Here is a 57,671-nt window from a genome sequence, read left to right as displayed (position 1 = left end):
AACTTGGTAACACTTCCTAGTTTTGCCGAAGCACTTCCTATGAGTTGGCTGGAAGCTATGGCTATGGAAAAAGCCATGATTACATCGAACATTGGTTGGTCGAACGAAATCATGATAGATGGGAAGACCGGCTTTACAGTAAACCCTAAAAATCATTTATTATACGCTGAAAAGATGAAGCAATTGTTAGAGGATAATGTGCAGGCAAACACTTATGGAAGAAATGCAAGAACATTAGTTAAAGAAAAGTTTGAATCTGGTATTTTAGCAAAAAATAATATTGAATTATATATAAAACTTACCAATTTCCACAAATGATATTAAAACCATATACAACTCCAGATGGAATTGAGCTTCTCTATAAAGGAGAACCTAATTTCAATATATTAAATGATTTAGCCAATGGTATGGGAGATATGTGGCATAGTTCTTTTGAGCAAGGATTTAAAAATGCTTTTCCTGATATTTTGTATCAAACAGCTGTTTTTTTTTGGTATGGTCATGATTTCAACAATTTAGGTAGTTGTGTAAGCTGGCGATTAAACCCGAATAGTTTTGTTATTAGAAAATCTGTTTGGGAGTCTTTAGATGGCTTTGATAATGATTATGATAATACATATATGGCTGCACTGGATTTTGCATACAATGCTTTGCGAAATAACGGAGCGATACCACTTTATGTGAATGGGTTGTTCTTGAATGATAATAAAGAACCCATAGTTATCACTGCTATTGATAGATATCTGTTTTACCGAAAGAATTTCAAAAAAAATCAAGCCAAATACATGTTGTGGCGTAAAGGTTTTTGGAAATATAAAGAACTAAAGACCTTTAATTCTGTCTTTAAGCATTATAAAAAAAGAGAAAATAAGCGTTTGATTCCTCCAAGAGATTTAAATGCTATTGAAGGTAATCCCACGGTTAGTTATATAATACCTACAATGTTGCGTCAAGATTATACATTGAGGTTACTTGAAGATCTCAGGAAACAATCGTATCCTGTGAGTCAGGTAATTGTAGTTGATGCAACACCTGTAGACAAGCGAGATGAATCTTTATATAAGGGTGGGGAATACCCGTTTGAAGTTATTTTTAAGTGGCAAACCACAAAAGGAAGTTGTAGAGCTCGAAATGAAGCCATTAATCTATGTAACGGCGATTATATTGTTTTTGGAGATGATGATATTAGAATTCCATCTAATTTTATTGAAAACCATATTAGACTACTTCAAACATATGGTGCAGGTGCTTGTAATGGGCTTGATATTGAAGCCGATCATGAAAACCAAACTTTAGAAGATTTAAGTGTTAAATTGAAGACGATGGATGCCGTCCGGTGGAAGGTAGGTGTGAGTCAATCTTTTTCAAATGCCAATTCCTGTGTAAAAAGGGAGTACATTGAGGTACTAAAAGGGAACGATGTAAATTATGATGGAGGTTATGGGGAAGACAGTGACTTTGGTATATCACTCTCAAAGATTGGGGTGGTAGTATTACATAATCCGTTTTCAGCAAATTTACATTTAAAGCCACCACAAGGAGGGTACCGATTTTGGGGAACTCAAGCCAAAATTATTGGGAAGAAACGAAAGGTACAACCCTGGGAATTAGATGTTCCTGTCAAAACCATAACACCAAGACCCAGTCCAACTATTATGTATCAATTGTATAAGCAGTTTTCGGAAGCACAACGGAAGGAATATAGGTATAAATATTTTATTCGGTATTTGTTTAAAGGACCAAAGATGTATTTCCCTTTAAGGTTAATAAAGTTACCTTATCGCATTTTACAATATAAAAAATCTGTTTTTTATGCTAAAAATTTAATGAAGCTGGGTGTGAGAACTGAATAAATCATGAAATTTAATTCTATTAAAAAGAGAACTCATTTTTTAGATAAAGTATGGGTTGTTAAAAAAGTTTAAGTATGCTTTTTAATTCTATTGCTTTTTTGTTATTTCTTCCAACAACCTTTATGCTTTATTGGTTTTTGGTTAAAGGAAGCTTAAAAGCACAGAATGTACTATTATTATGTGCCAGTTATTTTTTCTATGGATGGTGGGATTATCGTTTTTTAGCACTCATAGCATTAAGTACTATTTTAGATTACTTTATAGGTTTAGCTATAAGAAAGACAGAAATAAAAAGTAGAAGAAAGCAGTTGTTAATACTAAGCATAGTATTTAATATTGGAATATTAGGCTTTTTTAAATATTATAATTTCTTTATTGATAGTTGGGTTCAAGCATGGTCTCTTATAGGTGTAACTATGCAGAATTCGTCGATTCAGATTATTCTTCCAGTAGGAATATCTTTTTATACTTTTCAAACACTCAGCTATACAATAGACATCTATAGAAACAAATTAAAACCTACAAAAAACTTCATAAATTTTGCGACGTTTGTAGCCTTTTTTCCGCAATTGGTTGCTGGGCCAATAGAAAGAGCAACCAATTTGCTACCACAATTTTTTAAAAAAAGAGTTTTTAGTTTTGAAGGAGCCCAATCGGGAATACATTTAATTATTTGGGGCTTATTTAAAAAGATTGTTATAGCAGATAATTGTGCCATTTATGTGAATGCAATTTTTGAGAATTATGAAACATTAAACTCCTTAACACTTATTATGGGAGCTGTATATTTTGCTTTTCAAATTTATGGTGATTTTTCAGGATATAGCGATATTGCTATTGGTACGGCAAGACTTTTTGGTTTTGAATTAATGAAAAACTTCAATTATCCTTATTTTTCAAGAGATGTTGCTGAGTTTTGGAGAAGATGGCATGTTTCTTTATCGACATGGTTTAGAGATTATATTTACATTCCTATAGGTGGGTCACAAGTGAATAAACAAAAGCAAACTAGGAATGTTTTTATCATATTTTTAATAAGTGGATTTTGGCATGGCGCGAATTGGACATTTATTGTTTGGGGAGCTTTACATGCCGCTTTTTTTTATACCATTGCTATTAGTGAATAGGCATAGAAATAATATTAACCAGGCTTCAGAAGGTAGAATGTTTCCTATATTTAAAGAGTGGATTCAGATATCAACTACTTTTATTTTAGTCACGTTGGCATGGGTTTTTTTTAGAGCAGATGATTTATATACGGCGTTAAGTTACCTTAAAAGATTATTTATCAATTTACAATTCAAAATCCAATATTTAAGTTTAGAAGGCTATAGTATTGAGATACTATTACTCATAAGCGTTTTTGTTTTGTTAGAATGGTCTAACAGATGTTTTGAGCATCCTTTTTCGGGTAGGTTTAAATGGTATAAAATTTCATTTATTGTATTCATGATTTTAACTTTAGGTGTATATTCGGATCATCAAGAGTTTATTTATTTTCAATTTTAAATGAAGCAATTTTATATTTACATACTTAAAATTATAATTATTACCGTCTTGATAATGTATATATGTGATGCCCTTTATTCATATACTTTTCGAAACAATGTGCCAAAAAATAAAATTCACAAGATACTTCAGTTAAAAAAGGAGCATTATGATATTGCTTTTTTAGGGTCTTCCAGAACAGAAAATCATATTGATTGTGAACTGGTGGAAAAATTAACAGGTAAATCATGTATTAACTTAGGTATATCTGGAGGTACTATTGGAGATATGCAAATTCTATTAGCTTTGGCAGAGTCTAAAGAGATTTCCATAGATACTATTGTTATACAAATTGACTACAATTTTAATAAAAAAGGACTTTCTCAAAACTTTAAGGCCAATTTGGTGCCTTTCCTCGATCACCCTTTAGTTAAAAACGAATTGAAGAAAGATGGAGATAATTTTTACTATACTTATGTGCCTTTTTATCGTTATATGAAATATGATAAAGTGGTTGGGTTTAGGCAGTTTTTTACCTCACTTATTAACAAAAAACCTAAAAAAGAAATTGACTTAGGGTTTAAACCCAAAAGAGGGAAAGGTTTAGAAATTTCAGGAAATTTACCAACACATTTTAATGACACAAATCAAGAACTTGAAGCAATAAATGATATAACAGAAAGAACAGGGGCAAAACTTATATATTTCACAGCTCCGTTTTGTAAATATGCCAAAAACAGAGATAAGTTAAAAACTTTAAAATTATCAATACCCTCTATATTAGATTATGTTAGTATTTTTGATGATCAAGAGGAGTTTTTTTTAATTGTGGACATTTAAATATTGATGGAGCAAAAGCATTTACAAAAAAAATAATTGAAGATATATACCCAGCTAAAAATGGAGAATGATTATATAAACAGCAAGGTTTAAAACAAAATTGATAGAAAGAACATATTCATTCAAGGGTTAAAACAAAGAGAAGTGTACTCGTTAGTATTTTATTAGGTAATACTAGTAGTTGGTGTTACAGGCTTAATACTATTTATTAACTTTCTTTACTATGTAGTTTTGTGAATTTTAATATAGATTTTTATAATTGCACAAAACATGATGATTAATACTTTTTAAAAATAATTCATGAAATTTTCATTGATTATATGTACATATATGAGGGAAGAGTCTTTACATAAGCTTCTACTTTCAGTAAACAAACAAAATTTGTATCCTAATGAGATTTTGGTTATTGACGGTTCCACTAATGATAACACAAAAAACTTAGTGGCAGCTACATTACTCAAAAACTTAAAATACTTTAAGGTAGAGGAAAAAGATAGAGGCTTAACTAAGCAAAGAAATTTTGGGATAAATTTAGTAGCTGAGAATTCTGAAGTTGTTTGTTTTTTAGATGATGATACGGAATTAGAAGTAGACTATTTCAAACAAGTGATAGAAACCTTTATTAAAGATGATAAAGTTATTGGTGTTGGTGGAGTTTCTGTTAATGAAAATAGATGGTTTAAACCCAAAAAGATTAGCAAGTTAAATAAGAAAAAATTCTATATAATCGACGGTTTTGCAGTTAAAGAAGGTTTAAGAAATGTTGTGAGAAACTATTTAGGGTTGAATTCGCGGTTATTACCTGGAGTCATGCCGGAATTCTCAAATGGAAGGACTAATGGTTATCCATTGAATAATAAAATATATAAAGTAGATTTATTGATAGGAATGTCTTTTAGTTTTAGAAAGACATTATTTAACAAGATTAAGTTTTCGACTTATTTTGAAGGCTATGGTTTATATGAGGATGCCGATTTTAGCCTGAGAGCTTTAAATTATGGAAAAAATGTTATTAATACATCAGCAAAAATAAATCATTACCATGATGCTTCTGGAAGGCCTAATAAATATAAATATGGTAAAATGGTTATAAGAAATGGATGGTATGTTTGGCGTGTAAAATATCCTAAGCCCAAGTTAAAAGCAAGAATAAAGTGGAATGCTATAGCCTTTTTGTTAACACTTATTAGGTTTGCCAATATTATAAATACAAATAAAAAAAGAGAAGCTTTTACAGAAGGTTTAGGTCGTGTAGTAGGTTGGTTTTCATTGTTTTTTAATAGGCCTAAAGTTCAATCATGAGGTTTTTGATCATTTCGCATACATTACATAGAAGATTAGGGAAATCGCTTTATGCATATGCACCTTATGTTCGTGAGATGAATTTATGGTTAAAACATGTAGACAAGGTTGAAGTAGTAGCTCCAGAGGCTAAAGATTCATTTATCAATTTAGAAATACCATATGATCGTGAAGATATAATTTTTAATAAAGTTCCGTCAATAGCTTTTACTTCAATTAGGAGTAGTTTGAATTCAATGATTAAAATCCCTTTAATTTTTATTGTAATATTAAAAGCATGTAACAGGGCCGATCATATACATTTACGCTGCCCTGGGAGTATTGGTTTGATAGGTTGTTTAATTCAAATCTTTTTCCCGAGGAAAACTAAAACAGTCAAATATGCAGGGAATTGGGATCCTAATAGTAGGCAGCCTTTTAGTTATCGTATTCAGAAATCCATTTTAAGGAGTACATTATTAAGTAGAAATATTAAGGTTTTGGTATATGGTTACTGGGAAAAACAGTCTAAAAACATTAAATCATTTTTCACCGCCACTTTTAAGGATAAAGATAAGCTTGAGGCTAAAGAAAGAGACTATAATACTAAACTTCAGTTCCTTTTTGTTGGTAGTTTAGTAGAAGGTAAAAATCCTTTTTTAGCAATTGAGATCATTGAAGCTTTAAGAGATTCAGGATTTGAGGTACAACTAAAATTATTTGGAAGAGGTGTATTAATGAATAAACTTAATGATTATGTTAAGGAAAATAATTTAGAAACAATTGTTCAAATTGAAGGTAGTCAAAAGTTAGAAGTAATTCAAGAAACCCTTAGAACGGCACATTTTTTAATATTACCTTCTAAATCTGAAGGCTGGCCTAAGGTTATAGCCGAAGCTATGTTTTTTGGCGTCATTCCTATTGCTACAAAAATATCTTGTATTCCATATATGTTAGATTTTGGGAAAAGAGGTTTGTTAATAGGTTCTGAAGTTAAATCAGCTACTAAAGCCATTAAAGAGGATTTACAAGATAGGGATAAACTAAGAAGAATGTCATTAGCAGCTTGCAAATGGTCACAAAAATATACGTTAGAGGCGTTTGAAACAGAAATTATTAAATTACTCAAATAGTATGCGGGTACTTCAATTAATAGATTCTTTACAAATTGGTGGTGCTGAGAGAACAGCAGTTAACTATGCCAACTACTTAGTTAATGACATTGAAGCTTCGTTTATTTGTGCTTCAAGAAAAGAGGGGCCTTTAAAACAAGAAATAAAGCCTGGCATAGGTTATTTATTCTTAAATAGAAAAAAGGTTTTGGACTTTAAAGCTGTGAACAAATTGCATAGCTTTATAAAAAAGAATCAAATCGATATAGTTCATGCTCATTCGACATCTTATTTTTTTGCTTCTCTTTTAAAATTAAGAAATAGAAACGTATCGATAATTTGGCATGATCATAATGGAAATAGAATTCTTGTTAGTAAATCTAAAAACCGAGTTTTAATATATTGTTCTTATTTTTTTTCAAAAATAATAACAGTTAATAATGATCTCAAAAATTGGGCTGAAATAAATACACATTGTAAAAAAGTATATTATTTATCTAACTTTTCGGTTTTAAAAAAGGAAGAAAAACAAGTAACACATTTAAAAGGGGAAGCTGGAAAACGATTAATTTGTGTCGCTAACCTTAGACACCCGAAAAATCATATATTTTTGTTTCAAGTGTTTAAAGAGGTAAGTAAATTGATTGATGGATGGAGTTTACATTTGGTCGGAAAAGATTTTGATGATGCCTATTCCAATGAATTAAAAGGTTACATTAGGGAACACAATTTGAATAATATCTTTTTCTATGGGCAAATTAAAGATATCCATTATGTTTTAAACCAGAGTGATATAGGGGTGTTGACGTCATCCTCAGAAGGTTTTCCTTTAACTCTATTGGAGTATGGATTGGCGAAATTACCTGTTATAGCGACAAATGTGGGGTATTGTAATCATGCAATAAGGAATGAAAATGAAGGGACTTTAGTTGAAGTTGATATTAAGGAATTTTCAAAAGCCTTGTTAAATTATATTAACAATTACGATTTAAGAAAAAGTCATGGGAGTATGTTGTATAGAAATATAGCAACAAATTATAATGTAGAAAAGAATATAAAGGCTTTGATTTCAATTTATGAAGAATAATATTTTTAATAATTATATTAATCTTGTTTTATTGCATATTGGTATTGGCTTTGGCATTTTTGTCTTTAAGCCATTATCTAGCCTCTATTTTCTAGCTGTTGTTGGTATTTCATTATTTAAAATTTCACAGGCTTCACATGCTAAAAGGCATATATATATATTGATTGCTTGTGCTTATGTTGTGGGGTCCGAAGTTTTTTTAAGAATGACAGGCGGCAACTTTTTTTATGAATCATCAAAGTATTTAATTATACTATTTATTGTAATAGGCTTGGCTTTGGGAGATGGTATAGGAAAAAGATCTTATAAATATATTATTTACTTATTAATACTGGTTCCGGGAATTATTGTTGGAATTTTTACACTAGATTACGATACCAATGTACGTACGGCCATAGCATTTAATTTAAGCGGCCCGATATGTTTAGGGGTAACTTCACTTTATTGTTATAATAGAAGAATACATATAAAAGACCTTCAAAATATATTACTGGGTGCGTTACTTCCTTTAATGTCTATTACTGTATACTTATTTTTTTACAGCCCTAGTATCAAAGATATTCTTTCTGGAACTCAATCTAATTTTGAGGCTTCCGGAGGTTTTGGCCCAAATCAAGTGTCTACAGTTTTAGGTTTAGGTGTTTTTCTTTTAACCGGTAGATTGTTTTTTCAATCAAAATCTATGTTTTTGAAGGTCGTAAACATTTCTATTTTAACATTAATGGCGTATCGGGCTATCATAACTTTTAGCCGAGGAGGAGTGTTTGTTGCAATCATTATTATTTTAATGTTTGTTTTAACTTTCTATATTAAGGCCAATAATAAACTTAGATTTAGAGTACTTTTTTCTTTATTTATTTTTGGAATAGGTATGTTGTTAACTTGGTCCATTAGTTCTTTGAATACTGAAGGTTTAATTGATAAACGTTATAGTAATCAAGATGCATTAGGAAGAGAGAAGCAAGATGTTACAACAGGGCGAACAAATCTTTTTGCCAACGAGCTTAACGAGTTTTTTGAAAACCCTTTTTTAGGAGTGGGTGTTGGAAAACTCAAAGAATTGAGATTTCAAAAAGAAGGGGTAAAAGCGGCATCACACAATGAAATGAGTCGAATTGTTGGAGAACATGGTATATTTGGTATTATTGCTTTTTCAATATTATTGTTAAGTCCATTGTTTTTTAGAGTCCAGAATCGGAATAATATTTATTTCTATTCATTTTATTTGTTTTGGTTTTTAACAATAAACCATTCATCCATGCGTATTGCAGCCCCGGCATTTATTTATGGATTATGTTTATTAAATATACATTATGACAAACCTCCTTTACATAGGAAACAAATTATCAAACAAGGGGAAAAATAAAACCTCAATTGAAACTCTAGGTGCGTTATTAGAGGCTGAAGGATTTTCTGTTAAAACGTCTTCAAGTAAAACAAATAAATTACTTAGGATGTTTGATATGATGTATAGTGTTATTAAATATAGAAATCAGATAGACTTTGTCCTAATTGATACCTATAGCACATTTAATTTTTATTACGCACTGGTTGTGAGTCAATTGTGTCGATTTTTTAAATTAAAATACATCCCTATTTTACGTGGAGGGAATTTACCGGAGCGTTTAAAGTATTCGCCTAGATTATCGAAAGCAATATTTAATTATGCCTATAAAAATATAGCACCATCGAAATATATACAATCCAATTTTGAGGATTTAGAATATAGTAATATTATTTGTATTCCAAATTCAATAGAACTTAACAAATATATATATCAAGAAAGGTCTTTAGATAAAGTAAAGTTGCTATGGGTGCGTTCATTTTCAAAAATATATAACCCTCTATTAGCAATCAAGCTTTTAAAAGGCTTAAAAGATATTAATATAGATGCAGAGCTTTGTATGATTGGTCCCGATAGTGATGGAAGTATGCAAGAAGCGATAGAATATGCAAAAGAATTAAAAGTTGAAGTAACTTTTACAGGGAAATTATCAAAACAAGAATGGATAGAACTATCTAAAGATTATAACATTTTTATTAATACCACTAATTTTGATAATATGCCGGTTAGTGTTATTGAAGCGATGGCATTGGGATTACCGGTTATCTCTACTAATGTAGGAGGTATGCCTTTTTTAATAAAGGATGGACAAACAGGTATTTTAGTAGAACCAAATTCAGTAAAAGCATTTATTGAAGCGATTAATGGAGTGTTAAATTTGCCAAAAGAATCAAAAGTAATGACTTTAAATGCCAGAAAAGAGATAGAGCAATTAGATTGGAGTATTGTTAAGAACCAATGGCATGAAGTCCTAAAATAATTTTAGTTTTATTGTTAAAATACTTACTTATCTTTATGCCCCCTCAATTTAGTTTCTAAGATGGCTAATTATAGCATACATTTTAATATATCTGAGCGTAAAATTCTATTACGTATTTTCGATATTATGTCAATATTACTAGTTCTGTATTTTGTTAGTCATACATTTGATTTTGATTATTTTATCGTAACAAAAGAAAATTGGACATGGGTTTTTATACTTATTTTATATGTTTCGGTATTTGGAACCATTTTTGAGCTTTATGATTTGCAAAAGTCCAGCAAAATTGAAAAGATTTTTGCAAGTATAGTTTTTACGGTTTCAATGACTGTTCTATTTTACTTTTTAACACCGTTTTTTACGCCCATATTACCAAATAACCGCTTACAAATATTATACTTTTATTTTGCAATATTTATTGCCTTATTCTTATGGAGGTATGCCTATATAGCCTTTATTGTTTCACCTAGATTTTATAAAAAAGTATTAATTATTGGTGAAACTTCAAATATTGAAACTATAATCGAAGCTTTTAACAATTCAGACCCGAACTACAAAATAATAGGTTTTGTTAATTGTGAACTGAACAGCCTTGAATCTGTCAAATTTAATGCTATTACTGAGTATAAGCCGGACCAAATACGTCAAGTAATTAAAGATAAAAATATATCAGAAATTGTTATAGCAAGTTATAATTCAGAATCTATTACTTCAGAAATTTATTATTCACTTATTTCTCTTTTAGAGGAAGGTTTTTCTATAAAAGAATATACACAGGTATATGAAGAGATGGCACAACGTATACCAGTACAATTTGTAGGTAAAGATTTTTATAAGTATTTCCCATTTAGCAGAAGTAATCAAAATAAATTATACTCATTTTTTCATCGGTTTTTTGATATTATTATTTCCTTAGCTGGTACTATTATAGGGGTATTATTTTTTCCACTTATTTTATTGGGAAATGTCGTAGCTAATCGAGGACCTCTTTTTTATTCTCAAGATAGAATAGGAAAAAACGGAAAAGTATTTAAGATTTTGAAGTATAGGACCATGGTTAAAAATGCTGAAAATGCAGGAGCCGTTTGGGCTAAAAAGGGAGATGCCCGAGTTACTCCTTTTGGTAGATTTTTAAGACATTCTAGATTAGACGAAATGCCTCAGTTTATTAATGTATTAAAGGGAGAAATGAGTTTGATTGGTCCTAGACCAGAGCGTCCATATTTTGTTAAAGAATTATCGCAAATGTTACCTTTTTATGAGACGCGCCATATTGTTAAGCCAGGACTTACAGGTTGGGCGCAGGTTAAAACCAGATATGGATCTTCGGTTGATGACAGTTTACTAAAGCTACAATACGATTTATACTATATTAAGCATAAAAGTTTCTTTTTAGATATAAATATTTTGGTTAAAACCATAAGTACTATGATTTTCTTTAGAGGGCAGTAGTTTAGTTTGCAATATTCAGTGATCGGTAATCAGTTTGCTGTTATGGTATTCAGTTTTTAAATTATCTTATGATAGCAGTTTAGTTTCTCTAGATAGAATTAGTTGCTATTGTAGTAAGAAATTAAATATAAATATCTAATAAATAAGGCCAATAATAGGGGGATTAATCCAATAGCAAATACTTGAATACCAATAATCCAATGTAATGTTAATAGGCATAATAGGATTATTAAAAACTTCAAATATTTAATAAACCAAGTACTTATTTTTTTCTTAAATAATTGTCGAATAATAAAAACATTAAGAACACAAGCCCATAGCAAGTTGTAATTTTGATGCGTTCCTTTATGATCGGTTGCAAACCAGAGAAGTAATAGCAAGACTCCAATAATTCCTGTGATGCTAAAGAGGGCAGTGTCTAGCCAGACACTCTGTTTCTTTTTTTTGAAATCTTGATAGGTTATAAAAAGGATTAAACTTCCTATAATGCTTAAAATGAAAAGAGGACTTGTAAAAAAGGTATTTGGTTTTGGGGTTTCTCTTTTAGAATATAAAATGCGACTTTCTTTAACTAAAGGCGTGTCATTGTTGTTTATTGATGCATTTTCGAAAAACTTGAATATATTTTCTGGTAAAAACATATGTTCTTCTGCAGTTGCTTTTTTGTCTATAACTGATCCAAGGGCTATATCTATACCTAAACTCCCCCAAGAGTTTCTATTGAGATTATTTTGAATTAAAGTCCTGAAAGTAGTTTCTTTATAATCGCTTGGTGTATTGAAAACAATGGAATTGTTTAAACTAATATTAACAACATCTTTAATTTTTGTAGCGCAATTGTCAAAAAAGAAATCGTATAAATACCTTCTGTTTTCTGGTTTAATATTGTTTAGTAAATAATCGAACAGTATTTGTTTTTCTTTTTCAGATAAGTTTAAAACTTGTTCTTTAATAGTTCTATTTTGAGCTATATAGTTTCCGTAAAAGTCTGTGTAACGATCAACCCCTATGAGGTAGTTTAATTTTCCTTGTGCAAATTTTAAGTAAAAATAAGAAGCACCAAAGTCGTATTCACCATAGCCAAATACAACATCAAGTCCTTGAGAGGGATCTTTTACTCTAAAAGCACTATGGCCAAAAGAGTCATTTAAAGAAGTTCCGGAGCCAATAGTTAAAGTACTAATTTCTGCTTCGGCAGATAATATCTTTTTCTGAGCAGTACTAATTTTAATAAATAAAAAAAGAAATAAAAAGAATAGTGTTTTTTGCATCCAAATAAATATTATCTAAAGATACTAAAATCCAGTTTTAATGAAAATACATTTGAATATAAAGCAACACTTTGGTCTCCAATATCGGTGAAAGCATAATCTATTTGAACACCGTTATATTTAAAACCAACACCAAAGCTAGGCTGAAAGCTTAATTGTTCTGTATTATCGAATTGTTTCTCATTTTGAAAATTCCCCATACCGGCACGTAAATATACCATATCTATGTAGCCAAACTCGAAACCTAAAGCGGGATTTATACTAGCAAACGACGATGAAATAATATCGTTATTTTCTTCAAAACGAACATTTAAATTCACTGCTGTAAGCAATGTATAATCATAGTTGAAATCTACTAGTTTAGAGATGCCAATTTGTAATTTTGGAATGGTAATCTCGGTAGTTTCTGGTAATTCTTGATTTTGACCAGCTACTGCATTTTGAATTTTAGCAAACTCATCTTCATCTATGGCCCATGCATTAAATGTTGTAGTAATATCGCGGGCCATAACACCAAATTTCCAATTGTTATTACTTTCAAACTGTACACCTAAATCTAAGCCAAAACCCCATGAAGAGGCAAAGTCTCCGATAACGCGTCGTATTACTTTGGCATTTATACCATAATTTAGTCCTTGTACAGGAAGCTGTCTTGCATACGAGAAAGTTAACCCATAATCTGCCGTAGAAAATAAACTAATTCTATCATAATTTATATTTCCTTGCTCATCAATAAGCTGAGTCGTATTTAAAATATCATCAACAGCAAAACGAATTAATGATATGCCAATAACACTTTGCTGATCCAAAGGCTTTGCAAAAGCGACATAATCGTAATTGGCAATATTTGCAAAGTAGCTGGAGTGCATTAAGGCTAATTGGTTATCTTCAATTTTAAGTAATCCGGCAGGGTTCCAATAACCAGAATTAACGTCTGCTGTATGAGATGTTACAGCGTTACTCATACCTAAAGCAGCAGCATCCACCCCAATATTCATAAACTCGTTAGAATATTTCCTAACAGTTTGACTAAATATTGATACAGATATTGTACAAAACAATACGGTGATATATGGTTTCAATCGCAATTTTTTTACAAAGATGCACATAATACCGAATTTAATCATAAAATATAAGATTAAACTAACCTGTTTTTCATTTTATTTATTCCTCACGATTCTATTAACTAATACGATATGAGTTAACTATAGGTGTGTAAAGTGAAAAACAAGGGCGTTTCTTATATGCCGTTTTATGATTAAAATAGAGCAAAATACATAACCTATAAACTTAAAATTATAACAGATATTGTTTAATACTTGCTTTACACAATATTTGTTTGTTATTTTTACCAAAACAACTTTAATTGTTATAATAATTATATCAATTAATATTTAACAATTACACTTGCTTGTTTATAGGTAAGTATGGTAATTAATAGCAACAAAAACTATATATGAAACAACATATTCCTAACGCACTAACACTTTTAAATTTATTATGTGGGAGTGTTGCTGTTATTCTTGTGGTTGATAATGATTTTATTACCGCTTCTTTGTTTGTTTTTTTAGGTATATTTTTTGACTTTTTTGATGGTTTTGCAGCCAGAAAGCTAAAGGTTCAAAGTGAGTTAGGTTTACAGCTAGACTCACTTGCAGATATGATAACCAGTGGGTTAGTACCAGGGATTATTATGTTTAAGTTATTATCGTTAACAGTACACACTTCAGATAAGGTAAATAATGAATGGGTTTCGAATACTAATTGGTTGGACTTTAACTTACCAATACTTCCACTTTTAGGGTTATTTATAACATTAGCTTCAGCGTATCGTTTAGCTAATTTTAATTTAGATACTGAACAACAAAGTTATTTTAAAGGCTTGCCAACTCCAGCAAATACCTTGTTAATAATGTCATTACCATTAATAATAGAATTTCAGAATAATGATTTTATTAATGCTATTATTCTAAATAAATGGTTTTTAATTGGATTGACTCTTTTAAGTTGCTATATATTAAATGCCAATATTAAACTATTTGCTTTAAAGTTTGAAAATTGGAGCTTTAAAGCAAATGCTACACGCTATATTTTTATAATGCTTTGTGTCGTATTATTAATTGTATTACAGTTTGCTGCAATACCTGTTATTATTTTGCTTTATATAATCATGTCGATTTTAGACAATTTAACATCCAAATAATTAAGAATGGCATCAGGTTTTTTTGCACTATTAGACGATATAGCAGTTTTAATGGACGACGTTGTAGCAATGAGTAAGATTACAACAAAAAAGACAGCAGGTATTTTAGGTGACGATTTAGCGGTAAATGCCGAAAAAGCTACGGGATTTGTTTCTTCTAGGGAATTACCAGTTTTGTGGGCCATTACTAAAGGCTCTGCGCTTAATAAATTAATTATTTTACCAATAGCTTTTTTACTAAGTGCTTTTGCTCCGTGGGCTGTTACTTTATCATTAGTATTGGGAGGTGTTTATTTGGCTTTTGAAGGAGCAGAAAAAATATATGAATTTTTCGTTCCTCATAAAGACACTAAAGAAACTATTGATAATTCAAACATTTCAAAGGAAGACCAATTAACTCTTGAAAAAAAGAAAATAAAATCAGCTATTTTTACCGATTTTATTCTATCTGTTGAAATAGTAATTATTGCTTTAGGAACTGTTTTAGAAAAACCGCTTTTGTTTCAGATATTGGTTGTAACAATTGTAGCTTTAATAGCCACTATAGGTGTTTATGGGATAGTCGCTCTTATAGTTAGAATGGATGATTTAGGATACAAACTTGTTAGTTTTAGCAGCAAAGAAAAGAGTATTTCAAAGTTTATTGGAAACTTTTTAATTAGAGCACTTCCTGTTGTTATTAAAAGTCTGTCTGTAATTGGTACTATTGCTCTAATTTTGGTAGCAGGGGGTATATTTGTTCATAATATTGAATTTTTTCATCACTTTTTGGATGTCTTGCCTTCTTTTATAAAAGATTTTATAGTTGGCTTGTTAGTTGGGTTTGCGGCTCTTTTAATAGTTAAGCTATTTAAGACTGTTAAAAAGAAATTGTTGAAAGCGTAGAAACATGAAGTAGACGAAGAAAGCAGAGGTGATTAATTCTTTTCTTCTGAATCTTTATTTTTAGGATTACGTTTAGCTTTTTTTAAGCTTTCATTTAGCATCCATTCAATTTGGCCATTAGTGCTGCGGAATTCATCCGCAGCCCATTTTTCAATAGCTTTTAGCATGTCTTCATTAATTCGCAACGCGAAAGCTTTCTTTTTTGCCATTTTATTTTTTACGTAAATATTTTGCTATAATGTTATCTACATCAAATCTCTTTTGAGTGCCTATTAATATTTTTTTGCGGTTGTTAAGAGTTACTAGAATACCCATATTCTCTTTCATATTTATATTTATAGCCATTCTATTCTTTTTTTTCCAAAGTAGAAGTCCGCCTTTTAGAACCCAACCACCATATTCAGATAAAGCATCATATTTCTTTGTTTCTGCTAGTTTTATATTTTTCCAAAGTATGGTTTTCATTTTAAAATGAAAAGGAAAAAATTGATAATGTATACCTGTTTTATCAATTCTAGTTTTTAATTTAAAAATAAATATCAATCCTACCGATATTAAAATCAAGCTAATAATACTAATGAATTCGAGTAAACCCATATTGTTCTCTTGTAAAAAAAACTTGGTAATTAATAATAAAGAGAACATAGTAAAGATGCATAGTAATATGATTAACCGCGTATGTGTAAACCGCTGTTCTTCTTTAAAAATCCTCATTTTATTGATTTAAAGTGCCAGTATTTAAAACAGGAGAAGCATCTTTATCACCACAAAGGATAACCAATAAGTTACTGACCATAGCCGCTTTTCGTTCTTCGTCTAAATCAACGATATCTTTTTTTCCTAATTCTTCAAGAGCCATTTCTACCATACTTACTGCACCTTCTACGATTTTATGTCTTGCGGCAACTATGGCTGTTGCTTGTTGACGTTTTAACATCGCATTTGCAATTTCTTGAGCATAAGCTAAATAACCTATTCTGGCTTCCAGTACTTCAATGCCTGCAATAGATAGGCGCTCGTCAATTTCTTTTTCTAAAGCTTCGCTAACTTCATTAACGCTAGAGCGTAGAGTAATATCTTCTGTATGCCCTTCATCTGCAAAATTATCATAAGGATATATACTTGCTAATTTTCTAACAGCTGCGTCTGTTTGCACTCGTACAAAATTTTCATAATTATCAACATCAAAAGCTGCTTTATAAGTGTCAAGAACTCGCCAAACGAGTATTGTACTAATCATAATTGGATTACCGAGTTTATCATTTACTTTTAACCGTTCGCTATCAAAATTACGAGCGCGTAGCGAAATCTTCTTTTTAGTATAAAATGGAATTATCCAATAGAAACCATTCTTGTTAATTGTCCCTACGTATTTTCCAAATAGCAGTAATATTCTAGAGTTATTTGGCTGAACCATAATGAAACCTTTAAAAATGAAAATAGAAATAGTAAAAGGTATTATAAAGAATAAACTTCCAGTTAAAATTATTATTGTAATGCTTACAAAAAGCGTAATAAAGAAAATAAATAGCATTGAATAGCCATCTGTGGGGGTGATTATTTTTTCTGATTTCATAAGTTTGTGTTTAATTTAAAATGATATTATTTTGATATCATAAAGATATAATAAATTTTGAAATAACCAAGCATAAATAAATTATTCATAGGCAGTTTGTTCTTGTCATTCTTGGGGGGAGAGAAGAGGAATGAAAGAAAATTTTGAAACTGATTAAAAAACAGAGGAGTTGACTTAGTTTAAGGGTTCATTATATAAATGAATTGAAAAAAACGAAAAAGTAAGTCTGTAGAACTAAAAAGTATATTCCTGCTTAAGTTTATCTTGATCGGATACGAAAGATAGGAATGGCAAATAGAGAAAGTGAAAAATAATTAGATGGTACTTAGTATCTAATCCCGAATTTTCTTTTTACGAAGTTCGAAGTTTTGACCTAAATATACTTTACGAACCATTTCATCGTTTGCTAACTCTTCAGGTTTTCCTGCTTTAAGAATACTACCTTCAAACATTAAATAGGTTCTATCTGTAATAGCAAGTGTTTCTTGTACGTTGTGGTCGGTAATTAAAATACCAATATTTTTTTTGGTAAGTTGTGCAACAATACGTTGTATATCTTCAACAGCTACAGGGTCTACACCTGCAAATGGTTCATCTAATAAAATAAAACTAGGATCGGTTGCTAGAGCACGGGCAATTTCTGTACGTCGACGTTCTCCTCCCGATAATAAATCACCACGGCTTTTACGAATATGTCCTAAACCAAATTCCTCAATAAGAGACTCCATTTTATGGTTTTGTTCCTTCTTGCTAAGTTTGGTGAGTTGTAAGACACTTAAAATATTATCTTCTATACTTAATTTTCTAAAAACAGAAGCTTCTTGTGCTAAATAACCAATACCATTTTGTGCGCGTTTGTACATAGGGTATTTAGTAATTTCGGTATTATCTAAAAAGATATGACCGCCATTGGGTTTTATTAAGCCAACAATCATGTAAAAAGATGTCGTTTTTCCAGCACCATTAGGTCCCAAAAGACCAACAATTTCTCCTTGATTTACTTCAAGAGAAACATCTTTAACCACTTTTCGCCCACTGTAGGACTTCATTAAATTTTCAGCTTTTAAAATCATAACTGCAATAACGTAAATTTTATTTATTTATTGGCTTCTAATGCATCCCAAAATTCGTAAGCGCGACGTAAATGAGGAATAACAATGGTTCCGCCAACCAAAGTTGCAATACTTAAAGCTTCTACAACTTCTTCTTTTTTTAGACCAATTTTGTAACTGGTTTCCATGTGATATTTTATACAATCGTCGCAACGTAAAACAGTAGAGGCTACTAAGCCTAAAAGTTCTTTAGTTTTAATATCTAAAGCGCCTTCTGCATAAGCATTAGTATCCAAGTTAAAGATGCGCTTAATTACTTTATTATTATCTGCTAAAATTTTATCGTTCATTTTAGAACGATATGCATTAAACTCGTTAACAATATCAGACATGTTGTTTTTCTTTTCTTTTTTGATTTCTAATAACAATTTTAGAAATATAAATACTCACTTGGTATAAAATTATAATCGGAATGGCCACAATGACTTGGCTTGCAATATCTGGTGGTGTAATAATAGCAGATAAAATTAATACAATTACTAAGGCATATTTCCTGTATTTTTTCAATATTTCGGGAGTTACCAATCCTATTTTAGTTAAAAAGTAGATAATAATAGGTAGCTCAAAAATAAGTCCGGAAGCTAATGCAGAAGAACGCACCAAAGCGATATAAGAACTAATATCTATTTGGTTGTCTACTATCTCTGAAATACTATAATTTGCTAAAAAATTAAGTGATAATGGCGTTACAATGTAATAACCAAATAATACACCAATAAAGAATAGGAGTGATGAAATGATGATGAAACCGCGGGAGTGCTTACGTTCATTACTGTGTAAACCAGGACTAATAAACTTCCATAATTGATAAATAACATAAGGAAAGGAAATGACAAACCCTGCTAAAATGGCTGTCCAAATATCTGCTGAAAATTGCCCAGCCATAGTACGGTTTTGTATTATCATAGGCATTTCTTCAGCACAAAAAGTGGTATTAATACCTATGAAATTTGCTGCATTGCAAAGAAAATCATAGGTTGGGAAATTCATTTTAGTAGGCGCAAAAATGATAACATCAAAAATAAATCTACTAAAAATAAAAGCAAAAGTTGCTACGATTATAACAGCTAAACAAATTCTAATTAAATGCCACCGTAAGTCTTCCAGATGATCTAAAAAAGACATCTCATTTATATCCTTTTTTGCCATTATATTATACCTTCTTTAATTAAATCATGTAAATGTACCACACCGGCATATTTTCCGTTTTCTTCAACTAATAATTGAGAAATACCATTAGTTTCCATAATATCTAAGGCATCAACTGCCATAGCTTCTGCATTAATACGTTTTGGGTTTGCACTCATAATATCATGAGCAGTTAATGAAGAAAAATCATCTACTTTACTTAGCATTCTACGTAGATCACCATCAGTTATAATACCTATAATTTTATCGTTTTCTACAACAGCAGTTACACCTAACATTTTTTCAGTAATTTCTATTATAATATCTTTTATGTTAGTCGTTGGAGTTACTTTAGGTTTTTCGTTTACCGATGAAATATCCTGAACACGTAAATACAATTTTTTCCCTAAGGCGCCTCCAGGATGGTATTTAGCAAAATCGTTGCTAGTAAAGCCACGTAATTCTAATAAGCAAATCGCTAATGCATCACCAATAACTAATTGGGCTGTAGTACTTGTAGTGGGGGCTAAATTATTTGGGCAAACTTCTTTTTCAACAAATGCATTTAAAACATAATCAACTTGTTGTCCTAAAAAAGAATCTTTATTTCCAGTAATAGCAATCATTTTATTATTGGCACTTTTTATTAGTGGTATTAAAACTTTAATTTCTGGTGTATTACCACTTTTAGAAATACAAATAACAATATCGTCCTTTAAAATAAGTCCTAGGTCACCATGAATAGCATCTGCAGCATGCATAAAAACAGATGGTGTTCCGGTAGAATTTAATGTAGCTACAATTTTATTAGCAATAATGGCACTTTTACCAATTCCTGTAATAATAACACGACCTTTGGAGTTGTAAATAAGTTGTACAGCATCTGCGAAATCGTCTGTTATTAAGTTAGAAAGATTAGAAATAGCTTCACTTTCTGTATTAATAGTTAATTTTGCAGTTTGTATAATAGAATTTTTACTATTCAAAATTTATATCTTTTTAGTTGATGATTTTAAAGATTTTATTATCTTTAATGGTAGTCAAATTAAATTTTGTTGTAATTTGGATTTTCGTTACAAAACTAACGAAAAAAAATATGAGGGGGTCTCTAAATACACTAATAAATTAAACGGTAAAGTTTTAATATTTTTGGTGTGATAATAAGTAAATAAATTTTTATTAATTCATGTTAATAGCAAAAAGTGACTTGCATTCTGCTCTTAAGAAAAATTTTGGGTTTAATCAATTCAAGGGCTTGCAAGAAGATGTTGTAGAAAGTATCTTATCAGGAAATCATACATTTGTAATTATGCCAACAGGTGGCGGTAAATCTCTCTGTTATCAATTACCGGCGTTAATGCAAGAAGGAACCGCTATTGTGGTATCACCATTAATAGCTTTAATGAAAAATCAGGTAGATGCCATTCGAGGCATTTCTAATGAAGAAGGTATTGCTCACGTATTAAATTCATCATTAAATAAAACAGAAGTAAAGCGTGTTAAAGAAGATATTGTAAATGGTATCACTAAATTACTTTATGTTGCGCCAGAGTCTTTAACAAAAGAAGAAAATGTTGAGTTTTTACGTTCTGTAAATATATCTTTTATGGCCATAGATGAGGCGCACTGTATTAGTGAATGGGGCCATGATTTTAGACCAGAATACAGAAATTTGCGCCAAATAATTAGTAGAATAGGCGATAATATTCCTATTATTGGTTTAACAGCCACAGCCACTCCAAAAGTTCAGGAAGATATTATAAAGAATTTGGGGATTAATAATGCAAAAACCTTTAAAGCTTCTTTTAATAGACCTAATCTATATTATGAGGTTAGACCAAAAACAAAAAACGTAGATGTCGATATTATTCGATTCATAAAACAAAATGAAGGCAAGTCAGGTATTGTTTATTGTTTAAGTAGAAAGCGGGTAGAAGAACTAGCACAGGTATTACAGGTAAATGGTGTTAAAGCTGTTCCGTATCATGCAGGATTAGATGCAAAATCAAGATCGAGCTATCAAGATAAGTTCTTAATGGAAGATGTAGATGTGGTAGTAGCTACTATTGCTTTTGGTATGGGAATAGATAAACCAGATGTGCGTTTTGTAATACATCATGATATTCCTAAAAGTATAGAAAGTTATTATCAGGAAACCGGTAGAGCAGGGCGTGATGGTGGAGAAGGCCATTGTTTGGCATATTATGCTTATAAAGACATTGAAAAATTAGAAAAATTCATGTCTGGTAAGCCAGTTGCAGAGCAAGAAATAGGTCAAGCATTATTACAAGAAGTCATTGCATTTGCAGAAACATCTATTTCCAGAAGAAAATTTATTTTACATTATTTTGGTGAAGAGTTTGATAATGAAACGGGAGAAGGTGGTGATATGGATGACAATGTTAGACATCCAAAAAACAAGCATGAAGCTAAGGAAGAGGTTGTCGTATTATTAGAAACTATAGAGAAAACAAACGAAAAATATAAGTCTAAAGATTTGGTAAATGTTATTATTGGAAAAGAGAATGCTTTAATTAATTCTCATAAAACCAATGAGCAACCGTTTTTTGGAAAAGGTAAGGATAAAGACAACAAATACTGGATGGCGTTATTAAGACAAGTATTAGTTGCAGGTTTCCTTAGAAAAGATATTGAAACCTATGGTGTTATTAAGCTAAGCGAGAGTGGTAAATCTTTTATAAAAAATCCGGTGTCGTTTATGATGACCGAAGACCATATCTATGAAGGAGAGCAAGAAGATGGTTCCATCATTACAGCGGCAAAAGGAGGAGGAGCAGTAGCAGATGACGTGTTAATGGGAATGCTTAAAGACTTGCGTAAAAAGAATGCAAAAAAGTTAGGCGTACCACCGTTTGTTATTTTTCAAGATCCTTCACTTGAAGATATGGCTTTAAAATACCCGATTAATTTAACAGAATTATCAAATGTTCATGGTGTTGGAGAAGGTAAAGCCAAAAAATATGGTAAAGATTTTGTAGAATTAATTTCTAATTATGTTGAAGAAAATGATATTGTACGTCCAGACGATTTGGTTGTAAAGTCAACAGGAACTAATTCAGCTAATAAACTGTACATTATTCAAAATATAGATAGAAAACTACCTTTAGATGATATTGCATCATCAAAAGGGATGTCTATGCAAGATTTTATTAAAGAAATGGAAGTCATTGTTTATTCCGGTACTAAATTGAATATTAGTTATTGGATAGATGATATTCTGGATGAAGATCAGCAAGAGGAGATTCATGATTATTTTATGGAATCAGAGTCAGATAAAATTGATGATGCCATTGAAGAGTTTGATGGTGATTACGATGATGAAGAACTACGCCTATACCGTATTAAATTTATAAGCGAAGTGGCGAATTAGGTTTTAGTATTCAGTGTCCAGTAAGCAGTATTCAGTTACAGTTTACTTCATATAATGTTTTAGGTATTAGTGCGAATTAGTGAAATTCGTGTCAGAAAGAATAAAATGTTTGGGTTTTAATATCCATAGAACCTATCTCTGTGAGTCTCATTGAAACTTTGCAAATCTCTGTATAACAAAACTTCAAAAAATCAAAATTCTTAATTCTTAATTCGTAAAACCTAGTTATCTTTGCTTTCCCGATAATTATAGGGACTTAAAAATTAAAAAAATGCAAGACGGTTTATACGCAAAATTTAATACAACAAAAGGGGAGATTCTTGTTGTTTTAGAATATCAAAAAACACCAGGAACGGTAGGTAACTTTGTAGCTTTAGCAGAGGGAAATCTTGAAAACAAAGTTAAACCACAAGGGACACCTTATTATGATGGTTTAAAATTTCATAGAGTTATTCCAGATTTTATGATTCAGGGAGGCTGTCCACAAGGTTCAGGTTCTGGTAATCCAGGATACCAATTTGATGATGAATTTCACCCAGATTTAAAACATGATGCTCCTGGAATATTATCTATGGCGAATGCCGGGCCGGGAACCAACGGAAGTCAGTTTTTTATCACTCATATAGAAACACCTTGGTTAGATAACAATCATACAGTTTTTGGTAAAGTAACTAAAGGGCAAGATGTTGTTGATGCTATAGCACAAGGAGACGCTATTGACAGTTTAGAAATTATTCGTGTAGGGAGTGATGCTTTAGCTTACAATGCTGTTGAATCTTTCAGAACTTTTGAAGGTTCCAGAGAAAAAAGATTAGCAGAAGCGAAACAAGCAGCTGAAGCAGAATTAGAAAAAATAGCAGCAGGGTTTAGTAAAACAGAAAGTGGTTTACGTTACCAAATAATTCAAGATGGGAATGGCGTAAATGCTGAGGTAGGTAAAACAGTATCGGTTCACTACAAAGGACAATTAGCAGACGGAACTGTTTTCGATTCGTCATACAAGCGTAACGAACCAATCGATTTTCCGTTGGGTGTTGGACAAGTTATACCTGGTTGGGATGAAGGCGTTGGTTTATTAAAAGTAGGAGACAAAGCACGTTTTGTAATACCAAGTCATTTAGGATATGGAAGTAGAGGAGCTGGAGGCGTTATTCCACCAGATGCTACTTTAATTTTTGACGTTGAGTTGATGGATGTGAAATAATTTACATATACACATATAAACTTTTAAAGGCACCTAATTGTAGGTGTTTTTTTATACAAGAAATTGTCTTTAATACCCATAATTATTGATTTCATCTTACAAAGCGCTTATTTGTTTGGTTTATCGATTATTTTCATTTTTAAGTTTTTATAAAGATACTTTTGTGCCATGGTTAGTGTAAAAGATACAAATTTATATACAGAGGTTATCAAAGAATTTAATTATACTTTTGGTAATATATTTGTATTTCAAGGATACATAATTTCTGAAATTAATGAAGGTATTGTTCTTAATTGGGAAGATCATGCTAAATTTTTTGTTAAGGATGTAACAGATTTTTTAGGGACTAATGGAGAAGATCTTATTCTTATTTCTAATAGAATTAATTCCTATTCAATCATAGCATCAGATTGGTTGAAATTTTTTGAGAACAATTATGATTTAAAAGGATATCTTATTGTTTTAGGCCAAAAAACAGCGAAGTTGGGAGTTATGGTTGAAAATTTATTTTTTAATAATAAAATTAAAAGATTTAATTCGTTGTATGCAGCTGTTAACTATGTAAAAAATGGTTTGATAGAGATTACATAATAATTCATATTTTTGTTCACATGACTGAACAAGAACTTCAAAACCTTAAATACCCAATTGGACAATTTGAATGCCCAAATAATATATCTACACAACATATAGAAAGCTGGATTTCTATATTAGAACATTTTCCTAACCGCTTGGAAAATCTTGTTAAAAACCTAACAGACACACAACTGGATACAGTGTATAGGCCTGGAGGTTGGACAATAAGGCAGGTAATTCATCATGTGTCAGATAGTCACCACCATAGTTATACCAGATTTAAATGGGCATTAACAGAAGATAAACCTCTTATAAAAGCTTATTTCGAAGACCGTTGGGCAGAGCTTATAGATTCTAAAACAGCGTCTATAGAAATGTCAATGAATCATATAAAAGCCATACATTTTAAACTTGTTTATTTGTTAAAAACATTATCTCAAGACGATTTGAATAAGAGTTTTATACATCCTGAAACAAATTCTGAAGTATTATTAAGTTATAATATTGGAAATTATGCGTGGCATAGCAATCATCATTATGCTCATATAGAGAACTTATTGAAACGTAATAATTGGATTTAAAGTTTGGTAATATTTTGTGCACATTAAAGGCTGAACATTCTAAAGAAGGAGTCACAGTAAAATGATTAGATCTGTACACATAGATGATACTGAACAACTATTAGAAATTTATAATTACTATGTACTAAATTCTATAGTTACTTTTGATGATGAAGCCTTGCCTTTACATACCTTTAAAGATAAAATCACTAAGATAAATGCGGATTATCCATTCATTGTTTTCGAGGAGAATAATGAAATTCTAGGATATGCATATGGAAGTAAATGGCGTCCCAAACCGGCGTATAAGCATACAGTAGAATCTACAGTATATGTGAAACATGGTGTGTTAGGAAAACAAATCGGTTCTAAACTATATACCGAATTATTATCGCAATTAAGACAACAAAATTACCATATTGTCCTTGGAGGCTTAACCTTACCAAACGATGCGAGTGTTAAGCTTCATGAAAAATTTGGATTTGAAAAAGTAGCCCATTTTAAAGAAGTTGGACTAAAGTTTGGTGAGTGGCTCGATGTTGGTTTTTGGCAGCTACGCTTTTAATCGAAAAGAAGATTTCGAGGCCTTCCTCAAGGTTGTCTTGAACGAAACCGAAGTACTAGAGGTGATAAACATTGACTTCAGTGCTTTTGAATAGTCAATTTCAAACCAAACTCACGTTAATTATTTTTCCACTTAATATTACAACCAATACTAGGTTTTTGCGGAGAAGTATTCTCCTTGTTTTCGATCAAGCAATCCAAGGCATGTCTTAGGTCTTTACCTGTAACAGGGATATTATTTCCCGGGCGCGAATCATCTAGTTGCCCTCTATAAGTTAGTTTTAAACCAGCATCGAAAACATAAAAATCGGGAGTACATGCTGCATCATAAGCCTTTGCTATATCTTGTGTTTCATCATATAAATATGGAAATGTATACCCTTCGTTTTTTGCATGAATGGTCATGTTTTCAGGACTGTCTTGTGGATAGTTAATAACATCATTGCTGGAAATAGCAATAAAACTAATACCTTTTTTAGTATATGAATTTGCAATTGCAACTATTTCTGGGTTTACATGAATAACAAATGGGCAATGATTACATATAAACATAATTACTGTAGCCAAATCTCCTTTTAATTGCTCAAGCGATAAATCTTTCCCAGATACAGTATCAAATAAATTAAAAAATGGTGCTTGGGTTCCTAAAGGAAGCATATTAGAAGGTGTCCTTGCCATAAAAGTTTAAATTTTATCAAAGTTCGTCATTAATTACCAAATAAACCTTAAAGTAATTGCCGAAATTTGTTGCGACCATTTTAAAGTTTATTTGGGAAATTGTATTTTTAAAAAATGAATGATATAATAACTTTTGAAGATTTTACTAAAGTAGATTTACGAATAGGAACTATTATTGAAGTTAACGATTTTCCGGAAGCAAGAAATCCGGCATATCAACTCACCATAGATTTTGGAGATTTAGGCATTAAAAAATCATCTGCACAAATCACCACACTTTATAAAAAAGAAGATTTATTACAAAGGCAAATAGTCGCGGTTATAAATTTTCCTAAAAAACAAATTGCTAAGTTTATGAGTGAATGTCTGGTACTGGGTGCTGTGAATGGTAAAGGCGTAATACTTCTAAATCCCGAAAATCAAGTAGAAAATGGTACTCCAGTAGCTTAATTAGATTGATAGCTATACATATTATTAGTTACTTGTTTTATAAATAGCGACCTAACCTGCAATCGAAAGGTCATTAAAGTCATAAAAAAACCGCTACAATTGTATAGCGGTTTTAATTAAACAAACAGTTTGTTTAATTATATATCATCAAAATCCACATCAGTAAAACTTTCGGCAGACTTGTGTGAGTTGTCGTCAGTTGATGATTCTTCAGAATCTTTAACTTCATAATTCTTTTTAAAATCTTTTTGGTGACGCTCACTAATAACTTCATCTCCCTTTTTTTCTATGATATAGTCAGTCATTTCAGCTAATATATCTTTGAATTCAGAAAAGTCTTCTTTATAAATATATATTTTGTGCTTTTTGTAATGAAACGATCCATCGTCGTTAGTGAACTTTTTACTTTCAGTAATAGTCAAGTAATAATCATCAGCCTTAGTAGCTCTTACATCAAAAAAGTAAGTACGTCTTCCAGCTCTTAATACTTTCGAAAAAATCTCTTCTCTCTCCATCATACCATTATTGTTCATATTGTATAGAAGTTTATTTAATTATCGTTTTGTGTATCAAAAATCTAAAAAAAACCGTTACTAACCAACAAATTATCAAGTTTCTTTTTAAATTACCGTTTTTTATTGCATTAAATTAAAAAAACAGAAAGCTATTTAAAATCGTGATTTTAGTAATTTTAAAATTTGTTTGAAGTTGTTTCGCTTAATTGCTTTAAGTACAGATGTTTGTAGTAACCATCTGTGTTTATAAGAGTTTCATGCGTACCTTCCTGAACGATTTCACCATTATCCAGAACAATAATTTTATCAGCGTTTTTAGCAGAAGAAACTCTATGACTTACAATGATTGTTGTTTTTCCTTTTGAGATTTTATTAAGGTTTTTCAATATTTTTTCTTCTGTTTCTGTATCTACAGCCGATAAACAATCGTCGAAGAGTAATATTTTTGGAGATTTTATAATTGCTCTAGCAATAGAGACACGCTGCTTTTGTCCTCCAGAAAGTGTGATTCCGCGTTCCCCTAATACTGTATTATATCCATCATTAAACTTCATAATGTTTTTATGTACTTGAGCATGTTTTGCTGCACTAATAACATCATCATCAGTAGCATCCTCTTTTCCAAACTTTATATTGTTCTTTATAGAGTCAGAAAATAAAAAAGCATCTTGTGGAACATAACCAATATGATCCCTTAAATTAATTAAATTGAGCTTTTCAATATTTGTTTTGTTAATGCTTATAGCCCCTTTATCGATATCATAAAGCCTACCTATTAAATCTAAAATAGTGGATTTACCAGACCCAGTTTTACCTATAATAGCTAGTGTTTCTCCTACTTTTACATTAAAACTGATGTCTTTTAATGCTTGAATATTTGTATCATCATACGTAAAAGACACATTCTTAAAAATAATATCTCCAGTGATTTCTGTATTTATGTTTTTCGTGTTTTTAATTTCGGGTTCGATCTTTAAAAACTCGTTGATTCGTTTTTGTGATGCTTCAGCTTGTTGTACAATAGACGTTACCCAACCTACTGTTGCTACTGGCCAAGTGAGCATATTTACATAAATAATAAATTCTGCAATGGTTCCTAAACTTTCAATTTCACCATCAATGTATTGCATACCACCAATATAAATAACTAATAAATTACTTGTACCTATAAGTAAAATCATCATGGGAAAAAACCAAGCCTGTACTCGTGCTAAACGTATTTGTTTTTCTTTACTTTCAGACGCAAGTGCGTTGAAGTTTGTTGATGTTTGTGGCTCTATACCATATGCTTTAATTACAGAAATACCACTAAAAGATTCTTGAGTGAATGTGGAGAGCTTAGATAGGTATTCTTGAACTATGGTGCTGCGTTTATGTATTTCTTTGCTTAATTTATATATAATTACAGAAAGAATTGGTAATGGCAAAATGGTATACAGTGTTAATTTTGGAGAGGCATTAATCATATAAATAATTACTATGACAAACAGTGTGAAGGTGTTTATACTGTACATAATAGCAGGGCCTGCATACATACGTACACTGCTTACATCTTCAGTAATACGGTTCATTAAGTCTCCCGTTCTGTTCTTTTTATAAAAATTTAAAGAGAGCTTTTGGTACTGGTTATAAATTTCGTTTTTTAAATCGAATTCAATATAACGCGATACATTAATAATAGTTTGACGCATAAAAAAGGTAAGTATACTACCTACTATGGCTGCTCCAATAATATAAAGAATAGCTACTAATAACTCAGCTTTAAAAACCTCTTGAGCGATATCACCTTTTAAAGCTTTTTCAACGATTACAAAAATCTGTTTTACATAACGTGGTGTAAAAAGCAAAAAAATTCTAGCTGCAACGGTAATCACCATACCTATAAAAAGGTGAGTTTTATATTTTAAGAAGTATTTATTTAAGTGTTGTAATTCTTTCATGGTAATAACAGGACAGCAAATATAACGTATTAATGAGAATAAAACGGATGCATATTGAATAGGTAGTTGTTAAATATAGCTTAAAATATTAATCTAAATAATAAAAAGAAAACATGGAGATACTTTTCAAAATAATATTATTTTTGCAGCAGAAAAAACAATGAAAACTTTCATATTTTTTAACTTAAGTTCTTTGTAATTATGCTAAATAGAAGACATATTCGTGTAAAAGTAATGCAAACCCTATATGCCTTTAAAGGTAGTGAGAGCGACGATTTTTCTAAAGATCAGAAATTCTTATTATTTAGTATAGATAATATGTACAACTTGTACCTTTTATTAATCTCGTTATTGCTCGAAGTACAAAAAAGAGCTGAAAACGATTTACAAAAAAAGCAAAAAAAACATTTAGCAACCAAAGAGGATAAAGACCCTAATAAGAAGTTTGTAAATAATCAATTACTTAAGCTTTTAAGAGATAACCTGCAATTAAAAGATCAGTTAGAGACACATAAAATAACTAACTGGGAATTAGATGGTGAATATGTAGATGTTATTTTTAAAGCTATTGTTAAAAGCGATTTGTATAAAGATTATATGCAAACGAGAGTATCAGACTTTAAAGAAGATAGAGGTTTTATTATAGACGTCTTTAAAGATATTATTGCGCCTAACGAGAAGCTTTATGAGTATTTAGAAGATAAAAATTTAACTTGGTTAGATGACCTTTCTACAGTAAATACTACCATTTTAAAGCTATTAAGAAAAGTTAAAATAACTTCGGCCGAAAGCCATTTTACGCCTAAACTTTATAAAGATATAGACGATGAGAAGTTTGCTGTCGATTTGTTTAAGAAAACACTTTTAAATAGATCACTAATAAACAAAGAGATTGAAGCAAAAACCAAAAATTGGGATTCAGATCGTATTGCTAATGTAGATTATGTATTGTTACAAATGGCTATTAATGAGTTAAAAAACTTTCCATCAATACCTGTAAAAGTTACCATTAATGAGTATTTGGAAATTGCCAAGGAATATTCTACGCCAAAAAGCAGCATATTTATAAATGGAATCTTAGATAAATTAGTTAAAGAATATGATGCAGATGGAAAGTTAAATAAGGTAGGTAGAGGATTACTGTAATCTTCTGTTAAGAAGGACATAAAAATTTTTAATAGATTAAATAATTACTATTTTTACATCACAAATGACAAAAAGTTCAAAAATGAAAAAAATAATATTAGGATTAAGTGCACTATGCTTAATAGCATTTACTTCTTGTAAAGAAAATGCTGCTAAAAAAATTGATGAGAATAATGTAGCTGCAGCTGCGGTAAGAGATGCAAGTGCATCTAAGCTTCCAAAAATCGAGTTTGACAAAAAAGAGCATGATTTTGGAGAAATAGAAGCTAAAACACCAGTTTCAACAATATTTAAATATAAAAATACAGGAGATGCTCCTTTAGTTATTACAGATATTAAAAGTACTTGTGGATGTACAGTTCCTCAAGACTGGAGTAGAGAACCTTTAGCACCGGGAGCATCGGGACAGTTTTCTGTTAAATTTAATGGAAGCGGAACTAACAAGGTTTCTAAAACAATAACGGTTACTGCCAACACAGAAAAGGGATCGGAAACTGTAAAAATTACAGCTTTTGTAAAACCAGATCCTAATGCAAAGAAACAAGTAACGCCAACAATTCAAGCTAAATAAGATGGGAGAAGGAATAGGGCAGTTTATGCCATTTATATTAATGTTTGTAGTTGTGTATTTTTTTATGATTGCACCGCAAATGAAACGTGCAAAAAAAGAAAAGAAATTTGCTGCCGAATTAAAAAAAGGAGATAGGGTTATTACTAAAAGTGGATTGCATGGTAAAATTTTAGAACTTAACGATAAAGATGGAAGTTGCGTTATAGAAACAATGTCTGGCAAGGTTAAGTACGAGCGTTCTGCTATTTCTATGGAAATGAGCTTGAAATTGAAAGAGCCAGTGGCAAAAACGAAATAAAAAAGTTATTAAGTTATATGTAAAAAGAGTTTCTAATTTTGGAAGCTCTTTTTTGTTTGGAGAAAAGTCATTCTCATTCCCGTAATCCTAACTTTCGGTGGCCATGGAGTATCTACATTTTTAAGCTATGTGTTCTAAGCCTTAGGTGAATACCTATTTGAAACGAAACTACCAATGAGCTTGGACAGAACCTATAGTATGATATGTGACATAAGAACGTATAGATTTTCTATCTGCCAAAACTATTAATAGACAGGGAAATTAGTAAGATTCTTGTATTCGCGACTAGCTCTAGGGTAGTTCACCTAAATATTTTATAATTTTTTAAAAAAGCTTCTTTATATCTACGGCTTAGTATTATTTTTTTCTCTCCCGTTAATAAAATCAAATTATCATAGGGATAAATGGCTTTGATTTTTTTTGTATTGACCATATAGTTACGATGTGTTTTTAAAAACTGATTAGTTGGTAACTCTTTCATGAACTTACTCAATGAAATTTGGAGGATGTATTTGCCTTTATCTGTAACCATATTGCAATAAGGGCCATCTACCTGGATGTACTGGATGTCATCAGGGCTAAGTTTTACAAGGGATTGCCCATCCTTTACGAAGAAAGAATCGGTAATAAAAACAGGCTCTTTGTTATCAAAAGCGCCTTCTTTTTTTGCAAATTGTTCCAATGCCAATTCTATGGAAAATAATAGCTCGGGTGTATTAAAGGGTTTAATTAGATAGTTATAAGGGGCAGTGAGTTTTGCTTTTTCAAAAATACTTTTATCAATCGAGCTGGTTAAGAAAATAAAAGGTTTGGGACTGTAGGATGTACCAATTCGGCTAGCAAATGTTATTCCTATCGGTTCTCCCTGTAAAAAAATATCGATGATAACAATATCAATGTTCAGGGTTTTATAGAGAATTATTGCATCTTTAAGGGTTTTAGCTACTCCGGCAATTTCAAAAGTTTTTGTCGGAAGTGCGACCATTAGCGCTTCAATATCATCTTTATTGTCTTCTAAAACCAGAATTTGTATTTTTTTCATCTGTTTCTTGATTTTTATAGAGGGGCAAGGTGAGAACCACCTCGGTGCCTTTTTTTAGATCACTTTTAATAGTTAGAATCCCTTTGTTTTTTTTTGTCAATTCTCTACACAGTTGTAATCCTAGTCCTGTACCAGTTTTACCGTCGGTATCTGGTGTAGAGGTTAAAATAAAAACACTTTTAGCAGAAGTTTGTTTTTTTTTAAACCCCATACCTTGATCTTTGATGCACAGCAGGTATTCGTTAGTCTTTGTAACTCCATTTAGGATAATAGTTCCTTGTTGAAAAGAAAACTTAATGGCATTATCCAAAATATTTCTGATAATGATTTTTAAGGAATTAAGATCGGCATACACTTTTACCAATGGATCGACATTATAAATTAATTGAATTTCTTTTTCTTTTAACATTGGAGTGTAATTATGCACCACCTGATTAACTACAGATATCAATGTTAATTTTTGTCGGTTAAAAAGGAGTTGGTCTTTACTTTTTAATACCCAATGCAATGTGTTATCCATGAGCAATGCTGTTTTTTTGGAGAGCTGATAACTATCCATGACCAGCTGCTTACATACTTTCTGATCGAATGCGGCCTTGTCACTTTCATTGATAATAGTAAATAACTTGTTTTGAATAAACTGCATGGGGGTTTTTAAATCGTGGGTAAGTACAGAGAACAATTTGTCTTTAGTAGCGTTTAATTGTGTAATTACTTTTTTCTGTTTAATGACTTTATGTATAAAATATCCGCCACTAATAATCAAAATCAAAAAAAACCAGTTAACATGCTGTACAGTTGCTTTTTTAAAATCTCTGCTTTAAGTATTTCTTCTTTTACTGCAATAGCTATTCCTTTATCATTTTGTGCGAGCTGAAATATTTTATCGCGATTCCAGATACTATCTTGTATTTTTTCGTATGCTTTACGATGTTCAAGTGCCTTTTCGAATTCTTTTTTATTTTCATGCACTACAGAAAGATTAAAGTGCGCATTCGATAATACATCAAGATCGTTAGCCCGTTTTGCAAATGCCAATCCCTTAACAAAATAGGGGAATGCCAGGTCATCTTTATATTGGGTGTAATAGAGATTTGCAATATCGAGAAAGGATTCTGCAAGTCCTAAAGTATCTTTGGCTTTATTATTTAATTGATAGGCCATTAATAAATTTTCTTCAGCCTTATCATATTCTTTTAGAAGTATATAACAAAGACCTAGGTTATGAAAATTGGTACTGGCATTTATACTTTCAACAGGGGCATTAGACTTCCAATCTTCAAGAATTTTAACCGCTTTTTGATAAGATTCCTGAATGATATAAATCTCGGCTATGCTGGTATGTAAAGTTGGTACATATCTACTATTGCATAACTCTCCTGCGGCAATAGCTAGGTTTAAGTTTTTTAAGGAAGCACCGTATAGTTTTTTTTCTCTTAAAATTTTCCCTTTCAGGGCATATAAGATAAGATTGAATTGTAGTTTCTTATATTTCTGTCGTTCTATTAATTTAGAAACAAGATCAAAAGATGTATCAATATCGTTAATATAAAAGTATGCATGGGCATTATGAAAATCATTAGAACCTATTTGTTTGAATTCATGCTCATTAAGAGTGCAAATAGGGCAGGTAGTTAAAATTTCTTCTTTCAGAGTTTTAGGATGATTTTCTCTTTGTGCCTCAGAAATGTTAATACAAAAGCATATCAAAAAAATAAGACTCGTTTGTAGCATACCGTATATATAAAATAACATAATTAGGTGAAATTATGTGTTATTTCGGTTTTGATGTGGTTATCACAGTCCCCCTGTTTGTTTCTGGCATACCTGTCGTACTGGTATTTAGTTCTTCAAACTTTACAAATATTCTTTCATTATCCAGATGTGGAGTATCTATTTCATACTTTATTTCAATCCAATATACATTTACAGTATGTTCGGATGGTTCTACTGCCGGTCCTATGCTGACTTCATATACTTCAATGGCCTCATTTCTATCCATTACATCTGTTTCCTGCATATTTCCATCAATTTTCACACTGCTATCTGTAATTATATAGGGCACGATGGCAATAATTTGTATTGTAAAATCAGATCCTTCGGATGAAAATGTAACAAAAGGAATCGTCTTGGGGTAAGTATCCAGGTTAGTGGCTATTAAGTTAACTTCTTTTGATTTAAGGATTAGTTCTTTCATGTTTTTTATTTAGGTTTTTAATGATTTGAATTAAATAATTTGTCAAGATAGAAGCAGGAAAAACCTATGCATCTAAAGAGATTTTTTAAAATACCAATGGCAAAGAAATAACCAAAAGGTTTTTAAATAGGTTATAAGCTTCTGTAATAAGTAAAATAGGTACAAGCTCCTTTTTAAACTTAAAAAATAGCTTCAAGAAATTCTTTCTTTTAATGTAAAGTCTCTAAGCAATTGTTTAGGTATTGCTTATGTGGAGTATTGCTTTTCTTGATAAGGTTTGATCCACTTTTGGTTTATAGGCATAGTATATAGGTTTAAGGATTATCGTAAGAAATATGGGCATGTTATAAAGTTTACCGTTTGTAGTTTTTTTTCTATCACTTGTGAGCGAAATTTAACCGCTTAGTAAAGATAAAAAAATAATTAGAAATTCTATTCCCAATTTTGTTATTGAAATTAAAAATGAACACTATCAGAAAAAAATGAGTGTAGTAAAAACAAGATATAAATAGAAAAAATGAAATTTACAATAGCAAAAATACAAGAAGCTCTGGACAAGAAGAGCTATCAATTTTTTGATACCAGATTAAACATTATAGGGGTAAGGAGTAGCCAAACCAAAGCAAATGTATTTGATGATTGGCTATATATTATTTACCCGGAAAATACAGGAAAAATGATAGCTAATGAATTCCAGATCACTACAGACCCGGGAACTTATTGGCTAGAAAACCCACTTTCTGTTGATGGTACGGCAATATTGGTTCCTGGACAATATATAGACTCACATACCCTTGGGCTACACCGGAAGAAATATGAGGCCATTGTACAACAAAAACCACTCAAAGTCTGGAGAGATAATAACAAAGACAATATTATAGATACAAATGGAAAAACTTATGAAGGCATTTATGGGATCAATATCCATAGTAGTAATCCTAAAACAGAATCATCAATAGTAGAAAAATGGTCGGCAGGCTGTCAGGTGTTTAAAAAAGTAGCAGATTTTAATCTCTTTATGGATGTATGTAAAAAATCTGAGCAGAAGAGTTTTACTTATACCCTGTTGGAAGAATCAGATTTTTAAGCCCAAGGGGATATAGCTTAATAGCAATAATTAAAGCATAAAATAATTTTCAAAAACTGAAAAAACAAGATTAAAAAGTGACCAAGTGTACAGTATAAAAGAAGTAAATGACCAATTGCTGATTCCTTTAGAACCGTGCCATACAAATCTGATCTATAAGTATTTAAATCATGAAAAAATCTCACATACGTATCCGATTTCCCTCCCTTACACACATAGAGATGCACAAAACTATGTAGAACATGAAATAAGATGTAGGCAGTACGGTACAAGATTTTCGTTTGCCATACAGTTCAAATATCGATTTGCAGGCGTATGCGCATTATACGATATAGATAAATCATTGGGTGAGGCCAAATTATATTACTGGGTAGCTGTCGAGTTTTGGAACAGGGGTATAGCCACTAAAGCGCTAAAAAAGCTTATGCTTTTTGCAAAGAACGAATTGAAAATAAAATCTTTGAGAACAGGGGTTTTAAAACGCAATATAGCTTCCAGACGAGTCCTCGAAAAAAATGGGTTTACCCTGCAAAACACCCTGGTAAATATAACAGAGTACCATGCCAAATTTATTGGAGAGCAATTTTTAGAAATGGAGGTGAATTTATAAGAATAACTAAAAAATTAAATAAATCAGTTAATAAACTAAAACAAAAAAAGAAATAACATTAACATTAAAACAATAAGAAACATGTCAGTATTTACAATTTATTTTTGCGGTACCGGATCGAATAGCTGGGACGCAACTTACAACGAAAACTATCATTCGGGGGAATTAATTTCTACTTTGGCAACCAATAATGGAGGTAGTGAATTTGTTGATTGGGTCGTAATCGACGGACCAGGAAGCGGGAATCTACAAGAAGATCAAAAATGGACAGAGCCAGGTAACTATTACGATTGGAAAGGAAAAGCTTTTGGAAGCGGTTGGGAAGAAAATGTGGCACACGCCATGGCCATGATTAAAGGAGAGTTCTCATGGAAACGTAAAAAGTTGACCAAAAAGGAATACGACCAATTAAAAAAAGAAGGAGTCCCAATTGATGATGCTTCAGTGAGTGGTTTTATTTGGAGAACATATGAATACCCAGACAGGAAAATAACCCCGCAAGAATTACAGGCTAAGAAAGTGGGAATTATGCGAAAAGGAGAACTTCCGGAGAAGGTTAATATAATTGGCTGGAGTCGGGGAGGTGTCACCTGTCATATGCTCGCAAATGCAATGGCGAAGGATTCCAAATTAAAAGATATTCCAGTAAATATAGTTGCAATAGACCCTGTTCCCGGTACCGGACAATTTCAAAAACATCGAATTACCATACCCAAAAATGTAGAAAATTATGTAGCAATTTACGCTAGGGATGAAAGGTCTAAAGGATTTGCTTGTGTTATTCCCGATTTTCAACAAACAAATAAGCCTATTATAATTCCAATGCCAGGGAGACATGCCACGGTAGTAGGGAATGCTGCTTCTAACGGGGTTAGCGGAGATCATGATTTAAAAGCTTCCGGTGAAATTGTTAGAGATATCGCAGAAAAATGCCTTACCGAATGGGGAACATCTTTAAAAAATACACTTAATCTCTCTAAAGATGATCTTTTAACACGCTACGAACAATTAGTAACCGATAATGACAGGTATATAGCTATGCAAAGAGAGGTGTATACACTTATAGAAAAGTCGGGAGATGAACGCTCTGTTAGTAAAGGTAGTAAATGGAAAAAATTCTCAGAGATCAAAGGGAAAGAATATGAATATGAAAGTGGATTAAACCCAGTAGGCGAATTTATAAACTGGCATCACAAGTCCATCAGCGAATAAAATTTTAGGTGGTTATAGGACAGACAGTACTTATCATTGCTGGCAGTTCGTGCAGTTTTTAGAATTTTCCCTCATTAAATTTAAAAAAGGCCAACTGCCGGTTACATCTAAACCCCCACAATTAAATTACTATATATTTTAAATTATGTCAAATCAAATACAATTTATAGGATACGGTATCCATACCGGTCTTAAAGAAGAAAATGGAAATAAAACATTTTTGGGCCTTGATACAGAAATATTAACTCGGTCGCAAGGTGAAGAAAAAGATTACAAAGCAAGAATTGCTTTGTTAAAAGAAGCATTAAACAAAGCCAAAAACAGAAGCGATATCGAAAAAGATGCTTTAAAGTTATTTACGGTTCCCGATTTTTATTTTAAAGGGAAACGAAAAGGATATTTACAAGACACTTTTTTTGGAAGTCCCGAAGGTAAAACAGGTATAATACATGAACTTCAAGACCTGGTAAAAGGTGACGAATGGAAAAACTGGATATTAATAATAGGAGCCAATTTAGTGTACACATTGCCATGCAAGAAAAAAGAAATAGCTGTTAACCGTATTAAAATACCCTTTTTTAAACCTAAAAACAGTAAGGAAGCAACCTTTAAAAAACCGGTTAACCTTAAAAACCTTACTGTGGTTGATGCCATTAACTTGGAAATACTTACAACAAAACTAAAAGAAGCTTTTGAGGCAGAAGATAAAATAAAAAAAGAGATTGATAACATTGATGCACTGGCCTCGGAAGTGGCATATAACCTTATTGAAGACCCTACAATTACTGGGTATGAAAACAACTCGGCATTAAAAGTAGTTAGTACGATTGCAAAAAAAATCAATAAGGAGGTAGATACATTACTTAAAAAAATAAAAACAGAAGAACAGGCAGAAGAACTGGAAGCACAGTATCCATACGAATGGGAAAAGGCATTAGACCCTGGAGGTGAAGCGGATATTTTTTATACCAGCCTGGTTATTAAGGGCGGACATGCTACTCCAGAGGGAGCCCTGGAAGGTACAGAAATAATAATGAAACCTTACTATGATAACATAGCAAGCAGTACCGAAGATACTGCCGAAGCACCTGACAAAGAATTGGTAGAAGGCTATAAGAAAAAAGACGAGAAATATGTCCTGTCCGATTTAGTTTCGGAAGCACCTGATGAGGTTGATGATGAGTACATTGATCCATGGCAACTTATTGGTCTGGATGGGGCTCTTAATGAAGCTAAAATAGCACGTATTAAAAAGAACAAAAAATACGGATCGCCCTTACTGGATGGCTGGAGCGGTAAAACTACAAACCCGATACACCTCGACGTGAATTCCAATGGTATTTTTAAAATAGGAGACTTCACACTTGCTCTGGATTCCGGAATCGACAACATTAACCAAATTAAGAAAAAGTTAATTCTGGCAATGAAAAGTTCGACTATAAAAAGCATAAGCGATAAAATATTGAGTGAAGAAGAACAGCAATTATTCAAGGACATTATAAAAGGTGTGCATATACACGTTATTACATCTTGCGGCTCGGAAATCTACAATAAAAGTGCTGTGGCAAAAAAAGGAGGTTGGGTATTTAATTGCGATGGCTTAGGAAGCATGAGACACTGGGAAGAAGGTAAGTTACACTTCAACGATCGTAATTTTATTGAAGATAAGCTTGGGTACAGAAACGTATGCTTAAACGAAAAAACTGGGTTGGGGAATGCACATACGGGATTAATGAGAATGACAAGCCTTAGCATGCAGCAAGATGTTGAAAGTACACTTATTCCATATGGTAAAAAAGCTAAGATAGAGCGTTCCAGTGTTACAGAACTAGACGTTCAATATGTAACCGTTAACTCCGAAAAAATTAAGGTTTCAGATCTGTTTTGGAACGGTATTTCAGAACAACTGGAAGTTACAAACGAAGGCGGGGCTTCAGTAACAGTAACCAACGACGGTCCTATTGGAGGCTCAATTATAGTATACGACGAAATTATAATAAACAAATAAAACATCCTGACCTTATGCGTATACGATTCAATTTTACACCAACTTCTTTCTGGTAAACATAATCACGACTTCATTTTAGTATAAGGTTAAAGTACTTCAACTATAAATTTAATTCTAATTAAAAGTATTTCACAAGCAGCCTACAAGTATAAATAGGATTAAAACTGAGTTCGTTTAACATAAAAGAAAGGAGGAAAAGCCGTAAAAAAAATATTAAACAACCATCGAAACCTGACACATAACATACTTAAAACTAAATATTTTAATTGTTTGATCTTCTGTAAGACAGTAAGAGGTGTCTTTTTAATAATTAAATAAAAAAATAAAATTATGAGCATAGCAAGTTCTTTTTCATCATTACCCATTAGGGAATTGATAGCTAATCCTTTTAAGGCTGCCTGCCAGTCGCAAGTATTATTAGCTGATGAGTTTTTAAACTATGTAGACATGTTGGCCTTTGAGAATGACGGATCTACAAGAATATTAGATTTTAAACTAGACCAGACCGTTAAAGACGGTACTACAGGCGAAGTAACAGTAATGCCCATTACGGTAAGGGCTCCTATCTTAGGGTTGGTACCAATCCCTTCGTTGCTAATTGATAACGTAACGGTAGATTTTACCATGTCCGTTACGACTTCAGATACGCAAACCAATACAAGTTCCAGAGAGGCTTCCTTAGCTGTTTCCGGTTCTTGGTGGGGGGCAAGTGTGGCTTTTAAAGGTAGTGTAAAAAGTAGTGAAGAACGTACACGTAGTACAGATCAAACGGCTACGTATACAATAAATGTTACAGCTACTCAACAACCTCCTGCAGAAGGTATGAGTAAACTTATGGATATTATAGCTAGTTGTATTACCCCAATTGAAGGTGGGGCACAAACAGCTTCGGTCTAATTAACTCTAAACTGAGGAGTTATATAAAGATATACTCCTCGGTTTTTAAAAATAGAATAGTATGCAAATTGAAAAAAACAAAGAGATAAAACTACAGAATCTGTTATCCTGTAGAAAAAAAGTGCAAGAAAATGAGATCGATGAAGAATTTGCTTTAATGGCCAAGCTTATTGACCAAAAAAAATTAAATCAAATAGGAGGTGTTATTACCGCAGTGTATCATATGGATAGGAATAGCGGTTTGATGGATATGGAAATTATGATTCCGATTGAGCATAACACAGACGATCTTAAAGATTATACCATAAAGCCAATATTTCATTTAATGAATGCACTCCATCTAAGTTATGAAGGAAGTTCTACCAATTTAACAGATGCGCATAATATGATATATACTTATGTTAGAGATAATAAACTTCAGCCTATTACGCCCTTGTACAACTTTTATAGTAATATAAATGAAGATTCGGACAGAAAAGATGAAACATTGAAAGTAGATTTATTAATAGGTATCAATCCTTCAATTTTATAGTTATGCGATTTTGGCCATCCAAGAAACATGTTACTACTATTGAAGAACTTCTTGGATTAGTTTATGAAAACCAATCCATTTTCAAACAATTGGAAACGGTAGACATGACATTAAAAAAAGAACGGATTAGTTGCTATAGAGGGAAGAACAAACAGGCAGCAAAAAGTGAAGAGATAAAAAAACAAATGATGACACATTTTTTATCAAACACATATGCATTAGAGCATCTTTATCTTACTGTCCCTATTAAAAAATATGTACTAAAACAGGTTTCCAAAGAAGCGCTTAAAGAGCTAGCACTAAATAAAACCATCGAATTTTCAATTCGGTGCAAGCAATTAAACATGCATACTGTTTCCGTCTTTTTTGAGCATTATAAAAAAGACTCTATAGAAGACGTATTGGATTATACCAAAGCATACACCAGCTGTTTCCTGGAAAAAAAAATGTCTACATGGCAAAAAATATGGAACTGGATAAAAAAGATACTGCGATTAGAAAAGAGTCGCACTAAAAATTAAGCTTATAAACAATTAAAATATTATGAAAAACCAGGATAAACCTATGCAAGGCGTTATGAAGCCGATGGCTATAGAAAAAATGGTAGCAGCACCTATTATCGCCACAGTTAAAGCACAATCATTATTAAACGATCAAATGGTTGACTTTTTTGATAATGTGGCTCTGGATAAAAAAGGCGAGTTGCGCATGATACCATTTTCCTATGAATCCAACCAATTAGATGCTGAAGGAAAACCAACAGGGAAAACCAGTAAAATGGCGATAAACCTGCCATTTTTAACCCTTATGGATCCGCCATCGCTGGCTATAGAAACAGTAGAAGTGTCTTTCGATTTAAGAATTCATGCTTCTAGTAATTATTCGGAGACCCAATACATTAAAGACGCTCAAGGAAGAAAAATAGAAGTAGAAAAAGACCGGGTGGCTATAGAAACCAGTTTGGCAAATCGAACTTCAGATGAGAATAGATCTGACACCAGTGCCCGATATAAATTTAAGGTTATGGCAAAGAAACAAGAGCGTCCCGAATCCTTAAACAGAATATTGGATATCCTTACAGAATCCAGCATTATACCAAAAATACAATCCTAATAACTAGTTATAATCACAAACTATAATTAAAATGAGTACTAAAAAAAATACAGGGCAAACATTAACAGATATTGCCAAAGGCGTTCAATACAGTGTAAATGCAGCCCAGGATGTTGTAGAAAAGTTCTATATCGGTTTGTTAGATCGCTATTTTGATGATGATAATAACCCCATAACCATGGCCATGAATATATCGGAAGGCGTTACAATCGATGTGCCTTTAATAACGCTCGTAACACCAACAGGGTTAGAGTTGGAAGAATTAGAGGTAGATATGAGCCTGAGGGTAGATGGTGTAGAAACAAAGCAGGAAGTAACCAAAGCCGGCCACCAGGTAAAACGAGCAAGTCTCGACATTTCCTTCTCTAACGGAACCAATAAGCCCGGTAAAGACCCTAACATGATCGATTTAAAAATGAAATTTAAAAAAGGAGATGCCCCAGAAGGTATACAGCGTATTATAGAAAATTTCACAACAAACGTAATCCCTAAAGATAATTAGCCATGGAGAATATAGAAAACCAAATGAATCAACTGCCCATAAGAGAACTTATAGGCGCACCATTTAGAGCCGTTATGGAGTCGCAGGTCGCCCTGGCTTTAAGTACTCACGAGTTTATTGAACTTGTAGGCTTTAACGACGAGGGAAGCCTTAAAACCATCAATTTTGATGTTCCAGTTGCAGATAAACTGGAAGAAGGAGCTATGTCTTATAAAACCGAAACAATAAAAGCCCCCATACTTTCAATGGTGCCAATCCCTTCTTTAATGATTGATAAAGTTGCTGTCGATTTTCAATTACAGGTAAGTACCACTATAGAGAATTTTGATAAAACCGATTTTACAGACGAAGAAAAGAATAAAAGGTTAAAACTTTTTTCGCTTCAAAAAGTAGAAATGCTGGGTAAACTTACAGAATCGAGAGAAAACACACGAAAAGAGAACCAGGGTGCAAAATATAACTTTCGTGTAGAAGCAAAAATGCAGGATAAACCCGAAGGCCTGCAAAAAATGCTGGACCTTATTATTGCCAGAATGACACCTTAATTTGTTTATTAAAATAAGTTCGAGTCAACAAAGAAGAGGCAGCTAAATAAAGGTTAGTAAAAACTATAAAATTAATATATACAAATTAAAATTTAAAAAATAATTATCATGCAATTAGTAAATAACACTAGAAACGTCATATTAAGCGGAGGAGGATCTAAAGGAGTTTCACATTTAGGAGCGATCCAAAGGTTAGAAAAATCAAAAAGAATAAGTCATGTGAAGCATTGGGGAGGCACCAGTGCCGGAAGTATACTTGCCTATAATAAAGCAATTGGAGTTCCAACAGAAACATTGTCAATTTTTTCGGGAGTACGGTTGTCGTCAATAAAAATAGATAAAGAGTTAGAAAAGATTACCCCCATTAGTTTAAGAAATATTGTGAAACAATCAAAAAAACCTAAATATTTACCATCAAATATGATCGATCTGGCAATTAATGCCATTCTTTATGGGCGTTTACTGGGAGGAGATCCTTTACATATGGGAGAGGCACAAGATAACGATCACCCCATTGTGAAAATACAAATAGAGCTTTTATCAGCTTATAAAGAAATGGTTTTTAAAAGGCGTAAAGAAGCGGAAGAATTAGTAGGTAAGCCAAAAACGAAAAAGCTCTTTGAGCAATTAGAAGAAGTAGAAAGCATGACCATGGAGCAATGGAGTGGTTTGTTGGACATGCTCGGTGAAAGCGAGATGATTAAATTAGGATTAGGGCATTTTACAACTACGGCAACTGTTGTTAACGAAAAAGAAATGAGACCCATAACTTTTACCAGTATGAAAGGGTCTACCTTTTATGAAGCGCATAAAAAAGTGCCTATGATTAAAGCCATGGCAGCATCGGCATCGTTTCCATGGGCGCTTCCACCGGTAAGATTAAAAGCACTGGGAATTAATTGCATTGATGGTGGGATCTTTCAGAATTTACCATATATCCCGGAGATTTTTGGAAAAGAAAATACCTTGCTACTGCATTTAGGTAATAAAAAGGTACAAGATGCGTGGGACTCTGAAGTATTTCACAATTTTGGGACTCTAAACAAGTTTGCAATTCAATCACTATTTAAAAGAGAGTTAATCGTTGGGGAAGAATACGCCTCTTGCGTAAATGGGTTTAAAATTAATCCTAATATGACCTTGGTCGGACTTAACGAAAAGGTTACCTCTGAAGGTATTGATCCAATTACCACATTACTTGGGGAACCTACACCTCAACAACTTCGGGATTCTTATAACGAAGCATACAAATTTATAGAAAAATATTTGGAATTAGGAAGGTTTGATTCTAATGGTGATATAATCGTAGAATTTGCAGGTACACCATATGGAGATTTGATGGGAAAATTAAAAGATCTGGATTAAAAATAATTGTCAGGTTTTGAAATTTTTTGAGCAAGGTAAAGCCTACTTTTGAACAACTTCAGGCAACACGTTTGCAAGTTTTCAATGACGTAAATCACACAACATTTAAATAGTATAATGAATGAAGAATAAAGGAAAACAATTAGTCATATTTATCCCCTATCCCGATAAAAGTACCAGAAGATCAGGAGATGATTGTGTAGCAAATAGCAGGGAACTATTTGAAATGGTTAAAAAATCGTTTGCAAATAAAAAGGAAGTGCGTTTTGGTACACAGCTTATTACCAGTGCTTCGTTGGTATACTCCAATAACATGGAAACCATAACTATGGCAGATGATAGTATTGTAATGATGCATGCTTATGGTGGAGAAGTAAATGGAAATTTATGGGATGATAACCGGGGAAAACTTCCTGTTAAAGAGAGTATGGAATTGTTAGAAAAGTTAAAAGGTTCAGCCAAACTATCAGAGGTTCATTTCTCCATTTGTTATTCTGCGTTGAAGGACCATATTGCCGATTTATGGAAAGCGAAGTACCCCAAAGTAAAAGTATGTGGCATGACCAAAGGATGTAAAGGGGAATTATTTATAGAAACGGATAATAGATTAGAAATTAATACACAAACAGACAAATTAATAAAGGCCACCCAAACAAAGCGTTAGTTTCTGGTAACGCACCACAATTGTCTGTAAACCATATAAAACTTTCTTTAGAATTGCTCTTTTGGATAAGTTCAAGGCACTAAGCCAGGTTGTTTTGATTGTTTAGTTGCATATAACCTTTCCCCTGTGATGCAACACTTGTCTCAATCCTTACTATGGGTCTGCTTGAGCACACGATCACACCTTTGTCTTCCAAAGGCTAGGTTATTTATGCTATTGATCAACAAGACCAATACACCTAAAAACAGAATACTAAAGAGAGTTTTTATTAAAAACCATTTAATACCCCTCCATCATGAAAAAAGGACTTCATTTAATGTGTTTCGTAATTTTTTATCTGTCGTGTCATCTTGCAACGGCACAGAAAATAGACCATTTAATAAAGAAACGGCAGTTAATAGCGTATTTCAATACTTTTTATACAACGGAAGATTTAGAAAAAATCATATTAAAACTAAAAAACGATAAGCTGTCCGATACAGTAGCGAAAAACAATATTGGTTTTGAAGTATTGGCTACTACCAATTATATTTGGAGGGATTTGGTGTCTGGTTATCCCGCAATCCAGTCCAATACCAATTATGCGTTTGGCAAAAGTGGTTTTTCAATAAATATCTGGAGTAGTTTTGGTGCAGATTATGATACAAATGACTTAGAAATATCTTCTGCCCTTAATTACAATTATGCTATTTCCAAACGGGTCACGACTTCTTTAGGGGTGGTTTATTATTATGCACCTGCTATTGCCGGTTTAAGAAATTCAAATTTTGGAGAGGTATATACCGGCATAGCACTTCCTTCCACCTTTCTGCAACCCAACATTACTGTATTTGTTAGCGATTCGGGGAGCTTTTATACCTCCCTTGCTTTACAAAAACAATTGTATAGCTGGAAAAAAAATAGCATGGCGATAACAGGGTCGTTAGCACATAGGTTTAATAATACTAAAGAAACAAACGGATGGCGTGATTTTAACCTCGGAGTTTCAACATCATTTACACGCAATACCCTTACAATAAGCATCTTTTTAAGAACAACACGAATTATAGAACAAAACACAAACCATATTCAGGCAGGGATGAACTTTATATTAAAATAACACTCCTGCTACACATCTAATTCATAATTGAAAAACCTGCAATGTCTGAAATTTTTAAAAACGTATTTTCTAAAACTCCTGATAACGACCTCCTTCAACACGGATTTTCGGCCTATGGTGCCCTAAAAATAATTTATAAGGAATTAGAAGCAGATGGTTTAACAAGTCATGATTTAGGAAGCTATACCACCATAGAAATGTTACCTGAAGCAGACTTTCTAATTCATCAATCTATGGGAGTCAATATGGTGAATCAACACGAATACCACAAAGCGACAGGTATTCACGAAAATATGGTTAAAACGATAGCCCGTTTTTTGCATGCTCCGAATATAGATCAGGTATTTGGCAGCTCTACTACAGGCTCTTCAGAGTCTATATTTTTGGCAATCCTTGCAGCAAAATGGGAATGGAAAAAAAAGAATAATCAAGGAAAACCAAATATCGTATTTTGTAGTAATGCTCATTTGTGCTGGTATAAGTTTTCCAGGTATTTAGATGTTGAAATCCGTGAAGTTCCTTTGGAAGTTTATAACGAATACCCATTGGAGCATGTTCTAAAAAATATTGACCATAACACCATAAGCGTTGTAGCAATTTTAGGAAGCACATCTTTAGGCACCTGCGACCCCATAAATATTTTAAATGAAAGGCTGGAAAAAATTAACAAGGATAATAACTGGGATGTAGGGATACACATAGATGCCGCTATAGGTGGTTTTGTTGTGCCTTTTTTGGATGCATCAGATTATGGTATGTGGGATTTTGAATGTTCTCTTGTGCGATCCATTAATTTATCCGGGCATAAATTCGGATTGGTTTATCCTGGGCTAGGGTGGTTGTTGTTTAGAGATAAACGCTATTTCCATTCAGAATTAAACATTAAGTCCAGTTACCTTTGCGGCGTTTCAGATTCATTTACAGTAAACTTTTCAAGATCATTTTCATTAGTCCTTGCACAATATTTCAATTTTCTTCATTACGGTTTCGGAGGCTATAGGAAAATCATTGAGCAATGCATGGCAAATACAAAATTCTTGACTCAATTATTAACAAGGCATGGGGTGTTCGAAGTACTTTCTGATGGTAAAATTCCTGTTGTTGTATTCAAATTTAAAGAACCGATACAGGTTGATATAAACAAGTTTACACAATTGTTGCGAGAGAAAAAATGGATGCTTCCATATTACAAGCTTTCAGGTAAAATGGATATTACAGTTATGCGAATTGTGGTACGCAACGATATGAAAGAGTTTTTTCTTGTTCAATTGGTCAATGATCTTTTTGAGTGCTATGCAACCCTTGTTATTGACGGTAAACCAATTAGTTAATCATGATGTACCTAGGCATATATTTAACCTTATTATTGAGTAATTCTTTTTGTTTTTATGAGAATTATAACGGAGTGGTTTTGTCAGCTAAAAAGCAAGATGGAGAAACCCATTATGGGGATAGCATACAACCTGTAAAGATTACCCCTAAAATTCAAATTAATAAAATATATGGTATTAATACACTAAATGAAACCTATACGATTGATGGCTATTTTGTTGCGAGTTGGTTCGACGAAAGAAACATTGTCAAAAAAAAGAACTCTAACAAAATTATTTACGAAAACCAGGTTGCAGACGAAAAAATCGGCAAAGAAATATGGGTTCCTGCTTTCGAGTTTATTAATGTGGTTGGAAAAAGAAATACGGTCAACAAACAGCTTATTATCAGACCGGACGGAAATGTAACCTATAACGAACGATTTAATGCTGTTTTTACAACGTCTATGGATTTTAAAAAGTTTCCATTCGACAGACAATGCTTTTCCATTCAGCTAGAGGCTTTTTCTTATGATGATAAATCCCTTGTATTTGAGAGAAGTAACGATGCCATAATCTCTATAAATAAAGAGATGCCCGAAGAATGGTTAATATACAACGAACGGAAATATGTAAGCAAAAAAGAATATTCACATTTAAGCACAGATGGTAGACCTGTCGAATTTTCCAGATATAATATAGAAATTAATGCTAAAAGAAAAATCAGGTATTATTTATGGCAATTCATATTTCCCCTTTTTCTTATTATTTCTATTTCCTGGTCCGTTTTTTGGATACCGGATTTATCAGATCAGTTAGCAACTAATTTTACCCTTATGCTTACTGTTGTGGCATTTAATTTTCACACATCCAATATTCTGCCCAATCTTCCCTACAGTACTTTTATCGAGTCCTTGATTACTATAGGATACCTAAGTATTTTCATAAGTATACTCATTATAATACTGGGGCATTCCATAGCAGCTAAAAGTAAAAAAATAAGTAACCAGAAGCTAATGGGATACTGCAAATACCTCTTTCCTTGCGGTTTTCTGTTAATCAATATAATTCAGGCGGTTATATTTTTTGGATAGATAATAATAAAAATGTCCTGAAACCACTATTACCATTTGTAGGCAGATAAACCCAGGACAGGGTATAAAGTTAAACTGAATTATTTATTGCATCAAGGACAGATAACCCAAGCTATATTAATGTGAAATATGCTTATGAGAAAAATTAAATTAAATATAAACGGTAATTCTATAACGCCAAGAATAGAAGCAATAATAACCGCATTTATTGTAATAGCACTTGTGTTTTTTTCTACCTATTTGTTATATATTAAATCTGTAGAATCTTTAGAGAAAGAAATAAAAATAGGTTTATTATCTAATGTTTCTGCTGCTGCAACTACCATAGATGGCGATCTGCATCCACTATTTAATAAAGACTCGAAAAGGGAGGATTCCCTGTATATATCACAGATTGCACCTTTGGAGAAAATTAGAAAAGTAGCTAAAGATATACGCTATATATACACTACGATTCTTATTGACGATAAAGTATATTTTGTACTTAACCCCAGCCCGCAAAACGATAACGATAATGATGGGTTTCCAGATTTGCCACCTGCATTAATGGACGAATATAAAGGTCCTGCACCTGCGCTTTTAAAAGCATTAAAGGAGCAAAGAAGTATCGTATCGGATGTTTATACAGATGAATGGGGTGTTTTTATTAGTGGTTATGCGCCTTTTTACGATTCTAACGGACAATTTATAGGAACATTGGGTATGGATCTGGAATTAAACAACTTCTATGAAAGATTACGACCAATAGAAATTGCCTTTGAAAAAACAGTAATCATTATAATTTTTATAGGGTTAATAATAGGTCTGTTAATTTGGTATATGCGCAAGTACATGCAAACACTCCTATTGGCTAAAGAGAAAAGCAAAGAGGTTGAGCATACTTTCCAGATGTCTTTAGAAAATGCCTTTAAAGAGCAAATACAGATTATAAAAAAGATCAAAAACAATTTGGCGCCCCTTAAACCTGCTAATATTACCTTATTTAAACATTTTGATTTATGGATTACACATGTTATACAATATCAAAAAAGTAAAATAGAAGTAAGGTCTGTTTCTTTCGAAAACTTTCAAATTAATGATCTTATAGATGGTATTAAAAACACTTTAGAAAGAGAAGGTGTTAAGTTAAATGTTGAAAAAAAGAAGCATGTACCGCTTCGAGGGTCAGGAATTCCTCTGTTGCTAGCCGTTGATCTTATTTCTACACTGTTGTTTTTTATTAAAAACGCTACACAATGCAATGCCTTGGATATCATTATAAGGCAATTAGAGGAAGGGGTCGATCACTTCATCATAGAGTTAAAACTATCGGGGATAAGATCTCAAGAATTCGAAGAAGAATTTTTAAAACAATTATATCCAGGCGCTAGTTTTAGTCACAGGGCCTTTAATTATAAGGAGTATGAAGTAGCAACAGCTATTAACCTGTTGCATAAATACAAATGTAAGGCAATCAGCTTTTCTAATCTGAAACATTGTGGGTTTTACGTCCAGATAAAATTAAATAAACAACCGGAAACTTAAAAGAATACATCAAATATGAAAAAAATAATTCCCTTTCTTATCATAATAGCAACGCTGTGTATACAGGTAAGTTCAGGTATTAATTATATTATTTTTCCGCTTACGATACAAGTACAGGGGTATAGTAAAACACTCATAGGCCTGGCCATGTCCTGTGAGATTCTGGCAACCATTATTTTGTTTAAACATATTTCAGTTGTTGTAAAACGTTTGGGGGTCGTACAAACCGTAATCGGGGCATCAATAATAAGGGGCGTGGTTATTTACATATTAGGCTTTAACGAATATCTGGCTTTTTGGTTTATGGGTATCTTTACTTACGGGCTGTCGACCAGTATGGTATTGGTTGTTGTCCAAACTTGGTTGAACCTTGCTGAAACAGGAAAGTTAAAAGGTCTTTTTATAGGTTTGTATTCTTCATCCCTTTCCTTGGGTATTGCCTTAGGCCCTATACTGTTACAGTTTATACCGTCCAGAACATCTCAATTTGTGATCAATGCCATGATTACGTTGTTCCCCTGTGCCATTTTGGCTACCGTTTTTAAATATAGACCAACACTTACTAGCAACAAAACAGTTCGAATAGGCTTCATTTTTAAACATGCTAAAATTATCATGCTATCTGCATTAGTAGGTGGTGTTTGCTTTTTTGGATTACCATCGTTCCTTACCCTGTATGGTATAGCCAATGATCTATCTCCTAACGAAGCTGCATTGCTACTAACCATGTTTATGATTGGCAGTGTAAGCATAGGTGCTTTTATTAGCTCTTTATCGGCTTTTATAGACCGGATACTCATCATATATATCTGTGTATGTTTCTCTGTTGTCTGTGCTGTATTCCTATCACTTGCAGTTTATGCGCACTTGGGTGTCGCTCTTACCTTACTTGTAATTTGGGGTGGAAGTATGGGAGGTATTTATGCAACAGGCTTGGCTTATATAGGGCAGGTATTTAGAAAAGAAGATCAAATTTCTGCAAACACGTCTTTCGTGCTCATGGATGCCCTGGGTGGGTTTTTAGGTTTGTTTGTTATAGGAACAAGCATGGACTTTATTGGTGACGAAGGATTAACGTATACCATTGTTATTGCATCTACCTGCTATCTGATTTTTATTACCAAGCGATTAACCGCCAAACTATAATAGGCTTTCCATTTTCAACTTTTTTAATCTAAACAATCCCTTTAATTCTATGAACTATGATACATACAAAAAACAATAATAGTACAAAATTGATACGTGTTTATAATACATTCTTATCGAATTTAAAACAACTTATAGACATACTAAAAAACCTTAGAGATATGCTTTTCAAAGCAGAAAAAGCTTTGCTTATCTCTAAAAAGCTGTCAGACAAACTAAATGAACTGTATGCCCTTTTGGTAGCTACAGATATTTCATTGTTAGCCATGTCTAATATCCCATATGTGGGTGCTGTAGCCAAAGTGGTTCAAAAAGTAGTGACGCAAATAAAAAAGGTAGTAGAGCAGGCCAAAACCAAAGTGAACAGGCTGGAACAAAAAATAAAGCCGCATCGTGAAAAAGTTAAAAAATTTGGAGAATACATAGATAAAATACTAAAGCCATTATTAAAAATACAACAATTCATCACCAAAGAAGAACAACTACTTAGTGCTACGTATCAAGCAAATGATGGCTTGCCTGCCAGTAGGTATAAGGACATTTCCTTAGATAAATTACATAAAACTTCAGATAAATTAAATAGTATACTAGCAGTTCCTATCGGTATTATTGATAAAGTTAACAAGTTGCTTGCTACAACTCAAGACATTGTAAAAGAAATACAAAAACTTTGTGGTCTCATAAGTAAAGTTATTCAGCCTATTATTGCCATGATGGACGAATTAGACAGGGTTACGGGTGTCCTAAAAAAATTATCGAAAGTATTAACCAAAAAGATTTCTATAAAACTGGGGTTCTTCTCAATTTCAATGAGTATAGAAAAAATACTAAATGCAACCGGGAGTATACCGGGGTTAAGTATTCTTACCAAAATAGCAACAAAAATATTGAAGCCTATACTAAGTGCGTTAGGGCTGCGGGTGGATAGTATACCCGGGTTAGATGGTGGTGTTGGTAATTTAGGTAAAGTGTTTGGTAAACTCAATGTTCTGGACAAACTAAAACAGGCCATAACCAAACAATTTGCAACGCTAACCATACAGGAAAATCCACAGGGAACTTTTAAAAATGTAAACGCCTAGCACAGGTGTTACCATAATTAATCAATAACAATTACAGCTATGAAAGAACAAATTAGAGGACAGCCGTGTTCACATCACACTATTCGGATACTAAAATCAATTTATATAAACATAAAAAAATAAACATTATGGCAGAACGCGCCAATGGGTTCGAAACTCAAATACAATTAATTGACACCAATATAGGATATTTTGGTGAAATAACGAGTAAAGAAATTAAGTTAGCAGGTAGAGATGACGCAGCATTAATAGAAATAAAAGAAAAACATGAACAAGCATTACAAAAACTTCAAGATGCTAGTGACTGGAAAAATTATGGCATATTGGAGAAAAATCAAAAGCTAGAGTTTGAAAGGGCCAGAGTAGGAAGCACTGTAATTCTGTTATGTTTAATGCCCAATGGTGGCAATTGGAATTTACTCGCTCATAACCTGTTAGCTGTTATTAAACAATTTATGGAACATACTAACGGGATTCCAACTTTACTTGAAATACTGTCTGGTATAGATGGGAAATTCGATTTAGCAAAAAATGTTGGAATTGCAACGGAAGAATACTGTTTAATGTTGGGGCAAGGTGTTACACAAACTGGTGAAATTTTAGTTACGCTAACAGGAGGGCATAACATTGCTAAAAAAAATTCCCGATCTAAATGGGGATCACATATAACAAAAGGTGGCGGAAAATCAACTACAGATCAGGTACATGCGGAAATTATAGCACTATATGCGCAACATATTGTTCTTGGAAAAGCCAAACTCATTCAAACTCTAGATGCATATAGTGTTGAGCAAAAAATAACCAAACATGAAGCTTGCGAGTCTTGTACTAGAGTATTCGATGAAGCAAAGAGATTTTGGTCAGATCAAAATGGAATCAATTTAACTATTTACCCAGCCTCATAAGATTATGCAAGAAAAAGAAAAAACACACGAGTATACAGGCGAGTTTACGCTTAAGGCAGGAATAGCTATTAGTAGTTTTTCTTCGGCTACCAAAGGAACTTTGGGGGCTATTGTATACAAAGAAGGTAAGCCTATGATTCTTACCAATGAACATGTAGTAATTACAGATGATCCCGAAGAAGAAAAAAGAAATAAAAAGTTGCTTATCGATCGGGTAAAAGACAGGGGCTGGAGTTTACCAGATGATATTCTTCGGCGTATTGAAAAAGGAGATATCCCGGTTTTCCACCCACCATATAATGGAGGAGAAAAAGAAGCTAAAATTATTGCTTTTGTAACAGAAACTGATACCGAGTTTGATGCTGCACTTTGCGAAATCGTTGTTCCTCTGGAAAATATAAGCAGGGAAATCTTGGGAGAAACACTTGGAGAACCTATCCCCCCGGAAGAGGATAGTAATATATATAAAGTAGGATGCATCACAGATACAACAGCTGGTAATGTTCATCAGGTGTCTGGCAAAAACATACTTGTAAAAAAAATAGGTAAGAGTACTGTTTCAGAACCCGGGGATTCAGGAGCTGTATTTATTAAATCTGGCACCAACAGTCCTATTGGGTTATTGCATAAAGGTGATGATGATTATACCTATGCCAATGCACTAGTAAGTATTCAGGCAAAAATGGGGTTTACATTTAGAAAACCAAGATAAATCAAACTTAAGCAGTGTCATAAATCAGACGATTCATGGCACTGCTTTAAAAAAATAGAAAGAAATGATTTGGAAAATAGAAACTATAAAGGATAGCGATGAGCCTGTTGATAAAGGAATATTCGATAACATATTCGCTATGTTACAATCCCTAAAACCAGACAGGCGGGTGTCTCAACAAAAAATAGGAGACATCCAAAACCTAATTAATCAGGGAAAGAGACACAGACAAACAGGGTGTTACAGAGACTGTAGGGATAAACTCAGAAAAGCTTATGCCATTCTGGAAAAAATGAAATGTGAAAGGTTTTCAACACTTAATGAGTTTCAAACATATTCAGAAAATCGAAAAAGCTGGTCACAAAACCATCTGGATGCATCTCTTGTTAAAATTTTAAACAGCATAAAATCAAAACATAAAATCAAAAATCATGGCTAAAAAAATTCAACATATTGGGCTTGGAATACATACATTACCTGACCCTGAAAGTAAAAATTTTAAAAGTTTATCTGACCAAACTCAGGACTACAAAGCTCGCATCTCACTATTAAAAACATATTTAAATAAACTCTACGAAGATGAAGCTATAGAGAGAAATGCGATTAAGGTGGTAACACTCCCTCAATTTTTTTTTAGAGGAAAAACCGGGGCTTACTCGATAAATACCATTATTGGTAATGGTGTGTCAGACCTAAACTCCCATGGGCTATTAGGAAGTTTACAGGAGTTGGTGATGGACAAGAAATGGAAGAACTGGATATTCAATTTTGGTACAATAATCGGTTACAATGAAGAACTAGAAGAAGAGGAAGATCCGGATAATGAAAAAGTAAATAAAACAAAAACGAATAAAAACGGTGAAGATAATGAAGATGAAGATAAGGAAGAAGAAATATCAACAAGCGATAGTATTGATGAATTATTGCGTAAAGAGAAGATAAAAGAAAAGAGAAAACTAAAAAGCGGTAAAGATAATGAAGATGAAGATGAGGAAGAAGAAATATCAACAAGCGATAGTATTGATGACCTATTACGTAAAGCACAAAATAACCAGAACATAAAAGAAAAGAGAAAAACAAAAAATAATAAAGAAGGAGAAGAAGAAGATGGTGATGAAAGAGAAGAAACCGATGAAAAAGAAGCCTTCGAACTTTCAAAAGGGGAAGATAGTGACGACGACAATGAAGTTGATGACGATGATGACGAAAGTGAAGAAGGTGTAGATATAGAGATAAAAGAAGCTTTTCACATGTGTATCCTTATTAATGGAGGCTTTATAACACAAAAAAAAGCAACTATAGCAACCACAGTGGTCGTAGCACCTTATAAAGTAGCGCTAGACAGTGATACTGTAGAAGAGGATACTATAGATTCGAATATGGTTATAGATCTTATCGACAATGAAGAAGACTTTACATTAAATGACGATACTGCTATAGACCATTGGGGATTTATTAAAGGAGATGGAACTATTGATGAAAAGAAAGTAAAGACATTAAAAAAGAACACCAAAAAGGATCATAACAAAGTATTACAGAATAAGCTCAGAAAAACATCAGGTAAAAATGTGTTGCCTATTCCTGCAACTTTAGTGCCTATAGGTATTGTTAACATCAATAAACTTTTTTTTGCATTGGATCTTTGCTTTGACCATGTCTATCAAATAACAAAAAAGCTATTGCTGGGGCTTACGGATAAAAAGGTAAAACTTGATTTAAAAAACTACCTTCCAAAAACGATTTTGTCTCCCTTAAAAAGTATTCTTAAAAGCGGTGTTCATATTCATTTGGTTTCCTCCTATGGCACAATAATCAATAAAAAAGCGGTTATAGCAAAAGCTAAAGGGTGGGTTGTAAATACTATTCCGTTGGCAATTAATGATGGGCATGCTTCTAAAATGTATCAGGTAGCCACATGCGCTATGGAAAAAGACACAGAAAGTACATGGGTAGAAGATAAAGATGTGGAAGTCGTTAAAAAAATGACCTTTAATGAAGATACTATTACGGTTAATGATGATGAGGTTTCTTTAAGCAAGTTGTTTGACATTTTGGAAGAAGAGAGCAAAGAAAAAGAAGAAAATGACGACTATAAAGAGGAAAACAAGCAAGAAAGTGATGGCAAAGAAGATGCTTTAAGTGAAGAAACAACACTTGGCAAAGCCGTTTTTTATATCCATAAAAGTGTTATGGTGTAATTTTCCCATAATAAACCACCAGTAATTATTGCCCGTTATTATATTTTAAGAATCATGAAATTAGAGCGGCCTATCAAAATAAATGACAGCGCATACCAAATGTCTGAAGTTATGCGCCTTATTAAAACCATGAACCCAGGAATTTCTATTGATGGTACTGCAAATTTTGTAGCAGATTTGTGTACAAGTAATAATACCATAAAAGATGCACCTACACTTAACGCCTTATGGAACAACTATCATTGTAAAACAATTATAAAGGGAAGCTACGATGTTTTGTGCGATATTGAAAGGGCGAACAACCAAACCGATCTTAAAATACAATCCTATTATAAAAGCCTTGAAAACACAGCCTTAATACAGGCGGCTCTTAAGAACAAAGGGTTTAACCCACGGGTCTATAGTATTTATAGGTATTTAGATCTGTGGGAAGCTTTATCCAAGTTTAACAAAGCACAGTTGTTGTTGCCTAATTTAGAAATGATAAAAAAAGCACATGCAGACGGAGCATATACAGCTCAGGAAGTCGTAACAAATCAAAAAAAATACCAAAACTGGTTGTCGCATACATTTAATGGAGATATGAAAGTGATTATGTCTTGCCATAGAAGTGTTGGTTTTGAGTATGAGTTTGCTACGTATAATCTACTTGATAAAGGAGAAACAAAATCGCTCCAGGCACATACTATGATTGGTTATACACATGCTTATAGTAAGTTATATCAAATCCCTTTTACCCTGGAAACTGATACCCATAATGAATTGGAAATAGGTTTTCCTCCCTTTCTTATTGTTAATTGCAATAGCAAGATCAATAGAAAAAGTATAAAAAAAATGTGGAGGTTGTTTAAGAAGGCAATGCACCACATTTATTTACAATCCAAGAACGGTTGTATATCGGGGTTAATAGATCATTTACAATCTTATCAATTGGGGAATCCGTGGACTATTACTAATGCAGCTAAAACACTAAAAATCACGAAACGTAAAAAACATAGGGAAAAAAAAGAACAGGTATATTCTCATGTAAATCTATCATTGACCACAGCAGAAGTAGCAGCATATATAAAAAATCATGGAGTTAGCACCTATAGATCTGAGCGTTATGAATATTTTGATGAAACATATCGGCAATTGTATGCAGCATTTAAATCTCATATAAATACCTTGGAAGGAGCAGTGGCCATCATACATTTATGCAAAGGATTATCGAGCCTGTTGGCAATACCGAGTTTATTATTGTTAAAAGAGAACCCACAGCACCTACAAAATAACCGTGGCATATACTCTACGGTAAAAGAAGTATATGGCGTATGGATCAA

Annotated in this window: 59 protein-coding genes and 1 pseudogene (2 of these 60 running past the window's edge); 44 read left to right on the top strand and 16 right to left on the bottom strand. The window is 32.4% G+C overall.

Features of this window, described 5'->3' with window-relative positions; all coding sequences use genetic code 11:
* The 10 genes and pseudogenes from Q4Q35_RS12120 to Q4Q35_RS12075 all read left to right on the top strand — a co-directional run.
* Window positions 1-318, top strand: partial view of a glycosyltransferase family 4 protein gene (locus tag Q4Q35_RS12120; protein WP_303278240.1) — the final stretch only. Its footprint begins 828 nt before the window's first position; the window shows 318 of its 1,146 coding nt (coding positions 829-1,146); the start codon falls outside the window, past its left edge; it ends in the stop codon at window positions 316-318.
* On the top strand, window positions 315-1,853 hold the full coding sequence (locus tag Q4Q35_RS12115) for a glycosyltransferase family 2 protein (RefSeq protein WP_303278239.1): 1,539 nt from the start codon (window positions 315-317) through the stop codon (window positions 1,851-1,853). Before Q4Q35_RS12120 ends, Q4Q35_RS12115 begins: the two co-directional genes overlap by 4 nt.
* A 74-nt stretch (window positions 1,854-1,927) precedes the next feature.
* Window positions 1,928-3,362, top strand: a pseudogene (locus Q4Q35_RS12110) (MBOAT family O-acyltransferase).
* Window positions 3,363-3,461: 99 nt separating this feature from the next.
* On the top strand, window positions 3,462-4,181 hold the full coding sequence (locus Q4Q35_RS12105; protein ID WP_303278238.1) for a hypothetical protein: 720 nt from the start codon (window positions 3,462-3,464) through the stop codon (window positions 4,179-4,181).
* A gap of 300 nt (window positions 4,182-4,481) precedes the next feature.
* Window positions 4,482-5,483, top strand: a complete 1,002-nt coding sequence (locus Q4Q35_RS12100) for a glycosyltransferase family 2 protein (RefSeq protein WP_303278237.1) — start codon at window positions 4,482-4,484, stop codon at window positions 5,481-5,483.
* On the top strand, window positions 5,480-6,595 hold the full coding sequence (locus Q4Q35_RS12095; RefSeq protein ID WP_303278236.1) for a glycosyltransferase family 4 protein: 1,116 nt from the start codon (window positions 5,480-5,482) through the stop codon (window positions 6,593-6,595). Before Q4Q35_RS12100 ends, Q4Q35_RS12095 begins: the two co-directional genes overlap by 4 nt.
* A complete protein-coding gene (locus tag Q4Q35_RS12090; protein ID WP_303278235.1) occupies window positions 6,564-7,661 on the top strand; it encodes a glycosyltransferase in 1,098 nt (365 codons plus the stop codon). The genes Q4Q35_RS12095 and Q4Q35_RS12090 overlap by 32 nt, the downstream gene beginning before the upstream one ends.
* The gene (locus tag Q4Q35_RS12085) at window positions 7,651-9,027 is read left to right on the top strand and encodes an O-antigen ligase family protein (protein ID WP_303278234.1); all 1,377 of its coding nucleotides are present in this window, start codon (window positions 7,651-7,653) and stop codon (window positions 9,025-9,027) included. Before Q4Q35_RS12090 ends, Q4Q35_RS12085 begins: the two co-directional genes overlap by 11 nt.
* Window positions 8,975-9,985 carry a glycosyltransferase family 4 protein gene (locus Q4Q35_RS12080; protein WP_303278233.1) on the top strand — a complete coding sequence of 337 codons (1,011 nt, stop codon included), beginning with the start codon at window positions 8,975-8,977 and terminating at the stop codon, window positions 9,983-9,985. The genes Q4Q35_RS12085 and Q4Q35_RS12080 overlap by 53 nt, the downstream gene beginning before the upstream one ends.
* Window positions 9,986-10,045: 60 nt before the next feature.
* Window positions 10,046-11,437 (top strand): sugar transferase, encoded by a 1,392-nt coding sequence (locus Q4Q35_RS12075; protein ID WP_303278232.1) that lies wholly within the window; start codon window positions 10,046-10,048, stop codon window positions 11,435-11,437.
* A gap of 98 nt (window positions 11,438-11,535) precedes the next feature.
* On the opposite strand, the gene Q4Q35_RS12070 is transcribed toward Q4Q35_RS12075, so the two are convergent.
* Both Q4Q35_RS12070 and Q4Q35_RS12065 read right to left on the bottom strand, forming a co-directional pair.
* Window positions 11,536-12,708, bottom strand: a complete 1,173-nt coding sequence (locus Q4Q35_RS12070; RefSeq protein WP_303278231.1) for a lipoprotein N-acyltransferase Lnb domain-containing protein — start codon at window positions 12,706-12,708, stop codon at window positions 11,536-11,538.
* Between the two features lie 11 nt (window positions 12,709-12,719).
* Complete coding sequence (locus Q4Q35_RS12065) at window positions 12,720-13,790, bottom strand: putative type IX sorting system protein PorV2 (protein WP_496559758.1); 1,071 nt, start codon at window positions 13,788-13,790, stop codon at window positions 12,720-12,722.
* Window positions 13,791-14,164: 374 nt separating this feature from the next.
* On the opposite strand from Q4Q35_RS12065, the gene Q4Q35_RS12060 reads away from it, so the two are divergent.
* Window positions 14,165-14,911 (top strand): CDP-alcohol phosphatidyltransferase family protein, encoded by a 747-nt coding sequence (locus Q4Q35_RS12060; RefSeq protein WP_303278230.1) that lies wholly within the window; start codon window positions 14,165-14,167, stop codon window positions 14,909-14,911.
* Window positions 14,912-14,917: 6 nt separating this feature from the next.
* Window positions 14,918-15,796, top strand: a complete 879-nt coding sequence (locus tag Q4Q35_RS12055; RefSeq protein ID WP_303278229.1) for a DUF808 domain-containing protein — start codon at window positions 14,918-14,920, stop codon at window positions 15,794-15,796.
* A gap of 32 nt (window positions 15,797-15,828) precedes the next feature.
* On the opposite strand, the gene Q4Q35_RS12050 is transcribed toward Q4Q35_RS12055, so the two are convergent.
* The 7 genes from Q4Q35_RS12050 to Q4Q35_RS12020 form a co-directional block, all read right to left on the bottom strand.
* Complete coding sequence (locus Q4Q35_RS12050; protein ID WP_303278228.1) at window positions 15,829-16,005, bottom strand: type II toxin-antitoxin system antitoxin; 177 nt, start codon at window positions 16,003-16,005, stop codon at window positions 15,829-15,831.
* Window position 16,006: 1 nt separating this feature from the next.
* Complete coding sequence (locus tag Q4Q35_RS12045; RefSeq protein ID WP_303278227.1) at window positions 16,007-16,510, bottom strand: hypothetical protein; 504 nt, start codon at window positions 16,508-16,510, stop codon at window positions 16,007-16,009.
* A 1-nt stretch (window position 16,511) separates the two neighbouring features.
* Entirely contained in the window at window positions 16,512-17,372 is an 861-nt protein-coding gene (locus Q4Q35_RS12040; RefSeq protein ID WP_303278226.1) for an SPFH domain-containing protein, read from the bottom strand.
* A 332-nt stretch (window positions 17,373-17,704) separates the two neighbouring features.
* Window positions 17,705-18,445 carry an LPS export ABC transporter ATP-binding protein gene (gene lptB, locus Q4Q35_RS12035; RefSeq protein ID WP_303278225.1) on the bottom strand — a complete coding sequence of 247 codons (741 nt, stop codon included), beginning with the start codon at window positions 18,443-18,445 and terminating at the stop codon, window positions 17,705-17,707.
* 23 nt (window positions 18,446-18,468) lie between these two features.
* Window positions 18,469-18,816 (bottom strand): carboxymuconolactone decarboxylase family protein, encoded by a 348-nt coding sequence (locus Q4Q35_RS12030; RefSeq protein ID WP_303278224.1) that lies wholly within the window; start codon window positions 18,814-18,816, stop codon window positions 18,469-18,471.
* A complete protein-coding gene (tatC, locus tag Q4Q35_RS12025; protein ID WP_303278223.1) occupies window positions 18,809-19,633 on the bottom strand; it encodes a twin-arginine translocase subunit TatC in 825 nt (274 codons plus the stop codon). Before tatC ends, Q4Q35_RS12030 begins: the two co-directional genes overlap by 8 nt.
* Window positions 19,633-20,598: a KpsF/GutQ family sugar-phosphate isomerase gene (locus Q4Q35_RS12020; RefSeq protein WP_303278222.1), complete on the bottom strand. Its 966-nt coding sequence runs from the start codon at window positions 20,596-20,598 to the stop codon at window positions 19,633-19,635. Before Q4Q35_RS12020 ends, tatC begins: the two co-directional genes overlap by 1 nt.
* Before the next feature lie 200 nt (window positions 20,599-20,798).
* Between Q4Q35_RS12020 and recQ the strand changes: the two genes are divergently transcribed.
* From recQ to Q4Q35_RS11995, 5 genes are all read left to right on the top strand, one after another.
* Window positions 20,799-23,003 carry a DNA helicase RecQ gene (gene recQ, locus Q4Q35_RS12015; RefSeq protein ID WP_303278221.1) on the top strand — a complete coding sequence of 735 codons (2,205 nt, stop codon included), beginning with the start codon at window positions 20,799-20,801 and terminating at the stop codon, window positions 23,001-23,003.
* Between the two features lie 271 nt (window positions 23,004-23,274).
* The gene (locus Q4Q35_RS12010) at window positions 23,275-24,207 is read left to right on the top strand and encodes a peptidylprolyl isomerase (protein WP_303278220.1); all 933 of its coding nucleotides are present in this window, start codon (window positions 23,275-23,277) and stop codon (window positions 24,205-24,207) included.
* 168 nt (window positions 24,208-24,375) lie between these two features.
* Window positions 24,376-24,798, top strand: coding sequence for a hypothetical protein (locus Q4Q35_RS12005; RefSeq protein ID WP_303278219.1), 423 nt, complete (start codon window positions 24,376-24,378; stop codon window positions 24,796-24,798).
* A gap of 20 nt (window positions 24,799-24,818) precedes the next feature.
* A complete protein-coding gene (locus tag Q4Q35_RS12000) occupies window positions 24,819-25,364 on the top strand; it encodes a YfiT family bacillithiol transferase (RefSeq protein WP_303278218.1) in 546 nt (181 codons plus the stop codon).
* Window positions 25,365-25,425: 61 nt separating this feature from the next.
* Window positions 25,426-25,908, top strand: a complete 483-nt coding sequence (locus Q4Q35_RS11995; RefSeq protein ID WP_303278217.1) for a GNAT family N-acetyltransferase — start codon at window positions 25,426-25,428, stop codon at window positions 25,906-25,908.
* A gap of 116 nt (window positions 25,909-26,024) precedes the next feature.
* On the opposite strand, the gene Q4Q35_RS11990 is transcribed toward Q4Q35_RS11995, so the two are convergent.
* Window positions 26,025-26,585 (bottom strand): thioredoxin family protein, encoded by a 561-nt coding sequence (locus Q4Q35_RS11990; protein WP_303278216.1) that lies wholly within the window; start codon window positions 26,583-26,585, stop codon window positions 26,025-26,027.
* Between the two features lie 114 nt (window positions 26,586-26,699).
* Here Q4Q35_RS11990 and Q4Q35_RS11985 point away from each other — a divergent pair, with 114 nt between their 5' ends.
* Complete coding sequence (locus Q4Q35_RS11985; protein ID WP_303278215.1) at window positions 26,700-27,035, top strand: tRNA-binding protein; 336 nt, start codon at window positions 26,700-26,702, stop codon at window positions 27,033-27,035.
* Between the two features lie 137 nt (window positions 27,036-27,172).
* Here Q4Q35_RS11985 and Q4Q35_RS11980 read toward each other — a convergent pair whose 3' ends face one another.
* On the bottom strand, window positions 27,173-27,568 hold the full coding sequence (locus Q4Q35_RS11980; RefSeq protein ID WP_303278214.1) for a PUR family DNA/RNA-binding protein: 396 nt from the start codon (window positions 27,566-27,568) through the stop codon (window positions 27,173-27,175).
* Between the two features lie 158 nt (window positions 27,569-27,726).
* On the bottom strand, window positions 27,727-29,490 hold the full coding sequence (locus Q4Q35_RS11975) for an ABC transporter ATP-binding protein (protein ID WP_303278213.1): 1,764 nt from the start codon (window positions 29,488-29,490) through the stop codon (window positions 27,727-27,729).
* Window positions 29,491-29,691: 201 nt separating this feature from the next.
* Here Q4Q35_RS11975 and nusB point away from each other — a divergent pair, with 201 nt between their 5' ends.
* The 3 genes from nusB to yajC all read left to right on the top strand — a co-directional run bounded on the left by nusB (window position 29,692) and on the right by yajC (window position 31,505).
* Window positions 29,692-30,636 carry a transcription antitermination factor NusB gene (nusB, locus tag Q4Q35_RS11970; RefSeq protein WP_303278212.1) on the top strand — a complete coding sequence of 315 codons (945 nt, stop codon included), beginning with the start codon at window positions 29,692-29,694 and terminating at the stop codon, window positions 30,634-30,636.
* Window positions 30,637-30,718: 82 nt separating this feature from the next.
* Complete coding sequence (locus Q4Q35_RS11965; protein ID WP_303278210.1) at window positions 30,719-31,207, top strand: DUF1573 domain-containing protein; 489 nt, start codon at window positions 30,719-30,721, stop codon at window positions 31,205-31,207.
* Between the two features lies 1 nt (window position 31,208).
* Complete coding sequence (yajC, locus tag Q4Q35_RS11960) at window positions 31,209-31,505, top strand: preprotein translocase subunit YajC (RefSeq protein WP_303278209.1); 297 nt, start codon at window positions 31,209-31,211, stop codon at window positions 31,503-31,505.
* Window positions 31,506-31,806: 301 nt separating this feature from the next.
* Here the strand turns inward: yajC and Q4Q35_RS11955 are convergent, their stop codons facing one another.
* From Q4Q35_RS11955 to Q4Q35_RS11940, 4 genes are read right to left on the bottom strand one after another with little or no spacing between them, the layout of a single operon-like run.
* The gene (locus Q4Q35_RS11955) at window positions 31,807-32,547 is read right to left on the bottom strand and encodes a LytR/AlgR family response regulator transcription factor (RefSeq protein ID WP_303278208.1); all 741 of its coding nucleotides are present in this window, start codon (window positions 32,545-32,547) and stop codon (window positions 31,807-31,809) included.
* A complete protein-coding gene (locus Q4Q35_RS11950; RefSeq protein ID WP_303278207.1) occupies window positions 32,510-33,319 on the bottom strand; it encodes a sensor histidine kinase in 810 nt (269 codons plus the stop codon). Before Q4Q35_RS11950 ends, Q4Q35_RS11955 begins: the two co-directional genes overlap by 38 nt.
* Window positions 33,316-34,302: a tetratricopeptide repeat protein gene (locus Q4Q35_RS11945; protein WP_303278206.1), complete on the bottom strand. Its 987-nt coding sequence runs from the start codon at window positions 34,300-34,302 to the stop codon at window positions 33,316-33,318. Before Q4Q35_RS11945 ends, Q4Q35_RS11950 begins: the two co-directional genes overlap by 4 nt.
* A 19-nt stretch (window positions 34,303-34,321) precedes the next feature.
* On the bottom strand, window positions 34,322-34,744 hold the full coding sequence (locus Q4Q35_RS11940) for a hypothetical protein (RefSeq protein ID WP_303278205.1): 423 nt from the start codon (window positions 34,742-34,744) through the stop codon (window positions 34,322-34,324).
* A 517-nt stretch (window positions 34,745-35,261) separates the two neighbouring features.
* Between Q4Q35_RS11940 and Q4Q35_RS11935 the strand changes: the two genes are divergently transcribed.
* The 23 genes from Q4Q35_RS11935 to Q4Q35_RS11825 form a co-directional block, all read left to right on the top strand.
* Window positions 35,262-35,831 (top strand): hypothetical protein, encoded by a 570-nt coding sequence (locus Q4Q35_RS11935; protein ID WP_303278204.1) that lies wholly within the window; start codon window positions 35,262-35,264, stop codon window positions 35,829-35,831.
* Window positions 35,832-35,916: 85 nt separating this feature from the next.
* Complete coding sequence (locus tag Q4Q35_RS11930) at window positions 35,917-36,441, top strand: GNAT family N-acetyltransferase (protein ID WP_303278203.1); 525 nt, start codon at window positions 35,917-35,919, stop codon at window positions 36,439-36,441.
* Between the two features lie 81 nt (window positions 36,442-36,522).
* Window positions 36,523-37,653, top strand: a complete 1,131-nt coding sequence (locus Q4Q35_RS11925; protein ID WP_303278202.1) for a PTS sugar transporter subunit IIB — start codon at window positions 36,523-36,525, stop codon at window positions 37,651-37,653.
* 145 nt (window positions 37,654-37,798) lie between these two features.
* Window positions 37,799-39,661, top strand: a complete 1,863-nt coding sequence (locus Q4Q35_RS11920) for a hypothetical protein (RefSeq protein ID WP_303278201.1) — start codon at window positions 37,799-37,801, stop codon at window positions 39,659-39,661.
* Between the two features lie 330 nt (window positions 39,662-39,991).
* Window positions 39,992-40,558: a DUF2589 domain-containing protein gene (locus tag Q4Q35_RS11915; RefSeq protein ID WP_303278200.1), complete on the top strand. Its 567-nt coding sequence runs from the start codon at window positions 39,992-39,994 to the stop codon at window positions 40,556-40,558.
* Between the two features lie 61 nt (window positions 40,559-40,619).
* Window positions 40,620-41,090 carry a GyrI-like domain-containing protein gene (locus Q4Q35_RS11910; RefSeq protein ID WP_303278199.1) on the top strand — a complete coding sequence of 157 codons (471 nt, stop codon included), beginning with the start codon at window positions 40,620-40,622 and terminating at the stop codon, window positions 41,088-41,090.
* A 2-nt stretch (window positions 41,091-41,092) separates the two neighbouring features.
* Window positions 41,093-41,611 (top strand): hypothetical protein, encoded by a 519-nt coding sequence (locus Q4Q35_RS11905; RefSeq protein ID WP_303278198.1) that lies wholly within the window; start codon window positions 41,093-41,095, stop codon window positions 41,609-41,611.
* A gap of 22 nt (window positions 41,612-41,633) precedes the next feature.
* On the top strand, window positions 41,634-42,203 hold the full coding sequence (locus Q4Q35_RS11900; protein ID WP_303278197.1) for a DUF2589 domain-containing protein: 570 nt from the start codon (window positions 41,634-41,636) through the stop codon (window positions 42,201-42,203).
* A 31-nt stretch (window positions 42,204-42,234) separates the two neighbouring features.
* Complete coding sequence (locus tag Q4Q35_RS11895; RefSeq protein WP_303278196.1) at window positions 42,235-42,705, top strand: DUF2589 domain-containing protein; 471 nt, start codon at window positions 42,235-42,237, stop codon at window positions 42,703-42,705.
* Window positions 42,706-42,707: 2 nt separating this feature from the next.
* Entirely contained in the window at window positions 42,708-43,250 is a 543-nt protein-coding gene (locus Q4Q35_RS11890; RefSeq protein WP_303278195.1) for a DUF2589 domain-containing protein, read from the top strand.
* Between the two features lie 108 nt (window positions 43,251-43,358).
* Entirely contained in the window at window positions 43,359-44,615 is a 1,257-nt protein-coding gene (locus Q4Q35_RS11885) for a patatin-like phospholipase family protein (RefSeq protein WP_303278194.1), read from the top strand.
* Between the two features lie 121 nt (window positions 44,616-44,736).
* Complete coding sequence (locus Q4Q35_RS11880; RefSeq protein WP_303278193.1) at window positions 44,737-45,279, top strand: hypothetical protein; 543 nt, start codon at window positions 44,737-44,739, stop codon at window positions 45,277-45,279.
* A gap of 295 nt (window positions 45,280-45,574) precedes the next feature.
* Window positions 45,575-46,378 carry a TorF family putative porin gene (locus Q4Q35_RS11875; RefSeq protein ID WP_303278192.1) on the top strand — a complete coding sequence of 268 codons (804 nt, stop codon included), beginning with the start codon at window positions 45,575-45,577 and terminating at the stop codon, window positions 46,376-46,378.
* Between the two features lie 41 nt (window positions 46,379-46,419).
* A complete protein-coding gene (gene gad, locus Q4Q35_RS11870; protein ID WP_303278191.1) occupies window positions 46,420-47,709 on the top strand; it encodes a glutamate decarboxylase in 1,290 nt (429 codons plus the stop codon).
* 80 nt (window positions 47,710-47,789) lie between these two features.
* On the top strand, window positions 47,790-48,782 hold the full coding sequence (locus Q4Q35_RS11865; RefSeq protein WP_303278190.1) for a ligand-gated ion channel: 993 nt from the start codon (window positions 47,790-47,792) through the stop codon (window positions 48,780-48,782).
* Window positions 48,783-48,917: 135 nt separating this feature from the next.
* Window positions 48,918-50,306 (top strand): PDC sensor domain-containing protein, encoded by a 1,389-nt coding sequence (locus Q4Q35_RS11860; RefSeq protein WP_303278189.1) that lies wholly within the window; start codon window positions 48,918-48,920, stop codon window positions 50,304-50,306.
* A gap of 15 nt (window positions 50,307-50,321) precedes the next feature.
* Window positions 50,322-51,452 (top strand): MFS transporter, encoded by a 1,131-nt coding sequence (locus tag Q4Q35_RS11855; RefSeq protein WP_303278188.1) that lies wholly within the window; start codon window positions 50,322-50,324, stop codon window positions 51,450-51,452.
* 56 nt (window positions 51,453-51,508) lie between these two features.
* Window positions 51,509-52,534, top strand: a complete 1,026-nt coding sequence (locus Q4Q35_RS11850) for a hypothetical protein (protein ID WP_303278187.1) — start codon at window positions 51,509-51,511, stop codon at window positions 52,532-52,534.
* 128 nt (window positions 52,535-52,662) lie between these two features.
* Window positions 52,663-53,439, top strand: a complete 777-nt coding sequence (locus Q4Q35_RS11845) for a hypothetical protein (protein WP_303278186.1) — start codon at window positions 52,663-52,665, stop codon at window positions 53,437-53,439.
* Window positions 53,440-53,443: 4 nt separating this feature from the next.
* Window positions 53,444-54,151, top strand: a complete 708-nt coding sequence (locus Q4Q35_RS11840; RefSeq protein ID WP_303278185.1) for a hypothetical protein — start codon at window positions 53,444-53,446, stop codon at window positions 54,149-54,151.
* A gap of 64 nt (window positions 54,152-54,215) precedes the next feature.
* The gene (locus Q4Q35_RS11835; RefSeq protein WP_303278184.1) at window positions 54,216-54,590 is read left to right on the top strand and encodes a hypothetical protein; all 375 of its coding nucleotides are present in this window, start codon (window positions 54,216-54,218) and stop codon (window positions 54,588-54,590) included.
* Window positions 54,583-56,349, top strand: a complete 1,767-nt coding sequence (locus Q4Q35_RS11830) for a hypothetical protein (protein WP_303278183.1) — start codon at window positions 54,583-54,585, stop codon at window positions 56,347-56,349. Before Q4Q35_RS11835 ends, Q4Q35_RS11830 begins: the two co-directional genes overlap by 8 nt.
* A gap of 54 nt (window positions 56,350-56,403) precedes the next feature.
* Window positions 56,404-57,671, top strand: the 5' portion of a protein-coding gene (locus Q4Q35_RS11825; protein WP_303278182.1) for a hypothetical protein. It continues 418 nt past the right edge of the window; 1,268 of the gene's 1,686 nt are visible here — the first part of the coding sequence; it begins with the start codon at window positions 56,404-56,406; the stop codon falls past the right edge of the window.

The sequence above is a fragment of the Flavivirga aquimarina genome, assembly GCF_030540835.1.
GTDB lineage: Bacteria > Bacteroidota > Bacteroidia > Flavobacteriales > Flavobacteriaceae > Flavivirga > Flavivirga aquimarina.
The sequence above is the reverse complement of the archived record's forward strand: the minus strand, read 5'-3'. Positions and strand labels throughout refer to the sequence as shown.

What these genes read in the sequence shown, in the direction of transcription:
- Q4Q35_RS12115 (WP_303278239.1), top strand. Translation starts at nt 315, where the DNA reads ATGATATTAAAACCATATACAACTCCAGATGGAATTGAGCTTCTCTAT.
- Q4Q35_RS12100 (WP_303278237.1), top strand. Translation starts at nt 4,482, where the DNA reads ATGAAATTTTCATTGATTATATGTACATATATGAGGGAAGAGTCTTTA.
- Q4Q35_RS12095 (WP_303278236.1), top strand. Translation starts at nt 5,480, where the DNA reads ATGAGGTTTTTGATCATTTCGCATACATTACATAGAAGATTAGGGAAA.
- Q4Q35_RS12085 (WP_303278234.1), top strand. Translation starts at nt 7,651, where the DNA reads ATGAAGAATAATATTTTTAATAATTATATTAATCTTGTTTTATTGCAT.
- Q4Q35_RS12080 (WP_303278233.1), top strand. Translation starts at nt 8,975, where the DNA reads ATGACAAACCTCCTTTACATAGGAAACAAATTATCAAACAAGGGGAAA.
- Q4Q35_RS12075 (WP_303278232.1), top strand. Translation starts at nt 10,046, where the DNA reads ATGGCTAATTATAGCATACATTTTAATATATCTGAGCGTAAAATTCTA.
- Q4Q35_RS12070 (WP_303278231.1), bottom strand. Translation starts at nt 12,708, where the DNA reads ATGCAAAAAACACTATTCTTTTTATTTCTTTTTTTATTTATTAAAATT.
- Q4Q35_RS12060 (WP_303278230.1), top strand. Translation starts at nt 14,165, where the DNA reads ATGAAACAACATATTCCTAACGCACTAACACTTTTAAATTTATTATGT.
- Q4Q35_RS12055 (WP_303278229.1), top strand. Translation starts at nt 14,918, where the DNA reads ATGGCATCAGGTTTTTTTGCACTATTAGACGATATAGCAGTTTTAATG.
- Q4Q35_RS12050 (WP_303278228.1), bottom strand. Translation starts at nt 16,005, where the DNA reads ATGGCAAAAAAGAAAGCTTTCGCGTTGCGAATTAATGAAGACATGCTA.
- Q4Q35_RS12045 (WP_303278227.1), bottom strand. Translation starts at nt 16,510, where the DNA reads ATGAGGATTTTTAAAGAAGAACAGCGGTTTACACATACGCGGTTAATC.
- Q4Q35_RS12040 (WP_303278226.1), bottom strand. Translation starts at nt 17,372, where the DNA reads ATGAAATCAGAAAAAATAATCACCCCCACAGATGGCTATTCAATGCTA.
- lptB (WP_303278225.1), bottom strand. Translation starts at nt 18,445, where the DNA reads ATGATTTTAAAAGCTGAAAATTTAATGAAGTCCTACAGTGGGCGAAAA.
- Q4Q35_RS12030 (WP_303278224.1), bottom strand. Translation starts at nt 18,816, where the DNA reads ATGTCTGATATTGTTAACGAGTTTAATGCATATCGTTCTAAAATGAAC.
- tatC (WP_303278223.1), bottom strand. Translation starts at nt 19,633, where the DNA reads ATGGCAAAAAAGGATATAAATGAGATGTCTTTTTTAGATCATCTGGAA.
- recQ (WP_303278221.1), top strand. Translation starts at nt 20,799, where the DNA reads ATGTTAATAGCAAAAAGTGACTTGCATTCTGCTCTTAAGAAAAATTTT.
- Q4Q35_RS12010 (WP_303278220.1), top strand. Translation starts at nt 23,275, where the DNA reads ATGCAAGACGGTTTATACGCAAAATTTAATACAACAAAAGGGGAGATT.
- Q4Q35_RS12005 (WP_303278219.1), top strand. Translation starts at nt 24,376, where the DNA reads ATGGTTAGTGTAAAAGATACAAATTTATATACAGAGGTTATCAAAGAA.
- Q4Q35_RS12000 (WP_303278218.1), top strand. Translation starts at nt 24,819, where the DNA reads ATGACTGAACAAGAACTTCAAAACCTTAAATACCCAATTGGACAATTT.
- Q4Q35_RS11995 (WP_303278217.1), top strand. Translation starts at nt 25,426, where the DNA reads ATGATTAGATCTGTACACATAGATGATACTGAACAACTATTAGAAATT.
- Q4Q35_RS11990 (WP_303278216.1), bottom strand. Translation starts at nt 26,585, where the DNA reads ATGGCAAGGACACCTTCTAATATGCTTCCTTTAGGAACCCAAGCACCA.
- Q4Q35_RS11985 (WP_303278215.1), top strand. Translation starts at nt 26,700, where the DNA reads ATGAATGATATAATAACTTTTGAAGATTTTACTAAAGTAGATTTACGA.
- Q4Q35_RS11980 (WP_303278214.1), bottom strand. Translation starts at nt 27,568, where the DNA reads ATGAACAATAATGGTATGATGGAGAGAGAAGAGATTTTTTCGAAAGTA.
- Q4Q35_RS11975 (WP_303278213.1), bottom strand. Translation starts at nt 29,490, where the DNA reads ATGAAAGAATTACAACACTTAAATAAATACTTCTTAAAATATAAAACT.
- nusB (WP_303278212.1), top strand. Translation starts at nt 29,692, where the DNA reads ATGCTAAATAGAAGACATATTCGTGTAAAAGTAATGCAAACCCTATAT.
- Q4Q35_RS11965 (WP_303278210.1), top strand. Translation starts at nt 30,719, where the DNA reads ATGAAAAAAATAATATTAGGATTAAGTGCACTATGCTTAATAGCATTT.
- yajC (WP_303278209.1), top strand. Translation starts at nt 31,209, where the DNA reads ATGGGAGAAGGAATAGGGCAGTTTATGCCATTTATATTAATGTTTGTA.
- Q4Q35_RS11955 (WP_303278208.1), bottom strand. Translation starts at nt 32,547, where the DNA reads ATGAAAAAAATACAAATTCTGGTTTTAGAAGACAATAAAGATGATATT.
- Q4Q35_RS11945 (WP_303278206.1), bottom strand. Translation starts at nt 34,302, where the DNA reads ATGTTATTTTATATATACGGTATGCTACAAACGAGTCTTATTTTTTTG.
- Q4Q35_RS11940 (WP_303278205.1), bottom strand. Translation starts at nt 34,744, where the DNA reads ATGAAAGAACTAATCCTTAAATCAAAAGAAGTTAACTTAATAGCCACT.
- Q4Q35_RS11935 (WP_303278204.1), top strand. Translation starts at nt 35,262, where the DNA reads ATGAAATTTACAATAGCAAAAATACAAGAAGCTCTGGACAAGAAGAGC.
- Q4Q35_RS11925 (WP_303278202.1), top strand. Translation starts at nt 36,523, where the DNA reads ATGTCAGTATTTACAATTTATTTTTGCGGTACCGGATCGAATAGCTGG.
- Q4Q35_RS11920 (WP_303278201.1), top strand. Translation starts at nt 37,799, where the DNA reads ATGTCAAATCAAATACAATTTATAGGATACGGTATCCATACCGGTCTT.
- Q4Q35_RS11915 (WP_303278200.1), top strand. Translation starts at nt 39,992, where the DNA reads ATGAGCATAGCAAGTTCTTTTTCATCATTACCCATTAGGGAATTGATA.
- Q4Q35_RS11910 (WP_303278199.1), top strand. Translation starts at nt 40,620, where the DNA reads ATGCAAATTGAAAAAAACAAAGAGATAAAACTACAGAATCTGTTATCC.
- Q4Q35_RS11905 (WP_303278198.1), top strand. Translation starts at nt 41,093, where the DNA reads ATGCGATTTTGGCCATCCAAGAAACATGTTACTACTATTGAAGAACTT.
- Q4Q35_RS11900 (WP_303278197.1), top strand. Translation starts at nt 41,634, where the DNA reads ATGAAAAACCAGGATAAACCTATGCAAGGCGTTATGAAGCCGATGGCT.
- Q4Q35_RS11895 (WP_303278196.1), top strand. Translation starts at nt 42,235, where the DNA reads ATGAGTACTAAAAAAAATACAGGGCAAACATTAACAGATATTGCCAAA.
- Q4Q35_RS11890 (WP_303278195.1), top strand. Translation starts at nt 42,708, where the DNA reads ATGGAGAATATAGAAAACCAAATGAATCAACTGCCCATAAGAGAACTT.
- Q4Q35_RS11885 (WP_303278194.1), top strand. Translation starts at nt 43,359, where the DNA reads ATGCAATTAGTAAATAACACTAGAAACGTCATATTAAGCGGAGGAGGA.
- Q4Q35_RS11880 (WP_303278193.1), top strand. Translation starts at nt 44,737, where the DNA reads ATGAAGAATAAAGGAAAACAATTAGTCATATTTATCCCCTATCCCGAT.
- Q4Q35_RS11875 (WP_303278192.1), top strand. Translation starts at nt 45,575, where the DNA reads ATGAAAAAAGGACTTCATTTAATGTGTTTCGTAATTTTTTATCTGTCG.
- gad (WP_303278191.1), top strand. Translation starts at nt 46,420, where the DNA reads ATGTCTGAAATTTTTAAAAACGTATTTTCTAAAACTCCTGATAACGAC.
- Q4Q35_RS11860 (WP_303278189.1), top strand. Translation starts at nt 48,918, where the DNA reads ATGAGAAAAATTAAATTAAATATAAACGGTAATTCTATAACGCCAAGA.
- Q4Q35_RS11855 (WP_303278188.1), top strand. Translation starts at nt 50,322, where the DNA reads ATGAAAAAAATAATTCCCTTTCTTATCATAATAGCAACGCTGTGTATA.
- Q4Q35_RS11850 (WP_303278187.1), top strand. Translation starts at nt 51,509, where the DNA reads ATGATACATACAAAAAACAATAATAGTACAAAATTGATACGTGTTTAT.
- Q4Q35_RS11845 (WP_303278186.1), top strand. Translation starts at nt 52,663, where the DNA reads ATGGCAGAACGCGCCAATGGGTTCGAAACTCAAATACAATTAATTGAC.
- Q4Q35_RS11840 (WP_303278185.1), top strand. Translation starts at nt 53,444, where the DNA reads ATGCAAGAAAAAGAAAAAACACACGAGTATACAGGCGAGTTTACGCTT.
- Q4Q35_RS11835 (WP_303278184.1), top strand. Translation starts at nt 54,216, where the DNA reads ATGATTTGGAAAATAGAAACTATAAAGGATAGCGATGAGCCTGTTGAT.
- Q4Q35_RS11830 (WP_303278183.1), top strand. Translation starts at nt 54,583, where the DNA reads ATGGCTAAAAAAATTCAACATATTGGGCTTGGAATACATACATTACCT.